Genomic DNA, 57,535 nt, shown 5'->3' with positions numbered 1-57,535 from the left:
ATCAAGCGCCTGGAGAACGCCGGCTTCGTCCGCCGCCGCCCCTCCCCTGACGACAAGCGCGCCGTCATCATCGAACCGACGGCCGCCAGCCAAGCGCTGCGCCGCGAGGTCGAACGCATCTGGGCCGAACTCGAAGGCGCCTCCACCGGCGACCTCACCCCTGAGCAGCAGGCCGAAACCCTCCACGCCCTGCAACGCCTCGAGGACAACCTCGCCCGCACGGCCGCACGTTCCCCGGAAGGCGCCCCGGAAGATCCCCCGGCACCGGCACCGGCACCGGCACCGGCACCGGCTGCGGACGCCGACACGACGAACGGCTGACGAGCGACGGACGACCGGCTGCGACCGGCTGCGACTGGCTGAGGCGGAGGCCGCCCACGGAGACGCACGTAGCCCGTCACGCTGTCGTCGGCGCAAGCACGCCGCGGCCGGCGCGCCGCGGCGTGCTGTCCCGGCGCATTAGTCCCTCGTTAGCGAAACGCCAACTTGATCTTGGAAACTGATGGTGGTTCAGACGCAGAACGAGCGAACAGAGCAACAGGAGTCATGATGAACGCCGCCACCACCAACCGCTTCCGCGGCCGCGCCGGCCGCCGCATCGCCACCGCCATCGTCGTCGCGGCGGCGCTGGGCATGGGGGTCACGGCGTGCGGGGAGGGGACCAAGGCGGCGGGGGCCGCCGGGTCGGGCGCTTCGGCCGCGGCCGGCTCACAGCAGGCGTCGCCCCAGGACCAGTCCACGGGCAAATCCTCCTCGGGCCAGGCCGGCTCGCAGAAGCAGAACGGCGGCACGGCCGCCGCGGCGTCGTCCGCCTCGAAGGCGGGCAGCGGGTCCGGCTCGGGCGGGGGTGGCCATGCCCAGGCGGGTAACCACCGGACGATCGTCGGCAAGCTGGAGTACCTTGCGCCCGGCAAGCTGATCGTCAAGCCGCAGAGCGGCGGCATGGACCAGGCATTCTTCGTCGCCAACGCCACCAAGGTCCTCGGCGCGGCCGCGATCTGCTCCGGCGACGGGGGCAGCGTGTCCATGGGCGGGGACGGCTACGGCACCGCGAAGTGCACCGTGGAGCAGCTGGAGAAGGCCGCGAAGACCGGCAGCGTGACCGTCCGCGTCACCATGGACCGCAAGTCCGGCGCCGCCGAGACGGTCGAGGAGAAGTACCACCCGTAAGCCCTGCGCCGTGCCCCCGTAGGCCCCTTCCCGGCCTACGGGGGCACGGGCATGCCCGGCGGCCGCAGGCACTCGCCGGTCAAGGTCCAGAAAGGCGCACGCACGGCTCCCGCCGAGATCTGCCAGGGCTCCGCGTCCGCTTGCACCGCGTCCTCTTGCGCCGCGCCCTCCTGCACCGCGTCCTCTCCCACCGCGCCCTCCTGCACCGCGCCCCCTTCCGCCGCACTATCTTGCAGTGCATGACTCATGCTGTGTAAGGTACTTGCCATGGAGGAAGCACCCACCCCACGCGCCCAGTGGCTACGCGGGGTGCTGGATATGTGCCTGCTGGCCTTGATGGCGGAGGCGCCGGTCTACGGCTACGAGATGACCGTCCGGCTCGCAGAGGCCGGGCTCGATGTCGCGGACGGCTCGATCTACCCGGCGCTGGCGCGCCTGCGTAAACGCGAGCTGGTCGAGGTCGAACGCCGCAGCGGGGACGGGGGTCCTGCCCGTACCTACTACAGCCCCAGCGAAGCAGGCCTGCAGATGCTCCGGTCGTGGGGCCGCGACTGGAGCGAATTCGCCACGAGCATCGGCTCCATCATCAGCCAGACGACGCGGGAGGAATCATGACGCTGACGGTCGAGGACGCGATACACGAGGCCACGGATACCTGGCGGCGCCTCGGAATCGACAACGACGCGACGGACGAGATGGCCGAAGAGCTGGCAGCGGACCTGACCGCCGCCGCCTCCGACGGCCGGTCGGTCACCGACTACATCGGCGGTGACATCGACGCGCTGGCCACCTCCTGGGCGGCCGAACGCGGTCTGCTGCCCAAGCGCCCGTGCCTGAAGGAGACCGCCGCCGCGGCGGGCAGGGGCGCCGCCGTACCTGCCGTCGTCGCCGTCATCCTCTGGTGGGCGGGAACGCCCGGCGGCCTCCTCGACCGCGACAGTGAAGCGATGACCACGCAGCTGCACGGGCCGCCGGTGTGGGAGGTGCACCACTACCCCAATCCCGGCACTCCCTTGATGTGGGTGGGCTGGGCCGTGTGCCTGCTTGCCGCTTTCTTCTGGGTCCGGTCCACCGTGGCCGCGGATCTCCAGCGCCGACACGACCCCGCACGCGAAGTGACCATGCGGGCCCTGACCAAGGCCCTTCCCCTCATCCTCCTGGCAGCGGCCCTGCTGGGCACCGCGATCAACTTCTTCGGGGCTTACGCGTTTCCGTACTTCCAGGCCGTCGTCACCCTCCTGATCGCGCCGGTCGCCATGCTCGGCGCCGTCGCGGCCGGCGCCGCCTGGGTCCGGGACCGCGCCTGCCCGCCCCTGAACGCTTCCCGGTTGAAGTACAGGCTGCCGGCTGCCTGAGCCGGCCCCCTTCGGCAGCCCGGTCCCGGCCCTGCCCGAAAGACGGAAAGCACCCCTCCCGCTCAGGCTCGGATCCCGCATCTGAATCCCGTTCCCCACTGCCTAGTTGAGGCCCAGGTCAGCGACCTGGGCCTTGTTCGTTGGCCGGTGCACAACGTCATGCTCGGCGAGAGCACCGTGCCGGTCGGCACCTCGCCCGCGGAGGGCGCGCGCGACGGATGCAGCGCTCCGGCCGGCTGGTGCAGCGCTCCGGCCGGCTTTGGTCACCGTTCCGCAACAGCCGTGAACCGCCCCGGAAGATGCCCCGTACAGCCACGTGTGTGCGGCCCCAGCGGGCCGCGCGATACGCAGCGAGGGAAGGAATCGGCATGGCCGGCGGCAACATCAAGATCAGCCCGGACGAGATGCGGGAGGCGTCGACCTGGCTTCAGAACCAGAAGGAGCAGATGCAGCAGAGCCTGCACGAGGCCAACACCAAGATGGACGAGATGGTCGAGGCGGCCTACGCGACGCCGGGCTCCGAGAGCAAGTTCCGCCCGTACTGGGAGGAGTACAAGAACGGCACCGAGAAGGCCATCGAGGGTCTGCAGGGTGTCAGCGAGTTCATCAAGCAGGTCGCCGACGCGTTCGTCGACACCGACGACCAGACGTCCGGCTCCATCGGCTGAAGCGCTCCGCATCGTCCGGCCCCGCTCTCCTGGTGAGGGCGGGGCCGGGCGGCCGGGACAGGAGAGGAGACACCGATGGGCAACATCAGCGTGCCTGTGCAGGACCTCAAGGACACCGTCAAGGAGCTCCAGAACATCGGGGATCTGATCGGGAACTCCGCGACGCTCTACAACGCCACCGGCGGCGCGGGGGACTTCAAGAGTCTGGCCGGCGACAGCACGCTCGCGGACGCCCTCGACGCGTTCGACAAGGCGTGGGTGGCGGGTCACGAGCGGGTTCACGACAACGTGAAGACGTTCGCCGACAACACGGACACGATCGCCGAGAACTTCACGCAGACGGACGACGAGACCGTCAAATCGCTGGACGAAGACAAGCAGGACGCGTGACGGAGGAACGTCGCGCCGAAGGGAAAAGCGCCATGACGGAACCGACCACGGAGCAGCCGGAGGCGGCCGCGCCCGCGGAATACAGCCTGAGGTTCCCCGATTCGTGGTGGCATCTCGACCTCGACCCGAGCACGCGGGACGCCTCGATCCGCCGCCGCATCGAGGCACAGGTGGAGAAGGCCCCTCAGCTCACCCGCGAGCAGGTGGACGGGCTGATCCGCAACACCCGGCGCATCGCCCGCGAGGCGCACGCGCAGGGTGCGCTGCGGGCCTCGGGAATGATCAGGATCCTGCGCGCGGGCAGCGGCCCGCTGGTGCTCAGCGCCACGACGGTGGTGCTCCGGATCACCGTTCCCGAGGATCAGTCGGAGGATCTGGCGGACCTCGTCATGGCCGCCGGCGTGCAGCTCGGCACCGATGCGGAGGGCAGCGGACTGCCGGCCGGCGAGGTGGAGTTGGTGGAACTGCCGCATGCCGGGGCGGCCGGGCGGATCTCCCGCATCGAGGACGTCGATTACCACGGGACGCGGGTGCCCACCGCAGTGCGGCACACCCTCGTTCCGGTGCCCCACACCCACGACTACCTGGTGATCGCCAGCTCCACTCCCAACGTGGATCTGGCGGAGCAGTTCTACGAGGTCTTCGACGCGATCGCGGAGTCGCTCCGCTTCGACGACCAGGCCGACACGACCGACGCAGCAGGTCCGGCGGCGGGAGCCGCCGAGGGAAGCCCCGTGGGCGAAACAGAACAGGAAAAGTGAGGTAGCGGCCATGGCGCGTCCAGCGGTGTCCGATTGGGAAGACGTCTTCGGGTTCTCGGACGACCCGACCCCGGGTGATGCGGACATGCTCGGAGACCTGGCCCGCCAGTACCGTTCCGTGGCGGACAACGCGGGCGATGCCCTGCCCCTCGTCTCCGGCCTGGAGAACAACCAGGTCGGCGAGGGCAAGACGATGGACAAACTCCGGGACAAGCTGGGCGACCTGGCCAACCAGGTACGCAAGCTGCACAGCTCCTACGACCAGGCCGCCGGCGCGCTCGACACATACGTCCACTCGCTACGTGATCAGCAGCGCAACGCCGACAACGCCTTGGAGAAGGGACGCGAGGCAAAGGACCGCCTCGAGTCCGCCACCGACGTGGTGAGGGCGGCCGGCGCCGACATCAGCCACCTCGACGGCCAGAAGCACCCGCCGGACGACAAGGAAGCCCGCGCCAGCACCCGCCGCGCCCTCGACGAGGCCCACAGCAAACAGTCGGGGGCCCAGGCGCAGGCCGACGACGCCCAGGCCGACCTGGACGCGGCCCGCATGCTCGCCGAGGACGCCCGCCAGGTCCGCGAGGAGGACGCCGCCACCGCCGCCCAGAAACTGGACGACGCGAGGGACGAGTCCGTCGCCGGCTACAGCCTCTGGGACAAGATCAAAAAGGCCTTCAGCAAGGCCCTCGCCATCATCAGCGCCGTGCTCGGCGTGCTGGCAATGCTGATACCCGGCCTGCAAGGACTCGGGATCGCGCTCACCATCGGGGCCTTCGTCGCCGGCGCGGCATCACTGGGCATCAACATGTCGATCATGGCCGAGACCGGCGACTGGGACATCACCGAAATCGTCCTCGACGTCGTCGGCCTGGTCGCGGGCGGCGGCGCGCTCCTCAAGGGCGTCAAGGGGATCGGCTCGGCCCTCAAGAACGTCAAGCCCAACTCCGTCAAGTCGCCGAACTCCCGTCTCACCGGCCGCGGCGTCGACAAGCGCACGTGTGCGACCGACCCGGTCGATGTGGCAAGCGGCGAAATGCTGTTGCAGCAGACCGATCTGGCGCTGCCCGGCATCCTGCCGCTCGCGGTCTCCCGTACGTATCTGTCGTCCTACCGCTACGGCCAGTTCTTCGGCCCCTCCTGGGCCTCCACCCTCGACGAGCGCCTGGAGGTCAACGAGCGGGGGCGGGTGTCATGGACCCGTGAGGACGGGTCGATTCTGTTCTATCCGGGGCTTCCCGGTGCCGAATCGGGCGAGCGCGAGGGGGTGCTGCCCGAGGAAGGTCCGCGTCTCCCGCTGGCCCGTGCGGGAACCGGCACCGAGGACCGAGCCACCTATCGCGTCGCCGACCCGCACACGGGTCTCGTGCGGACCTTCGTGGACCACCCCGACGACGAGAACGGCCTGTACTGGCTGAGCGGTTGGCACGACCGCAACGGCAACGAGGTCACCGTCGAGCGCCTGGAGGACGGCACCCCGACCACGCTGCTGCACTCCGGCGGCTACCGCGTCGACGTCCGCTGCATCGCCGGCCTGATCACCGGCCTCTCGGTCGCCACACCCGACGGCCCCGTCGAGGTCATGTCCTACGAGCACGACGCGGACGGCAACCTCACCCACGTCGTCAACTCCTCCGGCCGGCCTCTGCTGTTCGGCTACGACGAGCAGTCCCGCATCACCTCCTGGACGGACCGGAACGCCTCCACGTACCGCTACGTCCACGACGACGAGAACCGCATCACCGAGACCGTCGGCCCCGACGGCTACCTCTCCTCGCAGTGGTCCTACGACACGGTCGAGCACCGCACCCACTACACCGACGCCTGCGGCGCCACCACCGTCTACCAGCTCAACGACCTCTACCAGGTCGTCGGTGAGACGGACCCGCTGGGCCACACCACCACCTCCGAGTGGGACCGCTACGACGCCCTCCTCGCCCGCACCGATGCCCTCGGCCACACCACCCGCTTCGCGTACGACCGGGCCCACAACCCCACCGTCATCGAACTCCCGGACGGCAGCCGGTCCACGGCGACGTACAACGAGCTGAACCTCCCGCTCTCCTCGACCGGTCACGACGGGACGACCTGGCACTGTGCGTACGACGAGCTGGGCAATCCCACTGCCATGACCGGGCCGGACGGGGGCACCCTCAGGTTCACCCACGACCGCGCGGGTGCCATCGCGACCGCAACTGACGCCTCGGGCGCAGCAGCCACGTATGACAACGACGCCGCCGGTCTGCCCCTCTCCGTCACGGATGCCTCCGGCGGAACCGCCCTGCTCGAACGCGATGCGTTCGGCCGCCCCACCGTCCTCACCGACCCACTGGGTGCGATCACCCGCACGGCATGGACCGTCGAAGGCCGCGTATCGGAGCGCACGGCAATCGATGGCCGCACCGAACGCTTCACCTGGGACGGCGAGGGCAACTGCCTCACGCACACCAACCCCGCAGGCGCCACCACCCGTTTCGAGTACACGCATTTCGACCGGCTCGCGGCGCGTACCGACCCCGACGGCGCCCGGTCCACCTTCGTCTACGACGCCGAGCTCCGCCCCACCCGAGTCACCAACCCGCAGGGCCTGACATGGGATTACACCTACGACCGCGTCGGCCGTCTGATCAAGGAGGCCGACTTCGACAACCGCGAAATCCGTTACGCCCACGACGCGCTGGGCCGGGTCACCTCCCGCACGACACCGCTCGGCGAGGAGATCGGCTACACGTACAACGAACTCGGTCAGCTGACGTCCAAGGACGCGGCCGGGGTGCGGACCGACTACACCTATGACGCCGCAGGCGCGCTGCTCCGCGCGGTGTCCCCCACCTCCACGCTCACTTTCGAGCGGGACATCACGGGGAACCTGCTGTCGGAAACCGTCGACGGACGCACCACCCGCTACACCTACGACTTCATGGGGCGTCGCACCTCCCGCACCACGCCCACCGGCGCGTACACCGAACTCGCCTACGACCAGGCAGGCAACCGTACCTCCCTGACCTCCGACGGCCACCGGATGGAGTTCACTCACGACCTCCTCGGCCATGAACTCGTCCGCGCACTGGGCACGACCGCCTCGCAGGTCGCCATGACCAAAACCTGGGACATGGCCGGTCGCCCCGTCGCACAGGGGCTTACCACCCCGGGCGGGGTCGTTCGGGCCGGCACCTACGCGTACCGGGCGGACAACTACGTCTCCGCCATCACCGACGAGGTGACGGGGACGAGCAAGGAGATGGAACTGGACCGGGTGGGACGCCCGTTGACGGTCATCGCCGAAGGCTGGACCGAGTCCTACGCCTACGACCAGGCAGGCAACCAGACCGAGGCCAACTGGCCCGACAAGGCGCCGCGCACCGAGGCCCGAGGCTCCCGGACCTACACCGACACCCGTCTGTTCTCCGCCGGCACGGTCCGGTACGAATACGACGACGCGGGCCGCATGGTGCTGCGGCAGAAGCGCCGCCTGTCGAGGAAGCCCGACACCTGGCGCTACGAGTGGGACGCCGAGGACCACCTCGTCGCCTGCGTCACCCCCGACGGCACCCGGTGGCACTACACCTACGACCCGATGGGCCGCCGCACCGCCAAGTACCGCATGGCGGAGGACGGCGTCACTGCGGCCGAGGCGGTGCACTTCACCTGGGACGAAACGCGCCTCGCCGAGCAGACGGACGGCACCACCGGCGTCATCCTCACCTGGGACCACGACGGCCACCGCCCCCTCACGCAGCTGGAGCGCAAGCCGGGAAGCCAGGGCGAGTTCGACTCCCGCTTCTTCGCCATCGTCACCGACCTCGTCGGCACCCCCACCGAACTGGTCGATGAGCAGGGCACCATCGCCTGGCGCTCCCGTGCCACGCTGTGGGGCGTCACCACACGCAATCGGAACGCGATCGCTCACACACCGCTGCGTTTCCCGGGGCAGTACGAGGACCCCGAAACGGGCCTGCACTACAACTACTTCCGGCACTACGACCCCGAGACCGCCCGCTACACGACGCCGGACCCGCTCGGCCTCAAACCCGCCCTCAACCACCACACCTACGTCAAGAATCCCCTGGCGTGGACCGACCCCCTCGGCCTCGCGCCCTGCACTGCGACGTACGGCCCTCTGACCAACGGCGCCGGCAGCTCCATGAAGGTCAAGCTGGGGCCTGGCTCCAACCTGACCGGAAAGTCCCCGTCGGTCAAGCCCGCCTGGTGGCCGACCGGAAACGGGCCCACAGCGCTATGGTTCCAGAAGCAGATGGTGCAAGGACATCTGCTGAACGAGCATCTCGGCGGGCCGGGCCACACCCTGAGCAATTTGACCCCGTTGACGAAGACCGGAAACCTGAACCACCTCAACTCCATCGAACGGACTGTAAAGAAGGAAGTTGCAGCAGGAAACACGGTGGAGTACGAGGTCATCGCGCACTACGGGAAGGTCACCGGGGCGGACCTGGGGGCCACTGGCCAGGTTGCCGCCGACATCGATCGGAACTACTCGTCGCTGATTCCCGAGTACCTCTCGTGCTACGCCACGGTGTACGACAAGCAGGGCGCCCACATGTACGGAGAAGGCTGGCAAGTACGCAACACGAAGTGACTCGGGCGACGCCGATTTTCATGCCGCGAGCCGTATCGAATTCGAGGTTGCGCGTGCAGAACGGCAGAGTTCTGGTGCAGGATGACGGTTGCTGCTGGCGCGGAATGCTGTCCCCGACGGGGGCTTCGCCCATCGAATCCGAGGTGATACCGGAGGATTTGAGGGCCGAGCAGGAGTCCCAGTAGCGAACGCCGTCCGCACACCACAGAGGGCTCCCGCCGAACTCGTCGGCAGGAGCCCTCTGTCGCGCAACCCGTGGGGATCAGCCCTCGGTTGCCGGGAGTACCGTCTCCGGGACCTGGACAGTGCGCAGGACACCGTCGCCCAGGTGCAGGATCGCCCGGCCCGGGCGGGTGGCGCCCAGGCGGCTGCGGGGGATCTTGACGCCGATCAGTTCGCCGTCGCTCATGTTCTGCGGCTTCAGCAGCAGGCCGCACCGATTGCGGCGGGCCTCGGTGTGCCAGCCGGAGAACCCGGAGGAGAGCCGGTCGGTCTGGCCGGCGATCACCAGGCCGCGGCCGGTCTCGGCGCCGGACTTGGCGATCGCGGTGAGGACCGGCTCGGCCTTCGTCTTCAGCAGCAGGTCGGCGTCGTCGAGGAGCACCACGGCACCGTCGGGCGCGGAGGCCAGCGCCGTCTCCAGGGCCGTGGGGTCGAGGTCGGCGTCGTCGAACACCGCGAGCACGCCGGGCCGGCCGGCGAGGTGGCGCAGCGGCGAGCGGGCGGGGGCCCCGATCACGACCGGGGTGCCGGCCGAGAGCAGGGCCAGCGCCAGCGTCGACAGGACGGTGCTGCGGCCCGAGCGGGCGGGACCGGCGACCAGGAACGTCGGGGTGACGGTGAAGTCCGGCCCGAGGGCGGTGAGTTCGTCACCGCCGACGCCGGCCAGCGCCCAGCGCGAGGAGCGCCTGGCCGGGACGAACCGGGCGGCCTCCTCGAAGGTGAGCCGGTCCGGCAGGGTGTCGACGCGGAACGGCCGGGTGGCGGCGGGCAGGTGAGCCGCCCGCTGCCGGCACTCCTCGGCGATCTGCTGGAGCGCCGCGGCCTGCGCCTGGCCCTCCGGGTTCCCGGTGAGGAGGGCGATCTGCACCTCGGCCTTGTCGGCGGCGCGGAAAGCGCGGCCCGGCGGGATCTCGTCGGGCACGTTCCGCTGGGTGATGCCGATCATGCCGTACTCGGACTTCTCGTTGAGCTTCAGCACGAGTTTGTCCTCGGTGGCGCCGTTGACCCGGCTGGAGAACAGCGCCCGGTCGCCGGTCATCACCAGGTGGATGCCGGCGCTCGCGCCGTCCCGCAGCAGGGTCAGCACGGAGTTCAGCAGGTTTCCGGCGTCGTACTCGCCGAGCTGCTTGTCGAAGACCTCCCACCGGTCGATGAACAGCACCAGGTGCGGGGGCCGTTCGTCCTCGGGCAGGGCACGGCGGAGCTCCGTCAGGTCGGCGCTGCCGCGGGCGGCGAGCATCTCCTGCCGTCGGGTGAGCTCCGCCGTCAGCCGGGCGAGCAGCCGGGCCACCCGGTCGGGCTGGGTGCGCTGGGTGACGGCGCCGCAGTGCGGCAGTCCCTCCATGGCCAGCAGCGCGCCGTTGCCGCAGTCGATGCCGTACAGGTGCAGCCGATCCGGGGAGTGGGCGCCGGCCAGGGTCCCGGCGATGGTGCGCAGCGTCTGCGACCTGCCCTGCCGGGGCGAGCCGATGATGTGCAGGTGCCCGAGCGTCGCCGGGTCGATCACCAGGGGCAGCCGGGCCTGCTGTGCGGGCAGGTCCACCACGCCGTACGCGACGGGCGCGAGGTCGTAGTCCGAGGGCGGCACCGGGGGCAGATCGCCGAGCGCCAGCTTTTCGGGCAGCGGCGGCAGCCAGGGGCTGTGCTGCGCGGGGATGCCCATCTCGCGGTCCGCGGCGCGGATCGCCTCGACGAGACCGGTGAGGTCGGTCTCGACCTCGGCGGGCGCGGCCGCGGCGCGCGGCCGCGCCGGCAGCGGCTCGCCGAGCCGTTCCCAGCCGACCGCCACCGCCCAGGGCGCCGGCAGCGAGGCCGCCGCGGCCCCGGGCCGCCTGCCGCCGACCCGCCCGGACTGGAACGGCACCAGGGAGTTCTGGCCGAGGCGCACATAGGCGCGGCCAGGGGTGCTCTGCGCAATCCCGGCGGCCTCACCGGAGTTGAGGACGTCCTGGCTCTCGCCGGCGTCCGTCACCCGCAGCGCGATGCGCAGGTTGGTGTTGGCGCGGATCTCCGAGGAGACGACGCCGCTGGGGCGCTGCGTCGCCAGGATCAGGTGGATACCGAGGCTGCGGCCCCGCTGCGCGATGTTGACCAGGCCCTTCACGAAGTCCGGCAGGTCGCGCACCATCGAGGCGAACTCGTCGATGACGATGAGCAGCCGGGGCATCGGGGTGCGGCCCGCCGGTTCGCGCTCCAGCAGGTCGATGTAGTCCTCGATGTCCTTGGCGCCGGCCGCGGCGAGGATGTGCTCGCGCCGGGTGAGCTCCGCCGTCAGCGACACCAGGGCCCGTTCGACGAGGTGGGCGTCGAGGTCGGTGACCATGCCGACGGTGTGCGGCAGGTCCACGCAGTCCTTGAACGCGGAGCCGCCCTTGTAGTCGACGAGGACGAACGTCATCGCGTCCGGACGGTTCGCCACCGCGAGCGAGGCGACCAGCGTCTGGAGGAGTTCGGACTTGCCGGAACCGGTGGTACCGGCGACCAGGCCGTGCGGGCCGTCGCGCCGCAGGTCCAGGTAGAACGGGCCGTCCAGGGAGACGCCGACGGCCGCCCGGGTCGAGCGGCCCCCGGCCGTCCAGCGCGCCCGGATGCCGGCGGCCTGCGACGGGTCGAGGGCGAGCACGTCGAGCAGCCGCGCGGAGCCCGGGAGCACCGCGGCCCCCTCGTCGTCGCCGCCCGGGTCCCGCATCGGCCCCATGGCCCGCGCCAGCGAACGGCACCAGTCCAGGGACACCACGTCGGGCCGGATGCCCCCAACGGTGCCCCGCCCCGAGCGTCCCACCCGCACGGTTCCGCCGGGCTCCTCGGCGACGACGGCGTGGCACTCCTCGGGCAGCAGCCGCTCCTCGGCGTCCAGGCAGACCGCGCGGACACCGACGGCCGGTCCGTCGCGCAGGATCTGCGCCACGCCGGGCAGCGAACGCAGCCTGCGGGCCCCGTCGAGGACGACCAGCACATCGGGCCCGGCACTCCGGCTCTGCCGGTCCTCCCGTCCGGCGCGCTCGGCGATCAGCGCGGTCAGTTCGGCGACCCGCCGGGCGCAGGTCTCGGTGCCGTAGCCGATGGCGGCCGGGATGTCGCCGGACTTCTTGCGCACATGCGGCAGCCAGCGCAGCCAGGACCAGCCGTCCCGGCCCGGGCCGCCCGTCGTCAGCAGGTGGATCTGCAGGTCACGGGGGCTGTGCAGGACGGCGGCCTGGGCGACCGCCCACCGTGCCACGGCGCGCGCTGCCGGGCCCTCACCGGCGATGCCCAGGACGTCGTGCTCCCGCAGCGGAACGGTCACCGGGACGTCGTACGCGGTCCACGGGTCCTGGCGGCGGTGTTCGTCCTTGGTCGGGTCGTGGAGCACGACGTCGGACGGCATGTCGGCCGTGCCGATGCGCAGTTCCAGGAAGTCGGCGTCCGAGGTGCGGCGCTCCCACAGGCGGCGCCGGGGGCCGACGGCGGTCAGGACGACCTCGGCCGGGTCCGGGAAGCCACGGCGCCGGGCGGTGCGTTCGGCCGTCAGGGCCTGTTCCGCGTCGCCCTCGATGCGCCCCTTCTTCTCCTCGTAGGCGGCGACCTCGTCGGAGTGCGACTGGCGTCCGTTGCGCCGGCTCATCAGGTAGTTGCCGACGATCACGACCGGGGAGAGCAGCCCGAAGAACAGCATCTGCATACGGCCGAAGGCCAGCGCCCCGACCCCCGCCATCACCAGCGGGGCGGCCGCGGTGATCCACGGGAGCGGCCGGGCGGCGGGCGCCGCGGGCGGGGAGGGCAGGGTGAAGCGGGTGGCGTTCTCGGCCGGGCGCAGCCGCGGCGGCCGGTTGTAGTCCCAGCCGGTGCCGTCCTCCGACAGCTGCACGGCCGCGTCCGGCCGCTGCGGAAGCGCGAGTTCGAGCAGGCAGCCGCCGACGAGGAGCTGTGCGCCGGCCGGCCAGGCGGTGGCTCCGGCAAGCTCCTCGCGGTCCAGTTGCGGGGCGCCGGCGTCCGGCGCGGCCGACGCGTCGGGCGCCACCCGGCAGCGTCCCCCGGGGCCCACCGTCAGGACGGCGCACGGCCGGTCCGGGACGGCGCGCAGCACCTGGGCGGTCCCGTCGTGCGCCAGCCCGATCCGGTACTCGCCGATGTCGAGCCGGTGCACCGTGCCCGCCCCGGCCCCGCCGACCGCACGGACCTCCACCAGCCCGTCCGGTTCGGCCGACGCGGTGCCCGCCGGGCGGCCGAGGCCCACGACGGACGCGTGGTGGAGCGGCGCGTCCCGCAGCCGCATATCGGCGGGCAGCAGCCGGTCGCCGGCGTAGAGGCCAAGGCCCTCCGGGGGCCGGTGGACGCCGCCCGCCCCGGCCAGCGCCTGGGCGACGGCCCTCACGGGCGTGTCGGGGTCGGCGTCGAGGTGGACGTCGAACGCGTCACCGTCCCCCTCGACCACGGTCAACATCAACGACACGAAACGTCCTCCAGCCGGCGTGAATGGGGAGCCGCGGGAGCCCTGCTCCAGGGCCTGTCCGCAAAGTCCCGCCTGCCTCACGGGCGAACGACGCGACTTTGCAGACACCCCTAGGGCTCCCGTGCCACTGAGGGGACCTACGGGCCCTGTCCGCGGATGGTTCACGGGCGCGGGACGGACGGGCCCGTGAACCATCCGCGGACGGGCGCCGTAGTGGCCTTCGGGTACCGGGCACCGCGACGTGGCCGTGGTGCCGCCCCCGCTTCCGCCCGCCCCGGCTCCGCCGCCGGGGCGTCCCGACAAGGAGTCAGAAGATGATCTGGTACGTCCTGGCCGTGGTGCTGGGGCTGGCGCTGATCGGGGCGGTGGCCGCGCTGATCGTCACCGAGCGGCGGCCCCGCCCGCCGAAGCCCGCCGTCGCCTCGGCCGCCGTCATGGGGCGGGAGGCGCTGGACGTGGTCAACGCCGGCCTGCGCCGGCTGACGGGCGAATGCCTGCGCTCCGGCCGGTCGCTGCCCGACCTGTACGCCGTCGTCTACTCCGAGGAACGCCTCGGACTGCTGCTGGCCGGCCCGGAGGAGACCGCCCCCGCGCCCTGGTCCGCCGAGGCGGACGGCGAGCGCTGGACGATCTCGCCCGACGACCTGCACCGCCCCGGCCCGGAGGGCGAACCGGCCCTGCCGTACGCGCTGACGGTGACGGTGGGGCTGGACGGCGCCGACCGGGTGCTGGTCGACCTCTCCCGGGCGGCGGGTCCGGTCTCCGTGTCCGGCCCGGACGATGAGGTGCGCGGCCTGGCGCGCGCCGTCGTCGCCGAAGCGCTGGCCGGCCCGGTGGGCGCGCTCGCCGAGGTCACCCTGGTGGGCTCCCTGGCCGGCGACGGGTTCCTGCCCGGCGACGCGCCGCGGACCTCGCGGCTGCACACCGCGGCCAGCCTGGAGGAGGCGTTCGCCAGGGCGGCGTCGGCGGCACCGGGAGCACCGGAGCCCGGAGCGTCCGACGTCACCCAGATCTTCCGGCTGATCGAGGGCAGCAGCCGGATCGCCGTCCAGGGCGAGGCGCCGCACCTGTTCGTCGTGGACGCCTCACAGCTCCCGCGGCGGGCGGGGGCGCTGGACGGCCTGCGGCGCGGGGACGCGCTGCTGGTGCTCGGCGACGCGCCCGCGGCGTGGCCCTGGCGGACCGGTGCGGACGGCTCGCTCGACACCGGACCGCTCGGCCTGGCGATCCCCCGGCACGCGGGGCATTTCGCGTGAGTCTCATCCGGCGGCCCGGTCACGGCCGCCCGCCTGCAGACCGCGGCTGTGCAGCGCCTCCCGCAGGGCCCGGGCGGCGTAGTACGTCCGCGACTTGACCGTGCCCGGCGGCACACCGAGGACCCGGGCCGTCTGGTTGACGGTGCGCCCCAGGTAGTGCACGTGCAGCAGGACCTCGCGCTGCGGCGGCCGCAGGTCCCGCAGCGCCTCGATCAGCACCTGGGAGGTGAGGATGTGGTCCACGTCGTCGGACACCGGCAGGTGGGCGAGTTCCGGGTCGCCGGCCTCGGGTGGTCTGGCCTGGCGGGCCCGGTGGCCGTCGATGACGAGGTTGCGCAGCACGGTGAACAGCCAGGGCCGCACCGAATCCGCGGTCGGGTCGAGGTCCCCGGCGTGCCGCCAGGCCCGTATCGCGACTTCCTGGAGGACGTCCTCGGCGCGGTGCCAGTCGCCCCCCAGCCGCCGCGCGGCGAACTGCAGCAGCGCGCTGCCGTGGAACTGGTAGAGGGCTCTGAGGAAGTCGTCCGAACGGAGTTCCGCGGTGTGGGGGCCAGGTTCCGCGGCGTGGGGGCGGAGTTCCGCGGTGTGGGGGCTACGTTCCGCGGCGTGGGGACGGGATATGCAGTCTTCGGTCGAAGCGCTGGCCGACAAGGGCCTTTTCCTCTCCGGTTCGTCTGTGGGGGGAAGACGGATACCGCCGGCCGCGGGCAGGCCGGCGGGCGCCGCCGCGAGCGGCCGTTCGCTCCGTCGCGGCGCGTCCGCCGGCCCGCAGCGGCGGTGAACCCGCCCCGGTACCGCCGTCAGCCCGGTTCGCGGGAGGAAAGCGAGCTCACCTCACCGGGCGTCAGTTCCCGGTCGTAGAGGTGCACATCGGAGACCCCGCCCTTCCAGTGGTCGGCGGCCTTCCCGCCGAACTTGCCGCGTCCGACCACCACATCGCCGGTGGGCTTCACCGTGCCGACGGCCTGCCTGCTTCCCGCCAGCCGGCCGTCCACGTAGATCCGCATCCGGTGGTCCTTCTGGCGGTACGTGCCGGTGAGGTGGTACCAGCGGCCGGCCTGCGGCTGCTCGGCCTGCTCCGCGACGGTACGGGCACCGGTGAAACTGAAGGCGAAGTTCTGGTCCTGTCCGGAGTACTGGAGGTAGAACGTGCTGGCCTGGTCACCGTCCTGGGACAGCACGGTGTGGAAGCCGTTCAGGTCCTCGGGGGTCAGCCGCACCCGCGCGGCGACCGAGTAGTCCTTGCCGGCGGTGTCGAGCCGGGTACCGGTGTCCGCATATCCACTGGTGCCGTCCAGCCGCAGGGCACCGCCCTGGGGACCGTCGGTCCACTGCCCGCCCCCACTGACCACGGCATCGTGCTCCCCCGCCTTCGCGGTACCGGACCGGTGCAGCGGCCACCACCCGACACCCCGCAGCGACCCGGCCCCCGAACTCGGGCTCGGCTCACCCGACTTCCCCCCGGCCTGCGCCTTCCCGGCCTCCTCGTCCCCCTGGCCGCACACCAGTTGAGCGACGACGAAGGCCAGCGCGACGGTCAGTACGGCAATCGTGGTGATGAGCGACCATCTGCGCGTCATGAATCTCCCCGGGACGTACGGCATACAGGTACAGGTGTCACTGGTGACCACGTGTCCGTTCCGGAAGTGGTTCAACGTGCACCCAAAGTCTGACAGGTGGTCACGACAGCGCAGGTGGGCCCCTGAATGTGCTGACCTGCACCGGAACATGGGGCGACCGGGCGGAATGAGCAGTTCCGCGAGGTTCGTTGGGATGCTGCGGCGCCGCGGAACCGTCGTCCGACGACCGTTCCGGTTACGTTCGGGATCCGGGGGCCTTCCCACAGCCTCCCCCCCCGGCTCTTCCCCTGGGGGGCTCCTTACAGCGCCCTCGTCATGAACGTACTGTTCCGGTCGGGCCGGTAGTCCGCGAAGGGTGCGCACTCCCGGAACCCGAACTTCTCGTACAACCGCCGTGCGGGCAGGAAGAATTCGGCCGCGCCGGTCTCCAGACTCAGCCGGGTGAAACGCATCCGCCGGGCCTCGGCGACGATGTGCTCCAGCAGCAGGGACGCGACCCCGCTCCGCTGCCGCGCCGGCCGGGTACGCATCGACTTCAGCTCGGCGTGCCCCGCGTCCAGCCTCTTGATCGCGCCGCAGCCCACCAGGCTGTCGCCGTCCGAGACCGACCAGAACGTGATGCCGGGCTTGCGGAGGCTGTCGAGGTCGAGGGCGTGCTTGCTCTCCAGCGGTGTGAGGGAGCGCATCTGCTGGACGTGCTCCTGGAGGAACCGGGCGATCTCCGGTCCGGAGAGGTCGTCCACCGCGATCTTCATCGTGTTCACCTTTCTTCGGGGCTGCGGCTGCTGCGGGTGCCGAGTCGACTGTCCGGGCCGGACGTCGCCTCCACAACGCACGGCCGTACCAGAACGGTTGTTAGTGAGGCGTTAACGGTGCGCTAGCGATCTCCGTGAGAGTCATGGGCGTCCAAGGGTGTTGGTTGCGGGCCGTTAGGGGTCTTCGGCTCTGCGCCCCGCCCAGCGAACGGGGGAACCCCATGCAGAAGACGACACCGGACGGCGGCGGCCGCGCCGGGAAGGCCGCGACGACGGAACAGGGGCGGGGACGGATGCGGGGGCAGGAGCCGCGACCTGGCGCGGTGCACGTGGTTGCGGTTGCCTGCTCCTCGTCGGAGTTACCCCTCGCGTAGCTCCCCGCGGAGTGCCGGGCTTCCGCTTCCTGGGCCCTCCCACGGCCTCGGAGAACAAGCCGCCCGACGGCCGCTGAGCTCAGCCCTCCGTCGGGAATTCTCCTCAGCTGAGAATCTTCACCCTGCAAGAACCTCCCCCCCACGAGAATCCTCACCCCTCGAGAATCGGCACCCTCGAGACTCCTCCCCCGGTTGAGGATCCTCTTTCTCGGGTCGAAGCGGAACCTCGACATCCGCCTCCCCGTCTTTCCGGACGCCCCGATCCTCCGGGCGCCCCCATATCAGAACTTCGAACGAATGCGATGGGTACCGTTATGCGTGACATCAGCCGCCGGGGCATATTTGGACTCGGGGTCGGAGCGGCGGCCGCACTCTCCGTTGCCGGCTGCTCACCTTCCGGTTCGTCGGCTTCCGGCAAGGTCGGATCCAAGCCCGGACAGACGGCGAAGAGCAAGCCGATAGGCGACGGCTCCACGGCGTACACCGGAAAGCAGCCGAACCAGCCGCCGGCACCGGAGAAACTGGCACCGGGCCAGAAGCCCCCGCAATTCGTGGTCTTCTCCTGGGACGGAGCGGGCGAGGTGGGCAACGGCCTCTTCCCGCGGTTCCGCAAGCTCGCCAAGGACCACAACGCCTCGATGACCTTCTTCCTCTCCGGGCTGTATCTGCTGCCCGAATCGAAGAAGCGCCTGTACCGTCCGCCGAACAACCCCGTCGGCGCCTCCGACATCGATTACCTCACCGATGACCACATCAAGGCGACGCTGAAGAACGTGCGCGCGGCGTGGCTGGAGGGCCACGAAATAGGCACCCATTTCAACGGCCACTTCTGCGGAGGCAACGGCTCGGTCGCCCACTGGACCCCCGCCCAGTGGGACTCCGAGATCGAGCAGGCCATGGACTTCGTCACCAAGTGGCGGACGAATACCGGCTTCACCGATGTCGAACCGCTGCCGTTCGACTACACCAAGGAACTCGTCGGCGCCCGTACGCCCTGCCTGCTCGGCCAGGCCAACCTGCTGCCCACGGCGCGCAAGCGCGGCTGGCGCTACGACGCCAGCTCCCCGGGCGGCCTTCAGGTCTGGCCCACCAAGAAGCAGGGCCTCTGGGATTTCCCGCTCCAGTCGATACCGTTCCCCGGGCACTCCGAGACCCTTTCGATGGACTTCAACCTGATGTTCAACCAGTCCAGGAACTCCACCAAGGGCCCGCCGGTCAATTACCCGCGCTGGCGCAAGGAGGCCGCCGACGCCTACATAGCCGGCTTCCAGCGGGCGTACGAGACGAACCGGGCCCCGCTGTTCGTCGGCAACCACTTCGAGCAGTGGAACGGCGGCATCTACATGGACGCCGTCGAGGAAGCCATCAAGCACATCGCCGGCGGCAAGCACAAGGACGTCCGGCTGGTCTCCTTCCGCCAGCTCTGCGACTGGCTCGACGCCCAGGACCCCCAGGTCCTCGCGCGCCTGCGCGGGCTCGGCGTCGGGCAGAAGTTCACCGGGCGCGGCTGACGGCACGGGGAGAGCGATGACGGCCCCGCGGACACCCCTCCGTTCCTCATGCGACCTGGCCGGCTTCTTGCGCGGCATCCGGCAGCCGCTGCTCGACGGTCCTTCGTCAGAAAACCCGGAGGTCCGGTTCGAACGGCCCGCTGCCAACAACTGAATCAGCGCCTACGTGCCGGGGCGAAGGGGATCCCCGTGGCCATGCCGCGGCGACCGACCATGAGGGACTCGCCGAGGAAGCTCACCCCGATGGAGAGCTGGAGGGGGCGTGCATGCTCGTGCATGCCCATCTTCACGGCCAGGACACTGAAGCCGGCCGTGACCGCCAGGGTGCCGATCACGGCGAGGAAGGTGCGGCCGGTGTACCGCTGCCACAGGACACCCCCCTTGTCGAAAAGCTGAACGGTGGCACCACGGAACGCGCCGAGTGCCGCACCGAAGAGGGCTCCTGTGATGACCCAGGTGAGGTCGGTGCCGGTGAGATCCGCCCTCTTGATGAGGGTGAGGAGGCCGATCCCGGTCAGGACCGCCGGGGCTACGAAGAGTTCCCTTGCGTTGACCGGTTCACCGGTCATCCGCTTGATCACGACTGCGATCACCACCAGGGTGATGATCGCAGCGAGCAGCCAGGGGTTCACACGGGTACCGCCCATCTTTAATGGCATGACTGAGCTAAAAAAGTTAGCGCAACCGTGCTATAAAGACCACCGTGCCAAAGATCGTCGACCCCGTGGCCCGCCGCAGGACAGTGGCGCAGGCCGTTCTGTCCGTCGCCGCCCGGCATGGGCTGGAGCATGCGTCGCTGCGCAACGTCGCCGAGGAAGCCGGACTCGCCGTCGGCTCGGTCCGCCATTACTTCGCCGACCACGACGAGTTGATGACCTTCACCATGAGGGAGCTGAGCCGGCGCATCGGCGACCGTATCCGCACCCACGCCGATCGGCTCCTGGCTCCAGACGGCCGCACCGACCGCCGGGCCGCAACGGAAGAGCTCCTGGCCGAGCTGCTTCCCCTTGACGAGACCCGCCGCCAGGAGTCCGCACTCTGGCTCGCCTTCACCGCCGCCGCACACACCCGCCCCGAACTGCGGCCCTGCGCCGCCGAAATGCAGGCCAACCTGCACACTCTGGTGTCGCGCGTGCTGCACGAAGCCCGGTGCGCCGGCGGGCTGCCGGGCAACCTGGACGTCGAACTGGAAAGCACGCGGCTGGCCGCACTCCTCGACGGGCTCAACCTCCAGGCCACGCTGCTGCCGGACCGTTATCCGCCGAAGCTGCTCCGGCAGGTGCTGCGACGGCACCTGGAAGCCCTCAGAGCCGGCAGCTGATCTCCGGCCACCGGTTCAGCGCGCCTTCTCTTCGGGTGGCAGTAGGGGTCCGTGGATCGTGGAGAGGATGGCCAGGGCGAGGCCGATGACCAGGCCTGCGATCGCGGTCGTCCAGCGCCAGAAGACGGTGATGTCGCACGTCAGCAGCGCTCCGCAGGCGACGAGCAGCGCGGCGAGGGCCAGCGCCGAGGGGTGTATGAAGAGTGGCCAGGCGGAGCGTGGGTCCCAGAGGCGGAGAGTCCTCGCCGCCGGCCGCCCGGCCGCGGCCTTCTCCGGAACAGCCTTTTCCGGGTCGGCCGTTTCCACGTCAGCTGCTTCCCCGTCGGCTGTTTCCTCCACGTGCGGGAATCCCACGTGAGCCTTTTCCACGGGGACACCCTCGTCGGCGAGCAGCTTCGCGTCCCGGGACTTGAGCATGCCGTGCATCACCCAGCCGTCGTCGGAAACCAACGCTGCCGGTGTGCTTTTCGAAGAGAATCGCCTGCCGCCGGCTCCGCGGTGGGCGTCCCAGCAGAGCCAGAGATGCTGACCGTTCAAGGAGTCGGGGAGATCGCGGTCCGTGACGTCGATGAGGAAGTGTGCGACCCGGGACGACGGAGTGAGCATCCTCAGGCACTGTTCCTTCCTGGATCCTTCCCGCCAGAAGTCGGGCCCCAGGAATTTCGCCCGTATCGCCTTGTCGGTGCGGCCCAGCCGGGAGAAGGAACGGAGGCCATAACGCTCCGACACGACAGCCACGGAGAAGCCCATACCGAGGATCCAGGCGCTCATGCAGGTCCAGGTGCCCATGGCCGACATCGTGTTGCCGTGCAACACAGCACCGAGGCTGCGCTCGTCTCCCGCGAGGGCACCCAGGTGGGGTTGCGCAGGGGCATAGAGCACGGTGACCCGGCTGCCGGGGCCCGGACGGTCGGGGGTGTCCGTGTGCACGGTTGCCGTCACCGGCCTGCCCGTTGCCCCTCGGCCCAGCCTCACGACTGCTGTCGCGGTGTAGTAGTCGGGGGTCTTGCTGGGGTCGTGGAACTGGACGTCACTGACCTTCTCGACCCGGACATTCGCGAATTCCGCTCCGGCGTCGTGGAGCCGCTGCATCAGCTCCGTCCGCTGGGGCGTGCCCGCCGCCAGGGCAATCAGGGTCATCAGCACCGTGAAGCCGCCCGCATACCCCCCGAGCGCACGCCACTGCATTCCCCGTCGCGAGGGGAGCTCACGGGGCATTGCCACAGGCTCCGACGCGGACGCAGCGTGCGCTTCGGAGCCGGCGGCTCCCGAGAACTCGGCGACGGCCACCGTGGCGAACGGCCGCCGTCCGCCCGCCATCCGCTGATACAGAGCAATGGCCACCAGGCAGCAGAGAGCGCACCCCAGGGCAATCAGGATCACCTTCCGCCGCAGGTCCGGCGACGAGCTGAAGAGCCAGAGCGGGAGTACGGGCACGAGGGCCGCCAGCCCCAGCACGGCGAACCAGGCCCCGGCCCGGCGGGGTGCCGCACTCACCCCGTACCAGGCAGCAGAACCCGCCTCAGCGGCGTCTCCTTCTGCCCCGGAATCCTTGCTCTGCATTCCGCTTTGCATCCCACTTGCCTTCCTCGCCTCGCGCTCGTGGGTGAACCCTGCGCTGAACACAAGCGTCACCCGGTGGCGGCCCGGCGCTCACGCCACCAGTCCACCGTCGCCTTGATCTGCTCGTCGAGGGGCGTGGCCCGTACCGTGAATGCGGCTTCGTAGGCGCTGGAATCGACGATGAAGGGGCGGTCGAACTGATAGCGGATCTCCTTCAGTTCGCGGAGCAGCGGGGAGACGAGCGAGGCGACGCCCACTACGGCGGACGGCAGCCTGCGCACGGTGACCGGCCCCGTACCCGCTTGAGCGGCAAGGCGGTCGACCATCTCCCGAACGGAGAGCGCAGGCTGTGTCGGGACGTGCCAGGCCCGTCCCCAGGCCCGTTCCTCGCCCGCGACCTCGACCAGCGCCCTGGCCACATCGGGCAGATAGCTCCAGCTGTGCGGGGCGTCCGGATTCCCGAGTGTGGAGACCGGTTTGCCGCCCAGCAGCCGTGGCATGACCCGTGCGGCCAGGTGCCCCCCGTCGGTCACTCCGGGCCCGAAGAAGTCCGAGGCCCGCACCTCGGCCGCCTTGATACGGCCCTGCTGGTGCAGCTTCTGCGCCTGTTCCCACACGGCGGCGCGCACCCGCCCCTTGGGACCGGTCGCCGCGAGCGGCAACTCCTCGGTCAGGGGACCGTCCACCGGGCCGTAGCCGTAGAGGTTGCCCAGCATGACCAGTACGGCGCCGGTCGCCTCGGCCGCCGCGCAGAGCGACGAGGCCAGCGGCGGCCATTCACGCGCCCAGCGGTGGTAGGGCGGCCCGGCACAGTTGATGAGCGCGGCAGCGCCCTGTGCGGACTCGCTCAGTCGTTTGCCGTCCGTCGCGTCCAGTGCGATGTGCTCGATGCCCGGCTCAGGGCTTCGGCCCGACTTGGTGACGACCCGTACCGCGTGCCCCTCTGCGGCCAGCAGCCGAGCGGTGGCGGTACCGGCAGGCCCGAATCCAATAACGACGTAGAGACTCAAGGGCGCACATTAGCGTGAGCGTTCTTGCTTTTGTGGCGGATGAGTTGGGGGTTGAGGTGTAGGTGAACCATGCGGGGTGGGTGCCCATGGTTCCGGTCCGGTTCCGGTTTCCGTTCCGGTTCTGGTTCCGGTTTCCGTTCCGGTTCTGGTTCCGGTTTCCGTTCCGGTTTCCGTTCCGTCCGGCTTCGCGGTGATCCGCAGGGCACACGGCGCTGGCCGGCCTCCAGAGCGGTGCGCGCGGACGTCTAATGCGGTCGGCGGTCGGCGGTCGGCGGTCGGCGGTCGGTGCCGATTGTGCACGGTGCTGCGATAAATCCAGCCCGCAATAAGTTTTTCTCTTCCGGCGTGGGGCGCGATTACCGTTGGTTCGTCGAGGCGGCTCGGGGTTTGCCGTAAGGGCGGAAAACCGGCCGCGTGGAACATTTGGGAGTATTCATGACGACCACACCAGAAGCGCAGCCCATCACACCGCAGATCACGCAGCACCGGGCGATACCGGCCCACCCTGCACCTTCCGGACGCCCACCACGTTGGAAGCAGACCATCCTGACCTTCGTCGGCATCTATCCGATGCTGATGGTCCTCCAGCTGATCTGGGGGAAAGAGCTGGCCACCCTTTCCCTTCCGTTACGCGTCCTGATCACCGTCGCGGTCATCGCACCGCTCGCCACCTATGTCATCTTTCCCGCCCTGACCAAACTGGCCGGACCGCTGATGAAACCGGCGGCGCCGCGATCGAGGACCACGGACTGAAGACCGCCGTCCAGGAATCAGCGACTCGGACCATCCCTCCACACCCCGCCGGCCGGCCGGGGGCCAACGAGCCGCAGATTACTCATCACGCAGATAAGCCAGCACCGCAAGCACCCGGCGGTTGCCGTCCTCGGGGGAGAGACCCAGCTTGGCGAAGATGTTGCCGACGTGTTTGGCCACCGCGCCGTCGCTGATGTGCAGGGCTTCCCGCACCATGGCGTTGGAGTAGCCCTGGGCCATCAGGCCGAGTACTTCCTGTTCGCGGGCGGACAGGAGCTGGGAGCGGTGGCGCCGGTCGCGCTCCAGCAGCAGGTGCTGGACGACTTCGGGGTCGATCACCATGGCCCCCGCGGCGACCCGTTCGACGGCCCGGGCGAAGTCGCCGAGTTCGCCGATCCGGTCCTTGAGCAGGTAACCGAGACCGGCGCTGCTCTGGCGGTGGGGCGCCCTGCCGGGGGTGAACAGCTCCGTGGCGTAGGCGTTCGCGACGTACTGGGAGAGCACCAGCACCGGCAGATGCGGATCGTGCCGGCGCAGCTGCACCGTGGCGCGCAGCCCGTCGTCACCGTGTCCCGGGGGCATCCGTACGTCGGTGATGACGATGTCCGGGGAGCACTCCCGCACCGCCGTGATCAAGGAGTCGGCGTCGCCGACCGCGCCGACCACCCGGTGGCCGAACCGGTGCAGCAGTTCGGCGATCCCTTCGCGGACGAGGGCCGAGTCCTCGGCTAAGACGATACGGAGTGACGGTGCCGGCACGGAATCTCCAGGCTGAGGGCGGTGGGACCACCGAGGGGGCTGGACAGCTTCAGTCTTCCATCGACCACCGCGACCCGGTCGGCCAAGCCCTGGAGCCCGCCGCCGTCACGGAGTTCGGCACCGCCGGTGCCGTCGTCGGTGACCGTGACGGACAGCCGGCCCCCGGCCAGCCGGGCGTGCACCGTGGCGGTGGCGGCCCCACTGTGCTTGACGACATTGGTCAATGCCTCGCTGACGAAGAAGTAGGCGGTGGCCTCGACCTGTGCGGGCAGCCGCCCGGCCAGCTCCACGTCGACGGCGACCGGCACCCGGCAGCGGACCGCGACCTCGGACACCGCCGCGGCGATGCCGTGGTCGGTGAGGACCTGCGGGTGAATGCCGCGGATCAGGTCGCGCAGTTCGTCCAGCGCATGCTTCGCCTCGCGCCGGGCCCGGGAAACCAGTTCGCCGCCCTTGCCGGCCGCCGGATCCGCGGCGCCGAGTTCCAGCTCGGCCAGGCCCAGCGTCATGACCAGTGCCACGAGGTGCTGCTGTGCCCCGTCGTGCAGATCGCGCTCGATACGGCGCCGCTCTGCCTCGAAGGCGTCGGCCATCCTGGCCCGCGAGCGGGTCAGCTCCATGATGCGGTCGGGCTGTTCGCCCTCCTTGGGGGCCAGCATCAGCCGGACGAACCAGGACTGTGCGGCGGCCGCGGCGCCCAGGACGTACGCCGTCACCGGCAGCCCGGCGATCCCGAGGCCGGTGAGCACCAGCGCCTCGGGCTGCGCCGACGCGACGGCCACCTGGACCGGGGCCACGACCAGCGCGACCAGCAGACCGGTCAGGGTCAGCAGGGCCAGGTTCACGAAGGAGAGCGGCACCGCGAAGACCAGGGCGTAGCTGAACTCCCGCCAGGTCGCGGGCTCCCGCAGCCGGGTGGTCAGCCACGGCCACAGCCCCGGCCGCGCGACGGCCTCGTGCGGACTGGCCGGCCGGTCCGTGTGCGGCCCTTCCAGCAGCCGTAGCCGACGGCGCTCCAGCGCGGCCAGCGGGATCCCGAGGAGCACCGAGCCCGCCAGCAGCACCAGCCCGACCCCCAGCACCGACAGCAGCAGCCCGCACAGCAGAACGCCGCCCAGCACGACCAGCGAGGCAAGCCCGACGAGGGCGGAGGAGGCGAGGTAGCCGAGCGCGCGCCAAGGCGTCGCGGAGGTAAGGAAGTTGGCCGGACTCCGGGCCAGGGCCCGCCAGGTGGGAGAGGAACTCACCCCGCCCACGGTAAGGCCCGCCGCGGGGCTGCCCGGCGGGTCAGCACGGCCTCGGGGGAAGGCCCGACGCGGACGTGCCCGGCAGACCCGTACGACGCAGGCGCACCCGGCGGGCCCGTGCGGCCTCGGGAAGGAAACGGTCGCCGCCGCCTCACCCCGCGCCCGTCGGCCCCGGATCCCGCGGGCCGGGCACCTCGGCGTTCCCGGCCGGGGCGTCGGAGGAGCGCAGGTGGAGGAGGGTGGGCACGAGTGCGGCCGACAGGGCGACCAGCAGGCAGCCGGCCAGCACCGTGCCCATCTCCTGCCAGGGCACGGGCAATTCGGCCGGTTCGCCGGACGCGGACAGCGCCCGGCTCGTGCCGAGCATCGTCACCCCGCCCGCGAGCACGCCCAGTGTTCCGCCGACGGCCACCACGGTCAGCGTCTCCCACACGACGGTGCGCAGCACCTGCCCGCGGGTCGCGCCGAGTCTGCGCAGCAGCGTGATGCCCTCGGCCCGCTCTCCGGCCGCCATGACCAGGGTGTTGGCGATGGCGATGCCGGTGTAGAGCAGGGACATGCCGAGCAGTACCAGGACCAGGATGCGGCCCTCCTCGTGCGTGGCCGAGGCGCGCTGCGCCAGCCAGTCGTCCCGGTTGTGCGCGGCCGCGCCGTATGCGGCAGCGATCTTTCCGGCGGCGGCCGTCGCGGCGGACCGGTCCGCGCCCGGCGTCAGCGACAGGTAGGCGGTGCCCGCCATCGTGCCGGGCGCGTGCCGGGCCAAGGCGTCCCGCGGGAACAGCACCGGGGGCAGGCCCGCCGACGAACCGGTCACCGCGGCGACCTTGACCCGTACCTTCGTGGCGTCGGCGAGGTAGACCTCGACGTCGTCACCCGCTTTCCAGCCCAGCTGCCCGGCGACCGGTTTCGTCACCGCCACGGCGTCGCCCCGCAGAGCGCCCAGCGAACCCCTGACCACGTCCAGCCGGAGGGCGCCGGACACCCGCGCCGGGTCCACCGCGCCGATGCCGCTCGACATCACATAGCGGGAGCCGACGAGGAAGCCGCTGGTCCCGTCGACCGGCGAGATGGCCCGGACGCCGGGGACCGAGGACAGGTCGCGCAGCGCGGCGGCGGGCAGGCCTGCGCCCGTGCCCGTGCCACCGTCGGGGGCGGCGACCACCACCTCGGCCTTCAGGTGCGCGCGGTCGTCGGCGACGGTGGTCGCCGCACTCGCCCGGGTAACGCCGATGAGGGAGCCGGCGACGGCCACCGTGACCAGGATGGGGGCGGCGGCCGAGGCGGTGGTGCGCACCGCGGCGCGGACGTGGTCACCGGCCAGCGCGCCGGTGACGCGGGTGAGCGCGGCCGACGGGAGGGTCGCCGCCCGCGCCAGCGGCGGAGCGAGCAGCGGGGCGAAGGCCACCATCGCCACGACCAGGATCTCGGTCAGCACCAGCGAGATCACCACGGCGCCGTCGCTGCCCGCCTGCGGCAGCATGATCAGGAGCAGCACGGCCACGGCCAGGAACAGCGACCCGGTGATCCACCGGCCCGTCGTCATCACCCGGGTCTCCACCGCGGCGTCCCGCAGGCTCTCGGCCGGACGGACCTTGGCGGCCCGGCGCGAGGCGGCGAACACACCGAGCAGCGCCACAGCGAGCCCGACGAAGAAGCTGATCAGCAGGACCGCGGGGGACACCGGGACCTCGAAGTCCTCGGGCGCCATACCGAAGGATGAGAGCACCGCGGCGAGCAGCCGTCCGCCGAAGATCCCGAGGCCGCAGCCCGTGGCCGAGGCGACGGCGCCCAGCAGCCCCGACTCCGCCATGATCATGCGGCGTACCTGGCGCGGGGTGGCCCCCACGGTGCGCAGCAGGGCCAGTTCCCTGCGGCGCCGCGCGATCGCGAAGGCGAAGGTGCCCGACACCACGAAGACCGCGACAAAGCCGGCGATCACCGCCATCACGGCGAGCAGGGTGGCGACGTCCCCGAGCGCCGCGGCGCGCGAGGCGGCGGCCGGGTGGCCGCCCTTGGACGTGCCGGCCGCAGCCGTGAGGGACGGGCCCGGCAGTACGGCGCGGATCCGGCCGGCGAGGGCCGTCGCGGAGGTGCCAGGCGAGGCGAGGACGGCCACCGCGTCGGCCCGGTCCGGGTCGGCCGACAGCCGCTGTGCGGTGTCGTCGGCGAAGAAGACAGTGGCCTCGCCGGGCACCCCGTCCGTGCCGGGCGGCGCCGCGATACCGGCGACGGTCATCCGCTGCCGGCCTCGCGGGGTCACCACGGCGACCTCGTCGCCCACGGCGGCCCCGGCGCGCTCGGCCGGCGCGGCGGCGAGCACCACCTCCCCGTCGCCGGCGGGCGGGTGGCCCCGGGTGAGGCGGAAGGGCGTGAGCAGGGCGCTCGACCAGCCATGGCCGACCGGGCGGTCCGACGGGTCGGAAGGTTCAGGAGAGCCGGAGCGGCCGGAGGAGCTGGACCGGGCGGACGAGTCGGAGGGGGCGGAGGGGCCGACGGCGTGGCCGGTCACCACCCGTGCGGGCAGCGACCGGTCGATGACGGCCCGCCGCACACCGGGCACCGCACGGACCGCGTCGGCGATCCGCCGCGCGTCGCCCAGGCGGTGCGGGGAGGTGGCCGTCCGGCGCTCGTCGTACGCGCCGTCCCCGCTGCCGAAGCCGACGGTGAACGACTGGCCGGCCCGCACCACCACGGCCGCGGCGTCGTAGCGCCCGGGACCGCCGGGCTTGGACCGGCCCCGGGTGGCGTCGAGGACCTGCCCGGTGGCGGCGATCAGCGCGACACCGAGCGCGAGCGCGAGGAAGGTGCCGGCGAACAGCGCCCACCGGGCGCGCAGGGTCGACAGAGCGAGGAACACCACGGGTCAGCCGCCCAGCCGTGCCAGGTGCTCGCTCACCGCGGCCACCGTCGGGCCCGCCAGTTCGCCGTGCACCGCACCGTCGGACAGGAAGAGCACCCGGTCCGCCCAGGAGGCGGCGACCGGGTCGTGGGTGACCATGACCACCGTCTGCCCGGCCTGGTCCACCACCGACCGCAGCAGGCCCAGCACCTCCCGGCTGGAGTGGGTGTCCAGAGCACCGGTCGGCTCGTCGGCGAACAGCACCTCGGGCCGGCTGATCAGCGCGCGGGCGATGGCCACCCGCTGCTGCTGGCCGCCGGACAACTCCGCCGGCCGGTGGCCGCCCCGGTCGCCCAGCCCCACCTGCCGGAGCGCGGCATCCACCCGTGCGCGCCCCGGGCGCTGCCCGGCCAGCCGCAGCGGCAGCGCCACATTCTTGCGCGCGTTCAGCGACGGCATGAGATTGAAGGACTGGAAGACGAAGCCGATCCGCTCCCGGCGCAGCTTGGTCAGCTCCGTCTCGGTCAGCGCACTGATGTCGGTGCGGCCGGTGAACACCCGCCCCGAGGTGGGGCGGTCCAGGCCCGCCGCGCACTGGAGCAGGGTGCTCTTGCCCGACCCCGAGGGCCCCATCACCGCGGTGAACGACCCACGGGCGAAGGCACAGTCCACACCACGCAGGGCCGACACCCGGTGCTCGCCGCGGCCGTACAGCCTGGACACCGCACTGAGCGTCACTGCCTGCTCGACGCCTGCTCCGGTGACGGACACGTTTCCCCCTTGACCCAGTGACCCCGTGACGCCGTGGCTCGTGACGCCGTGGCTCGTGACGCCGTGGCCTCGTGGCCCCGCGACTCCGTGCACATTGGCGTCCGCGGCATGCCCTCCAGCCAAGCGGAGCGGGGCCGTACCGCGCACGGGCGCCACATCCCGTCTTCCCGGTGGAGAAAACTCCACCGGGCGGGCGCGGGGCGCTTGCGGGGCCCGCCCGACGGGGATGAGGACCAGGCGCAGGCTCCGGCGGGAGGCCGGGCCGGGTTCGCGGGCCCTCAGGCCCTTGGCGACGACGCGGCCCACCAGGCGGAAGACCGCTCCCGCGTCGACGGTGATGTGACGAACCGCTTCCCGTGTCGTCGAGACGGCACGCACTGCGGTCCGCGTCCAGAGAGCCATCACGGGATTCGTCGCCACATGTCCGGAGTGCCAGGGCGTGCCAAGAGCCACTGGTGAGGAATCTGCACCGAAGCGTCACAGGGCCTTCGCTTTGCCCTCGGGGGGTGCAGTTAGCGTTACAGCCCGCTCGATCCCGCGTGCGAATTTGATCAGGTCGCCGGCGTCCTTGGCGGCGCAGTCAGCACAGAAAGATCGCAGATGGACTACTGCTCGTCATGCCGCCGAAGTCTCAACGGGGCACTCGTCTGCCCGGGATGCGGAGATTACGCTCCGGACATCGCCCCGCCCAACCATCGCCGGCAGCGCGCGAAGGCCGCCGCCGCGGCGTTCGAGGCCTGGCGTGCCGAGGAAGCCGCCGGCCTCGGCGCCCCTCAGCACCCTCGCGGGCACGGCACTGAGCCGTCCACAGTCACGCCGTCCGCCGCCGGCCCCTCTGCCGCCGCGCCGTCGGATGCCCTACCGTCCGCTGCGACGCCGTTCGACAGCGCGCCTTTCGACAGCGGCGCCTTGGGCGGCAGCGCCAGTGCCCTGGGCAGGAGTGACGTGGGCAGCGGTGGCTTGGGCAGCGGCGCCTTCGACGGCGATGAGGTGCGGGCGGATGCTGCCGAGGGCGGTGCGTCCGGCGGTACCGGAGTGGCCGCTGCTACCGGCCAGGGCCGGGCGGCCCGGCGTCGGCAGCTGGCGCGCTGGAAGAAGCACCGGCGCCGGGCCGCGGCCGCCACGGCCTTCGCCCTTGTCGGCGGTGGCCTGACCGTCTCGCTGCTGCAGAACAAGCCGTCCGCCGGCCATGCGCAGGCGTCCTCGGCGCCGGAGCCCGGGAGCGTGGGCTCGCCCCGTACGGAAACGGCCGCCTCGTCGTCGGAGCAGCCGGACACCGAGGCTCCCCGGCACCCCGCCACGCACCCGCACCATGCGGCCGACCAGCAGCGGAGCGCCCCCGCCTCCACGCCGGTCCGGCAGCAGCACTCCGCCACCCCGGCACACTCCCCCGCCTCCCCGAGCGCGGCGCCGCACACCTCGACGCCCACCGCGGCCGGGACGCCACCCGCCCACCACTCCGGTGCCGCGGCACCGAGGACGACCGCCGCCCCCGCTCCCGCCGGACACTCGTCCGACGCGGGCACCGGCACCTCACCGACGCAGACGGCACCCTCCACGTCGGCCACGCCGAGCGACCCGACCGCCCCGTCCGCCGAGCCCACATCCCCGGCGCATGTGTGCCTCCTGGGACTCGTCTGCGTCAACTGACGGTCCACCGGTGGCTCCGCGCCGCGGGTATGCCACGCGGATGCCCGCACCCGGGGCGTCCGCATGCGCAGGGGCCGCACGCGCAGGGTCCGCATGCGCAGGGTCCGCACGCGCAGGGGCCGCCCGCGCAGGGGCCGCACGCGCAGGGGCCGCACGCGCTACGTAATCGGCCCGCCCCAACCCCTCAGCCCCGGGCCGTCCGGGCCATGCGCCAGTACTGCCGCTTGTTCTCGTCGCGCACGACGACGCCGAGCTTGGCCAGTTCCTCGCGCAGCTCGCGGGCCTCGTCGGCGGTGGCAGGCTTGCCCAGTAGCCGTGCGCGAGCCGTCAGCAGCGCGTCGGCTCCCTCCGGCAGGCCCGGTGCCCGGGGGACCCAGAGCCGGAACTCGTCCCGGTGCGGATCACGGTCGCACCAGCGGTAGCCGTGCTCGGCGAAAGCGTCGGCGAGCCGCTGCGCGTCGAGGTCGCAGGCCTCTCTGGCGATCTCCTGGCCGTCGCGGTCGAGCAGCACCAGCTGCTTGCCGTCCCGGAGCGCCGTACTGATCTCGTGGTGGGTGAACTCACGGGAGATCCCTTTGCGGGTGAGGACCACGCGGCTGCCGGAGACGGTGACGGAGAGCCGGTCATGCTGAGCGAGGTATCCGGCGGCCAGCCCCAGGACCGTGCCCACGGCAAGCGCTCCGCAGGTCCGCCAGGGTTCGGGGACCGAGGTCAGGAGCCTGGCCGGTCCCTGCCACGGCGCCCAGGGCAGTGTCACGAACCACTGCGCAAGCAGCTTGATCAACCAGCCGATCCCGGCGCCGGCTGCCGCGAAGACGCCACAGACGAGTACCACCGCCCAGGCCGGTTCCGCCAGGACCGTGACCTTGCCGGTTAACGGCCGGTCCCTGTCGGTTCGTACCTGCTTCGCGTCACTCCCTGCCGGTAACTCGCCGGCTCCCGCTCGTCCGCCATCGGTCCCTGCCTGTTCCCTCTTCTTCACGTTCACGATCCCCCCAGTCGGTTGGCCGGCCGGCAGCGGCTGCGCCGGCCGCTCTTCGTGCGGTGCGGCATCCTTTCCGGCCACAGCCTAATGATAAACCGAGCGCTCGATCTATTATTGGGGCCGAGCAACGCCCGGCGCCAGTCCGTCAGTTCGCCGATCCAGCGACCCGGCGACCCGGCGGCTGGGCGGCCCAACGCCCCGCCAGCAGGAGGAGAAAGATGAGAAAGACCGACCCGGCCAAGCACCGGGCACGCCGGCAGCACATCCTGGGCGCCGCCACGGAGCTGTTCGCCACCAAGGGTTTCGAGCGCACCACGACCGCGGAGATCTGCCGGGCCGCCGGCACGAGCGCGGGCAACCTGTTCCACTACTTCCCCAACAAGCGCGCGATCTTCCTCGCCGTCTTCGAGAGCGACGGGGACGACAAGGCCGAACGCTTTGCGCAGGCGCTGGCCGCCGATGACCCGTGGAGCGCCCTGCTGGAGATCGTGGACCTCCTCGCCGCCCCGGCCACACACCCGCTGACGCCCCCGCTGGTCATGGAAGCCATGGTCCAGGCATACCGGGACCCCGAACTCGAAGCCCTGCTCAGCCGCGACAACGCCGAGGAGCACGCGACCATCGCCGGACTGCTCACCAAGGCCGCCGCGGCCGGTCAGATCGACCCCGAACTCGACCCGGACAGCGCCGCATCATGGGTCCAGGCCCTGATCTCCTCGCTCTACACGAGCGCAGCCACCGCGCCGTCCTTCGATCCGGCCGGCCAACTGCCCACGCTCCGGCTCATCCTGCGCCGCTTTCTGCGCGCCGAGTGACGAGGTGAGGAGAGGGCTGCGGGTCGCGGCGGTGCCACGTCCGCGGGCGGGGGCCGGGGCTTCCGCCGTCAGGGCTCCCGCTATCCGCGGGCGTGCCGGTCGGCCGGCTTTCGTGGCCGGCGGTGGGCGGTGCGGAGGTGTTCCGGCGGCTTCGGGGCGTCGTCGGCCGTGGTGGGTGGGGTGGTGAGGCGGCCGGCCGAGGGCGGGCGGATGCGGGACTTGAGGGTATGGGTGCCGATGGCGAGGGTGACGCCGAGGAGCAGGACGTAGAACACGCCGATCTTGTTGAGGTCGTCGAGGAAGAACCAGACGGCGGTCAGGGCGGTGAACCAGAAGGCCACCAGCGCGAATCCGCCCGAGCGGTCGTCCTTGTAGCCGGCCGCCAGGCACAGTGCGGCGACGAGGGCCAGGACCAGCGCGATGATGACGTAGCGGGTTTCCCAGCCGATGGTGCCGCGGGAGAGTTCGGACCAGGCGGCCACGGCTTCCGCCACCGGGCCCCAGGAGACCGCGCAGGCGAGCCGTGCCGACCACAGCAGGAAGACCGCCCCGGCGACGGCGGCGAGCAGCGCGACCCGGTTGAACTGGCCGACCTCGATCATGTCGGTCCGGGATATCACCAGGGAGAGGAAGCAGCCGAGCAGGGCGACCGCGCCTTCGGCCGTCGGCCGGAAGACCACGCGGGCCGGTCTGCGGCGGGTGGGAGGGGGTGGGGATGCCTCCGGTCCGCTGCCGGAGGGGTTGGGCGTGGAGTTGGGCGTGGAGTTGGGGGTGGGTGTGGGTGTGAAGGAGGCGGAGGCGGCGGGCGCCGGCGAGTGGGGTTCCCCGGTGGCGTGGCCGGGGGCGGGGTGGCCGGATGCGGGGTGGCCGGATGCGGCGTGGCCGGGTGCGGGGTGGCCGGGTGCGGCCTGTGTCCGTGGGGCGTGGCCGGGGGCGGCCGGGTCGAATGCGGTGGGGGTGCGGACGGGGGTGGGCCGGGCGGCTTCGGTGAGTGCTTCGTGCATCGTGGCGGCGCTCGCGAAGCGGTCCTCCCGGCCCTTGCGCAGCGCGCGGACGATCACCGCGTCGACGGCGGGCGGCAGTTCGGGGCGGAGCCGGGAGGGCGGGACCGGCTCCGCGGACAGATGCTGGTGCATCACGGAGAACGGAGAATCCCCGGTGTACGGGGGACGGCCCGTCAGCAGCTCGTAGAGCAGGCAGCCCACGGCGTAGAGGTCCGTACGGTGATCGGTCTCGCCGCCGTTGATCTGCTCCGGGGCCAGATAGGCGGGGGTGCCGACCGCCACGCCCGTGCCGGTCAGGCGGGTGGCCGCCTCACTGAGCGCCTTGGCGATGCCGAAGTCGACGACCTTGGCCTTGCCCGAGCCGGTGACCATGACATTCGCGGACTTGATGTCGCGGTGGACGATGGCGTGCCGGTGGCTGTGCTCCAGGGCGTCCAGCACCTGGCCGGTGAGGTCGAGCGCCTGTGCCACCGGCAGTGCGCCGTCCCTGAGGACCTGGCTGAGGGTTCTGCCCTCCACGTACTCCATGACCAGGTAGGGCTCGGCGGCCCCGCCGCTCGCGTCCTCCCCCACGTCATGAACGGTGGCCACCCCCGGGTGGTTGAGCGCGGCGGCGGCGTGCGCCTCACGCTGGAACCGGGTGAGGAATTCGGGCTGCAGCGCCAGCTCGGCGGAGAGGGTCTTCACGGCGACGGTTCGGCGCAACCGGTGGTCGACGGCGCGGTGGACCGTTCCCATCCCGCCGTGCCCGAGCTGCTCCACCAGCTCGTACCGCTGCCCCAACATCCTGTGCTCCACCGGGTTCCTCCAGGGACCGTCTACGCCAACACGTACGCGGGAAGACGTACAGGAGTGCGAGCGGGTTCCTCCGTGTGCCGTGTGCGACGTGCGGCGGACGCGCCCCCACCGGGTGGCTCGCGCCCCCGCCAGGGCGGCCCGGCCCGGCTACCGCTCGTCCCAGGTGACGGGGAGCCGGTGCACCCCGTAGATGTTCATCCCGTGTCGCAGGGGGACTTCCTCCGGCGGGACGGCCAGCCGCAGTGTCGGGAAGCGGGTGAGGAGCGCGGGAAGGGCGACCCGCATCTCGACGCGGGCCAGCTGCTGGCCCAGGCACTGGTGTATGCCGTGGCCGAAGGCCAGATGCCCGGTGGCCTTGCGGTGCAGATCGAGGGTGTCGGGGTCGGGGAAGCGCTCCGGATCGCGGTTGGCGGCCTCGATCGAGAGGACGACCGTCTCGCCCGCCTTGATCAATTGGCCCGCCAGCTCGACGTCCTCCAGCGCCGACCGCGCGCTGGTGTGGGCGATGCTGAGGTAGCGCAACAGCTCCTCGACCGCCTGGTCGGCGAGGCCCGGATCGGCACGCAGGGCGGCGAGTTGGTGCGGGTGGGACAGCAGCGCGAAGGTGCCGTGCGCGAGCATGTTGGCGGTGGTGTCGAGGCCGGCGGCGAGCAGGAAGCTCCCGATGCCGGCGAGTTCTTCGTCGGTCAGGCCGGTGGTCGTGAGGTCGCTGAGCAGGTCGTCGGTGGGCTGGGCGCGCTTGGCCGACACCAGCTCGGCCAGGATGTTCTGCAGCGCGGTCATGGCGGCGGCCATCTCGTCCATCGTGGCGCTGCGGGTCATCACCGTCGCCACATGACGCTGGAAGACCTCCCGGCCGGCATAGGGGACACCGAGGAGTTCACAGATCATCAGCGCGGGGAGGGGCTTGGCGAACGCCTCGACCAGGTCCACCGCCGGCCCTTGGCGCTCCATGGCGTCCAGGTGCTCGGTGGTGATCTCCTCGACGCGGGAGGTGAGCAGGCGCATCCGGCGGACGGTGAACTTGCCCATGAGCAGACGCCGGTAGCGGGTGTGCTCGGGAGCGTCGAGTCCGGTGAGATCACCGACCGGGGCCGGGGGCAGTTCGCCGGGGTAGCCGTCCTCGAACGGGTAGTGCAGCAGCTCGTAGCGTGAACTGAAGCGGGGGTCCGCGTGTATCGCGCGGACCGCGGAGTAGCCGGTGGCCAGCCAGCCCACGTGTCCGTCGGGAAAGCGCATCCGGGTGAGCGGACGTTCCGTGCGCAGGACCGTCAGTTCCCCGGGCGGATCGAAGGGGCAGCCCGCGGGACGGGCGGTCGGCAGCGTCACGGGGGCGGGGCGTTCGGGGGCGGGGTGTCCGGGCTCGCGGTGTCCGGGGGCGGGGTGTCCGGGGTGCAGGGGCATGGCTGTCCTCCGATGCGGGACGCGGGACGCGGGGCACACCGTGGTGTGCGGTGAAGGATGAGGTGCGGGGAAGGGCGCGGCGCGAGGCAGGGTGAAGTGCGAAGAAGGGTGAAGTGCGGGGGAGGGTGAGGTGCCTGCCGGGAACGGGAGGCACCTCGGGCGCGGGGGCGTGCTCAGCGTGTGGCGCCGCGCCGGAAGGCGGCCCGCGCCCACAGGTAGCCGGCCAGGCTGAGCGCGAGGGCCCACGCCAGGGCTATGACGCCGTTACTGCCGGTCTCCGTGCCCAGCAGGAGGCCGCGAAGCGCCTCGTTGATCGGGGTGAAGGGCTGGTATTCGGCGAACCAGCGCAGTCCGGCCGGCATGGAGTCGGGGGTGACGAAGGCACTGCCGAGGAAGGGCAGGAAGGTGAACGGCATGGGGGCGTTGCTCGCGGACTCGACGGTCTTGGCCACCATGCCCATCGCGGCCGCCAGCCAGGTGAGCGCGAAGGCGAGCAGGGCCAGCAGGCCGAAGGCGGCGAGCCACCTGGCGGGAGTGGCGTCCGGCCGGAAGCCCACCGCCAGGGCGACGGCGAGGACCAGGAGGAGGCTGAGCATGGTCTGGACGACGCTGCCGACCACATGGCCCGTCAGCACGGAGGCACGGGAGATCGCCATGGTGCGGAAGCGGTTGATGATGCCTTCGGTCATATCGATGGAGACCGAGACGGCCGTCGAGAGGGCACCGGACGTCACGGCCATCAGGAGGATGCCCGGAACGACGTAGTTGACGTACGCGCCACGGCCGTTCGCCGCACCCGGCAGTCCGATGCCGTTGCCGAGCGCACCGCCGAAGACGTAGACGAAGAGCAGCAGCATCACGATCGGCATGGCGACGACCGAGAGCGTCAGGGAGGGATAGCGCCGTGCGCGCTTGAGGTTGCGGCGCAGCATCGTCATCGAGTCGCGCACCGCGTACGGGAGAGAGCTCATCGGGCCCTCTTCTCAAGGGAGTTGGCGGTGGCGCCGGACTGCACAGGCCGGCCCGTGAGGGTGAGGAAGACCTCGTCGAGGTCAGGGGTGTGCACGGTGAGCGCCTCGGCTTCCACGGACGCGCGGTCGAGGGTGTCGAGGACGCTGCGCAGGGCGGGGATGCTGCCGTCGCCGGGGATGTGCAGGGTGAGCGCTTCGTCGTCGCGGGCGGCCGCGGTGAAGAGGGCGGCGGCCGATGCCAGGCGGTCCGCGTCGGCGAGCTTGAGGCGGATGTGGCTGCCGGGGATCCGTTGCTTCAGCTCGTCCGCGGTGCCTTCGGCAACCAGCTTGCCGTGGTCCAGGACGGCGATGCGGTCGGCGAGTTGGTCGGCCTCCTCCAGGTACTGCGTCGTCAGGAAGACGGTGACGCCGTCCTCGGCGACCAGACCGCGGATGATCTCCCACATGGTGCGCCGGCTGCGCGGGTCGAGGCCGGTGGTCGGCTCGTCGAGGAAGATCAGGCGCGGGTCGCCGACCAGGGTCATCGCGAGGTCGAGCTTGCGCCGCATGCCGCCGGAGAAGGTGGCGACGGGCCTGACGGCCGACTCGGTCAGCTCGAAGCGCTGCAGGAGTTCGTCGGCGCGCCGGCGGCCCTCGCGGCGGCTTCGATGGTGCAGGTCCGCCATGAGGAGCAGGTTCTCCCGGGCGTTGAGCAGGTTGTCCACGGCCGAGAACTGACCGGTGACGCCGATGGCGGCGCGTACGGCGTCGGCCTCGCGGACCAGGTCACGGCCCGCGACCTGTGCCTGGCCGGCGCTTGCCGGGATGAGGGTGGAGAGGATCTGGACGGTGGTGGTCTTGCCCGCACCGTTGGGCCCTAGCAGGGCGAACACCGTGCCCCCGGGGATGTGCAGGTCGATGCCGTCGAGGACGGCCTTGTCGCCGTAGGACTTGGCTAATCCGCGTGCGGTGATCGCCGCTGGGCGAGACGCCGGTGGGCGGGGCTCCGGTGAGCGGGAGGCCGATAAGCGGGGCATGCTTTTCATGATCATGACAGCTGCTTTCCGGGTTCAGAGTGACGAGTTCCGGGTTCTGTGATGGGGCGGGCCGGCGATGGCCGGTGGTCACGAGCACCCGACCGCCGGTGGTCATCAACGCCGGCGGCCGGTGATCAGGAGCGGCGGATCACGATGTCGCCGAGGCTGGTGTGGGCGCGTACTTCGACGGTCTCGGCGGCGTCACCGGGGCCGTCGGACGGTCCGAGCGAGTTGCGCACGTTGCCGAGGCCGGTGGCCACGTCGAGCCAGGCGGCGGTGGACTGACGGATGCCGACCTCCAGGTCGCCGGCCGCGGCCCGGAGGACGACCCGGCCGCGTGCCACTTCACCGATCCGGATGGCGCCGTTGGCGGACTTGGCCTCGACCCCGGCGTGCGCGACGCCGACGGAGATCAGGCCGTTGGACGCGGTCGCCCGCAGGGCGCCGGTGACCTCGCCGATCGTGGTCGCGCCGTTGCCGTTCTTGACCAGCGCGGCACCCGCGATCTCGCCGGCCTCGATCAGCCCCGACGCGATGAGCTCGGCGTCCCCCGTCACCCGCGCCAGCCGGATGTCGCCGTAGTCGGTCCGCAGGTTCACGGCCTCCGCCTCGTCCATCTGGAGATCGCCGAGCGAGGTCTTGAACCGGCACTCACCGAGGCGGCCCGCACAGGTGAAGTCCGCCATCGGCGAGGTGCCCAGGACGTCCGAGCCGGCCGGCAGCTCGATGGTCACGTCGAGCGAGCCGCACTTGCCGAAGAGGGAGCGCTTCTTGGGCCCCTTGACCACCAGCTTGCCGCCGGAGCAGGTGATTTTGGTCTGCTGTGCGGCCCGTACGTCGGCGTCCGCGGTGGCGTCGCTCGGGCGCACCTCGACGACGGTGTCGGTGCGCTTGCTCGCGGTGATCCGGGCGGATCCCAGGTCGAATTCGAGGGTGACGGAGATCGGTTCGGGGGTGTCAAAAGTAGGCATGGCTGTCCCGTCCTCATGGCTGTGGTGAGCATTCCCGCTGGTGGGGCGGGTGAGATGAGAAGTGGCGCGGTGCGAAGGGGTGGTGGTGAGAGGTGGTGGGTGATGGGTGCCCGGTGAGCAGTGACGCGGTGGCGCGGTGGCCGGCGGCGCGGTGGCCGGTGGCGCGGTGTGGGGTGGTGCGGTGCCCGGTGGTGCGAGAGGCCGGGGAAGGCCGGCCCGGCGCGGGGCCCTAGCGGACCCAGCCGGTGTAACCCTGCTGGCCCCGGTGGCGGCTGCGGCCGGCGGAGCGGGGGCGCTCGCCCGGTTCCAGGGCCGTGGCGACGGCCCGTACCAGCCAGGCGTTGACCGACAGGCCCTCGTGGCCCGCGGCGTCCTCGACCCGGGTCTTGAGGTGGGCGGGCAGGCGGAAGTTGATCCGCGCGGTGCCGCCCTCGTCGCCGTCCGCGGGGACGGTGGGCACGGGCGCCCGTCCGCCCGGCACGCCCTCGGGCGCCTCCGCCTCCCCGTACGGCTCCTGGTCCGGTGCCGGCGAGGGGGTCACCACGAATTCGGGGTCGAGCCCGCGCAGCCGTACGTCGACCGAGCCCGGTGCCAGCTCGCGGGTGACCTCGGCCATGGCGGAAGACAGCGCGTTGAGCAGGATGAGCCGGGTGGCCGACTCCAGGGGCGTGGTGAGTCGTTCGGCCAGGGCGCGGGCTTCGTCTCCGCCCGCGTCCGCGGCGACCGCGAGCTCGTGCCGGAGGTTGTCGACATACGGCGTGAGGTCCATAACGCCATAGTGGCACCACAATGACGCCAACGCAAGCCTTTGTGACGCCACAGCGGCACCAAGTGCTGCCACCATGGCGCAAGGTGACGTCACGGCGTCACCATCATGGCGCCATCCGGTGCGGCCCCACCGCCGGCCCGTCCGAACGCGCGGCGTCGCGACGGCAGTTGCCCCACCTGCCCGGACACGGCCCGGACCTGCCCCTGCCGCGTCCGGCCGCCCCGGCAGCGCCGTGCCCGGATCCGGAGAACGCCGCCCTCACGGCTGCCCGATCGCTCGGGCTATGGTGCTCCCGCAATCTGTTCGGCCGTGCGAAGGAGACGATCTCGCGGTGTCCGATCGGGGACGGCTCGTAGCCGACCGGTACCGGCTCGTGGAACGGGTGGGCCGCGGCGGTATGGGCACGGTATGGCGGGCCGAGGACGAATTGCTCGGCCGTCATGTCGCCGTGAAGAAGCTGCTCGTCCCGCCGCATCTGGACGACGACGAGATCCGGACGCTCCACGAGCGCACCCGCCGGGAGGCCCGCAGCGCCGCCCGGATCACCCACCCCCACGTGATCGTGGTGCACGACGTCGTCGACGACGAGGGTCTGCCCTGCATCGTCATGGAGTACGTCCCCTCGGACACCCTGGGCGACCTCGTCAAGCGACACGGTGCGCTGGCGCCGGACCAGGCGGCCCGGATCGGCTGCGGTATGGCCGGCGCGCTGCGTGCCGCACACGACGCCGGGGTGCTGCACCGGGACGTCAAGCCCGCCAATGTGCTGCTCGGGCAGGACGGGCGCATCGTCCTCACCGACTTCGGGATCGCCGTGCAGTCCGGAACGCCCTCGCTGACCAGGACCGGCGAGCTGGTCGGGTCGGTCCAGTACCTGGCGCCGGAACGCCTCCGGAGCACGATCGCCGAGCCGGGTCCCGCCAGCGACCTGTGGTCCCTCGGCGCGACGCTGTACCAGGCGGTCGAGGGCCGGCCGCCGTTCCTCCGGGACACCGCGATCGAGACGGCGTACGCCATCGCCACCGAGGAGTACGACGCCCCGCGCAACGCCGGGGGCCTGGCGCCCGTGATCGAGAGCCTGCTCCGGAAGGACCCCGGGCAGCGCATGGACGCCCATGAGGCCGAACGCCTCCTGGAGGAGGCCGCCGGGGCCACCACCGGCTCGGGGCAGCGCCCCCTGGGCGACACCTCCGGAACGCGTGCCGCCCTCGACGCGCCGCCCACCGGGCCGCAGCCCACCGTGGCCACCGCGAGCCCGGCGCAGCCCACCGTGGCCACCGCGAGCCCGGCGCAGGCCGACACGGGCCCTGTGCAAGGAGGCAACCGCAAGCGCCGCACGGTACTGCGGCTCACCGTGGGCGCGGCGGTCGCCGCCTCCGTGACCGGCGGGGTCCTGCTGTGGCCGTGGGGCGGTGCCGACGCGACGGGCAGCCGTCCTTCCGGCACCGCCTCCGCCGGCCGCCCGTCGGACCCCGGCCCTTCCCCGCTTCCCCCGCTCCCCGCCGGATACCACCTCCAGAAGGAGGGCCAGGGCTTCTCGCTGCCCGTACGGGACGGCTGGAAGCGCGAGGATCCGCCCGGCGGCGAAGTCGCCTATGTGGACCCGTCCGGGCTGGTGGGGCTGCGGATCAACATCGTCCGGTTCGCGGGGTCCGATCCGCTGCGGCACTGGCGGCAGACCGAAGAGGCCCAGACCCGCCGGGACAACCCGGGCTACGAGCGGGTGCGGATGGACCCCACGAGCTTCCGCGGACGGCCCGCGGGGTACTGGGAGTTCACCTTCGACGGCAAGAAACGGAAGTACCGGGCGGTGGAGCTGGCGTTCAGCGACGCCGACGACACCCAGTACGTGATCTACCTTTCCGCGCCGGATGCCCAGTGGAACACCTACCGGCCGGTCTTCGACACCGCGGTCAGGGGCATCCGTCTCGACGGATAGGACGTAGCGCGGGAGACGCGCCCGGTGACCGGCAGCAGCAGCGCGACGAGGGTGAGGGCGGCGCAGGCGGGATAGCCCCAGCCGAGAGCGGCGAGGTACCACGGGCGGCCGAAGTGCCAGATGTCCGGCTGGGCCAGTGCCAGCCAGTGGATGAGGAATCCGCCGAGGGCGAGGCACCAGGCGGTCAGGGCCGCGGTGTGGGCCCGGGTCCGGTGCGGCGCGTGGGTCAGCCACAGGACGGCCGCGACGGCCCAGACCCAGTGATGACACCACGAGATGGGGCTGATCAGCAGGCCGAGGAGCTGGACGGCGAGCAGCGCGCCGAGGGGATCGGTGCGGCGGGCGGCGCGCACCACGGCCGTCAGCGCCAGCAGAGCCGCCGGGACGGCGCAGGCCCACCAGGGGGCGGACCAGCCGGCATCGTGGCCGAGGGTGCGGGACAGCGCCCCGCGCACCGACTGGTTGAGCACCGAGCCGACCGGGCCGACCCGTGCGGCGTCGCCGACCGCGTGCAGCCAGAAGCCGGCCGCTGACCGGGGCGCCGCCCACCACCCGGCCGCGACGGTGGCGGCGGCCACCGCGGCCGACCAGCACGCCGCCGACCAGCGCCGGTGCACCAGGAAGTAGAGGCCGGTGACGGCCGGGACCAGCTTGACCCCGGCGGCGAGCCCCACGCCGAGCCCGGCCGCTGCCGCCGAGCGCCGCTCGACCGCGTACGCGACGCCCACCGCCAGCAGCAGGTTGACCTGCCCGAGCGCGAGGGTGACGGCGACCGGCTCGGTCCACAACAGGGCGGCGCTCCACAGCAGTACCCGCCTTCGGTGCCGTCCGGGATCCGCGGCCGGGTCGGCCATCCGCAGGCAGCAGTGGACCAGGACGCAGAGCGCCAGGATCGAGGCCGCGGTCCAGGCGGCGCTCACCAGCGGCCACGGCGGCCAGGAGAGCGGGAGGAAGAGCAGCGCGGCGAAGGGCGGATAGGTGAACGGCAGCGGGAACAGGTCGGGGCCGGGCAGGTCCAGACGGAAGGCGTACAGATCGCCGCCGAGGAGGTGCGGGGCCGCGGTCCGGTAGACCCGCAGATCCACCATGCCGACGCGCAGGCAGGCCGGGATCCACACCAGCAGCAGCATCGCCGTGGCGGCGAGGAGCAGCACGGTGCCCGGACGGCGGGCCAGGACGCGGCGCGCCGCCTCGATACGCCGTGGGCCCGGCCGTGGCCCCGGCCGCGTTCCCGGCGGGCCGCCGCCGGAAGGGCCGCCGTCCGGAGCTCCGGCCGCCGGGACCTGCCCCGTGGGGCTCACTCGCCCCGGCCCCGCTCCGCGGCGGGGCCCGGGGTCCTCAGTTCCCCGGGCCGGGCCGCGGCCGCGCCCGGGGCCTCGTAGATGCTGACGGCGAAGGGACGGAAGGAATCCGGCTCCACCTGCTCGACCAGGCAGCGGAACCCGGCGACGGCCTCGAAGTACGCACAGAACCTGCGGGACTCCGGCCAGGGGTGCACCAGGACCAGCAGCCCACCGGGTGCCACGGCCCGTGTCAGATGGGCGCAGGCCCGCCGCAGATGCCGGTGCCGGCCCAGGTAGTACAGCAGCTCGGCACAGAAGACCAGGTCGAAGCGGTCCTCCGGTGGCGCGGCGAGGATGTTCAGCCGGACGAACCGGGGAGGCCGCGCGGGCCCGGGAGCGGCGGGGGCGGCGCGGCCGGACACCGGGGCGCGGCCGGACCCGGAAGCACGGCCGGCCGCGGAAGCACGACCGGCCGCGGAGGCGCGGGCCCGGGCGAGCGCCCGCTCCGAGATGTCCACACCGGTGATCTCCGCCTGCGGAAACGCCGCCGCGAGACGGTGCGTGAAGGCTCCCTCGCTGCACCCGACGTCCAGGATCCGCCGGTAGGGGCGCCGGGGGAGCTGCCGCAGGGTCGTCGCGTACTTGAACTGCTCGTAGTCGTCCACGGCCAGGCCCCACGGGTCCGGCCGGCGGTGCCACCAGTCGAAGTACCAGTGCAGGACCCTTCCCTGGCCGCGCAGGCCGAGGAGGGAGAGCGCGGCGAAGAGGGCGCGGTGCGCGCGGTCGAGGAGGCGGTGCATGAGAACCTTCCGGCCGTTGCGGTGGCCACGCTTCCGGGAGGCCGCCGGACGTATGCGGGATGAGGGGGCGTCAGCGGGTGACGTCGTCGTAGGCGTGGGCGAACGCTTCGGTGACCACGGGCCAGGTGCAGTGCACCGGCTCGGTCTCCCAGTTGTGGGCGGCCAGGGTGCGCCGCGCCCCCGGGGTACGGGCCAGCCACAGCACCTCGTCGGCCAGCGCGAAGGCCGAGTGGCCGCACAGCGCCCCCTCGCGGTTGTGCCGTACGAAGTCGGCGACGCCGGTGTGCGCCCGGGCCAGCACCGGCAGGCCGCTGGTGCGCGCCTCCAGGGCCGCGATCCCGAAGGACTCCCGGCGGGAGGGATTGACGAACAGATCGGCCCCGGCCAGCAGCTCCCGTACCTCCCCGGGCTGCAGCCGGCCCGCGAGGCGGATCCAGCTGTCCATCCCGTTGCGGCGCAGATAGCGCTGTATCGGCCCCGCGCTGGGCCCGGCGCCGGCGAACGTGGCGCGCAGGGCGGTGCCCCGCCGGGACATCCGCGCATGGGCGGAGTGCAGCGCCGCCAGCAGCTCCATCGGCTCCTTGCGCGGCACGAGCCGGCCGACGGCGACGACGTGCACCCGGCCGTCCTGGCGCTCGACCGCGGCTCCCGGGCTGCGCCACCACGCGGCGTCGATGCCGTTGGGGATGACCCGGGGGGTGACGTCCGGAAGGGCCTGCCGGATCAGCCGGGCGGCCGACCTGCTCACGGTCGTCAGGGCCACCGGAGCGGTGGGGCCGTGCCCGGTCCGGCTCAGCAGCCGGTACAGCGCGCGCACCACCGGGTCCCACATGCTGTGGACGGTGGCCACGGCGGGGATGCCCCGGCGGCGGGCGCAGGCCAGCGCGGCCCAGGCGAACGGCGAGGCCGCGCCCAGGTGCACATGCACCACGCGTGGGTGACGCGCCGTCAACAGCCGGTCGATGGCGTGTCCCGCTCTGGGGTGAACGGGCAGCCGGCCGGGCAGCCGCGCGCTGATCCTGTGCACGGGGTACGGCCACGAGGCCGTCTCCGCCCCCGGCCCGGCGGGCGTCGCGGTGACGACCTCGGCGGCCTGGCCCGCCCGGTGCTGCGCAGCGGCCAGCGCGGCGACCTGGATTTCGATGCCTCCGGTCCGCGGCGCAAAGCAGTCTGAAATGTGAAGGATCATGGCTGCACTTCCGAAATGGGGCGTGAAGTCCCCCAGTATGGGGTGGTAAAGCATGGTTCGTGAGACATACGTGCTTGTTCTTTCATGCGCATCCGGACGACGAGGCGCTGCTGACCGCCGGCACCATGGCGCGCCTGGCCGGTGAAGGACACCGCGTGGTGCTGGTGCTGGCCACGGCCGGCGAGCGCGGCCTGGCACCGACGTCCCTGCGGGACCGCGGCCTGGGCGCGGTCCGCCGCGAGGAGGCGCACGCCTCCGCCCGCATCCTGGGCTGCTCCCGGGTCGCCTTCCTCGGCTACGCCGACTCCGGGCACGCCCCCGGCCCGGCCCCGGCCGGCGCCGGCGCGCAGCCGTTCGCCTCGGCCGAGGTCGAGGAGGCGGCCGGCCGGCTGGCCGCGCTGCTCACCGAGGAGCGCGCCGACCTGCTGACGGTCTACGACCCGGCCGGCGGCTACGGGCACCCGGATCACGTCCAGGTCCACCGGGTCGGCTACCGCGCCGCCCGCCTGGCGGGCACCCCGGTGGTGCTGGAGGCCACCGTCGACCGCACCCTCCTGCTGCGCGGGCTGCGCGCCGCCTCCTGGGTCCACCGCTTCCCGCCGGAGTTCGACCGGGACTCCTTCCGGCGGGCCTACGGCGCACGCTCCGAGATCACCCACCGGGTGCCGGTCAAACGGCACTGGCGGGCCAAGCGCGCCAGCATGGCCGCGCACCTCAGCCAGGCCCGGGGCGGCGACTCCGAACGCACCCTGGCCGCGCTGGGCCGCCTGCCCGGACCGGCCTTCCGCCAGGTGCTGGGGACCGAGTGGTTCATCCAGCGCGGGCTGCCCGCGGGCCCCGTCCTGCGCGATCCGCTGGCCACCCTGCCGGGCGCCGCGGCGACGGCGCCCGGCCGATGACACCGCTCACCGTGCGGCTGCCGAAGTCCGCCCTGCGGCTGCTGGGCCTGCTCTCCTCCGCCGCGGGCCTCGTCCTGCTGGCCCTGGCCGTGCCGCGGGCGGCGGGCACGGACTGGGCGGCCGTACGGGCCCACCTCGGGCACGTCAGCGGCCCGCAGGTGGCGCTGCTGTGCGCCCTGGCGGGCGCCACGCTGTGGAGCTACACCTACGTACTCGGCGCCGCACTCCCCGGACTGACGCCGCGTCAGGCGCTGCTGGTGCACTGCACCGGCAGCGCCGTCAGCAATCTGCTGCCGCTCGGCGGCGGTGCGGGCGTCGCGGTCACCTACGCCATGACGCGCCGCTGGGGGCATCCGCCGCACGCCGTGGCCGTGTGCGTCGCGCTCACCGGGGCGTGCAACGTGGCGGCGCGGCTGGTCCTGTCGGCGGTGGGCGCACTGCTGCTGGTGGGAACCCCCGTGCCCGGCATCGGCTGGGCGGCGGCCGCGGGCGGGGTGGTCCTCGCCCTGCCGGTGGTGCTGGCGGCCGGGTGGCCGGTGCTGCGCCGCTGCCGCCGGGCACCCGCCGCCCGGCCGCGGGCGGCGCCGGGCGGAGCGCTGCGGCACCTCGCCCGGCGCGCCCGGCAGCTCGCGGTGCGGCTGCGCGACGAGAGCCGGGACGTCGTCCGCCGTTCCTGGGCGCGGCTGGTGTGCGGCATGGCCGCCACCCTCGCCGCCCAGGGCGCGCTGTTCCTGGCCTGTCTGCAGGCGGCGGGCTCCCGTACGGGAGCGGGCGAGGCGCTGGCGGTCTTCGCGGCCAGCCGGCTGCTGACCCAGATCGCCCTCACCCCCGGCGGCATCGGCGTCACCGAGTGCGCCGCCGCCGTCGCGCTGGTCGCCCTCGGCGGCGCCCCCGCGGCGGTGGCCTCGGCCATGCTCCTGTTCGCCACCTTCACGCATCTGCTGGAGATTCCGCTCGGCGCGCTCACCGGCGCGTGGTGGCTGCTGCGCGGGGGACGACGGCGTCCGGAACCGGCACCGGCCGCCCCTTAGACGCCCACCACAGCACCGCCGCCAGGGCCACCGCTCCCCCGACGACGGCCGCCGCCCCGCTCGCCCAGGTGGGCCCCTGCCCCGAGGGCATCACCACCAGCGTCAGCCCCACCACCGCCGCCCGGGCGCCGCGCCCCGCCAGCCGCCGCCAGGACACCGCCGCCAGCGGCACCAGCGCCCACAGCGCGTACCACGGCTGCGCCACCGGAGCCGCCGCCACCAGCACCAGCAGCGCCGCCCCCGTCGCCCGCTCGGCGCCGGCCCGCGGGGCGCACCGCACCCAGTAGCCCACCGCCGCCAGCCCCACCAGCAGCCCGGCCAGCCGCGCGGCCGTCATCGCACCGGCCGCGGTGCCCCACCCCAGCCCCTGCGCGGCCCAGCCCAGCAGATGTCCCGCATCCGTGCTCAGGGACAGCAGGGTGTGGACCTCGGCGGGCGTACGGAGGGTCCACAGCCACCCCCACCCCTGGCCGCACCCGGCCACCCCTGCCACCAGGGCGGTCGCGGCCACCGACGCGATGCCCACCGTCCGCCGCACCCGCCGCCACCCGCCGTCGCAGCCCGCCACGCTCACCGCCGCCGCGCACAGCAGGGCCACCACGGCGGGAGCCTTCACCAGCACCGCCGCGGTCAGCACGACGGTCCCCACGCACCGGCGCCCCCGGCGGAACGCCAGCAGCCCGGCCGTCATCAGCCCCAGCATCAGCGCTTCGTTGTGCGCCCCGCCGACCAGGTGCAGCAGCACCAGCGGGTTGAGCGCGCCGGCCCACAGCGCCCCGGCCGCACCGGAGCCCGCCGCCTCCGCCAGCCGCCGCAGCGCCCACACCAGGAGGGCCAGCCCCGCCACCGCCAGCAGCCGCAGCCCCAGGGCCGCGGCCACCACATGCTGCTCCCCGGTGAGAGCCACCACGGCGCGCGCCGCGGCGACGGACAGCGGCCCGTACGGGGCCGGGGCGTCGTGCCACATCCCGGGGACGTTCGCCGCCAGCGGCCCGCCCAGCGCCGCCGGGCCCAGCGCGTACACATCGCGTCCGCGGCCCGCCAGCGCCCCCTGGGCGAGGTAGCTGTAGGCGTCGCTGCTGCCCAGCAACGGGCCCGGCACCAGCGGCAGCACCCAGCACCACAACGCCCTGCGCAGCGGCCGCCACCCGCCGGCCGTCCCGTCCGCGACCCGCCTCCCCAGCCGCCACCACGCGGCGATCAGCAGCACCAGCCCGGCGTACGACACGGCGACGCCCACGCACTGCAGCGGCACGCCGGGCCGCCCCCACACCCCGTCAGGAACGCCCCGCGGCAGCGCCCCGGCCCCCCATCCGCCGACGCCCAGCAGCACGGACCCCAGCGTGCCCAGGAGCACTTCTGCCCGGACGGTGCTCCCTGCCGCGCTCATCCGGCCAACCTAGACGCGGCACCGCCCCGCACGGCGCACGCCGCCGGTCATGTCGCCCGTCCGCGCCAGGGGGTGTGTCTCCAGGGGCTCCTGGGGACACACCCCCCGAGGGCCCGCCGGCCCCGGCACCGTCGCCGGCCCTCGCCCGGCTCCGTCGGCTCAGTCGGCTCAGTCGGCGCAGTACGCGTCCCGCTCCGGCCGCCGCCCCGTCGTCAGGAAGCCGGTGACCGCCCGGTCCCCGCAGGCGGTGCCGTTGCCCAGGTAGGCCTCGTGGCCGCCGTGGTCCAGGGTGACCAGGCGGGCCCGGCCGCCGAGGGCCTGACGCATCTTCAGGGCGCCGGAGTACGGCGTGGCGGGGTCCCGGCGGTTCTGGAGCATCAGGATGTTGGATGGTCCTTCGGCGGTGATCCGTGTGGGCTTCTGCGCCGGTGCGTTCTGCCAGAAGGCGCAGGGCGTGACGTTCACCGGCAGCCCGGCCGTGAGCGGGTGCCGGACACGGTCGAGGGCCACCGCGCGCCGGTATGCGGCGACCGACGCCGGCCAGCGCACGTCGTTGCAGACGGTGGCCGTCATCGCCGCGGCCTCCTCGTCCGGCAGCGGCCCGGCGAGGGCTTCGGGCAGCACCGGCCGGGCGGCCGGGTCCTGGGCCTGCCGGACGAGCCGGGCCAGCTGGGGGAAGCGGCTGTCACCACCCAGGGCGCTCAGCACGGCCTGGCGCAGCAAATTGCCGGTCAGCGGGACGCCCTTCGTGGCGGATTCCTTCGGCGCCCGGTCCAGCTTCGCCGCCAGCGCGAGGAACAACGGCCGGACGTCCCGGGGACGTTCGGCCAGCCGCAGCCCGTCGTCCTCCCTGGCCGGGTCCGCCGCCCAGGCCGCGAAGTCGGGGAACCGGTCGTCCGCGCCCACGGCCAGGTTCGCCAGCCAGCCCCGCCCCACCCGGGACGGGTCGGGGTCGCCGCTGCTGTCCAGCACCCAGCGGTCCGTGTGCTGCGGGTACTTCTGCGCATACACCGCCCCCGGGTAGACCCCGTACGAGGCGGCCCAGGCCGACAGTTTCTCCTCGCCCAGGGCCCGGCGGAGGCGGTCGATGTCGCGCACCTCGTTCGCGGTGGACATGCTGCGCAGCACGGCACCGCCGTGCCGGGCGCACGCCTCGGCGATCCGCCGGGACCGGGCGGTGTTCTCCGTGATGCCGCCGTCCGGATCCGGCCAGGACCGCAGGGTGACCAGCTGCCGGTCGCCGGCGTCGAGCCCGCAGCCCGCCTTCGTGCTGCCGCCCGTCCCCCGCGGATCGAAGCTGACGAGGTCGTAGGCCCCGGCCATCTCCCTCTCCAGGGCCTTCCCCTTCGCCACCAGCCGCGCCACCCCGGAGCCGCCCGGCCCGCCGGGGATCACCAGCAGCGTGCCCCGGCGGGCGGCGGGCCGGTCGCTGCGCACCCGGGACACGGCGAGGGTGAGCTGCGGCCCGTCCGGGTCGCGGTAGTCGAGCGGTACGGGCAGCTCGGCACACTCCTGTCCGGGAAGGCCGGGCCCGGCGCACGGACCCCAGGCGAGGGCGGGCCCCGAGGCACCGGGGGCGCGGGCCGCGGCGCCGGGGACCTGGGCGCGGGCCGCCGGGGAGAGCGCCGCCAGGGTGCCGGCGACGGCCGCGGCGGAGAGCGTGAGCACGAGGGCGCGGCGGGCGTGGGCCGTCAGGCGGGTCGTCCGGTGAGTCGTCATGGGGGAACTGTTGTTGAGCGGCGGCCCGCCGCCCATCCGGCTGCCGGGAGAACCGTGCTGGGGCTATCCGGAGAGACCGTCCCCGGCGTACGCCCCTCGGCCCGGGCCCCGCCTCACTCCCCGACGGTGATCAGCGCCAGCGTGATGTTGTCGGGCCCGCCCGCCTCGATGGCGGCCTTCCACAGCTCGAAGACGGCCCGGCCACCGGAGTGGAGCCGCAGCAGACCGCCGACGTCCTCCTCCGGGACGGGATCGGTCAGCCCGTCGCTGCACACCAGGTAGCGGTCGCCCACGGACAGCGGCGCGGTCGCCAGGTGCGGGACGACGGCGCTGAACTCCCGGGCGCCGCCGAGCGCCTGGGTGAGGAGCGAGGTGGTGCGCCGCCCCGGCCACAGCGGTGGGCTGTCGTCCACGCTCACCTGGCGCAGGCCGTCGCCGGCCGCCTCGAAGACCCGGCTGTCACCGACGTTGAAGACCAGTACGGACTTCTCCCGGACGACCGCGCCGGCGACCGTGGTGCCCATGGTGGTCAGCTCCGGGTCCCGCCCGGCCACCGCGTACACCTCACGGTTGCAGAGGTCCAGGGCCTCCCGCACCGCCTCCTCGCCCTCCAGCGAAGGGCCCAGCGCGGCCAGCTGCCGGACGACCAGTGCGCTGGCCACCTCCCCGCCCGGCTGTCCGCCGATCCCGTCGGCGACCGCGACGACCAGCGGGGTGCCGAGCGGGAACACCAGCGTCTGCGGGTTCTCGGTCACCGTGCCGCAGAGCGTCCAGGGGCCGGCCACCAGGCTGTCCTCGTTGTGCTCGCGGATCAGCCCGGTGTGGCTCAGGGCGGTCACGGTGAGGTAGGGCATGGGCCGGCTCCGGTGCTCCGGTGCTCCGCTGCGGCGGGCCGTCCTCCCCCGTGGCCTGCCGTATGTCCATTGTGGCCATCCGGCACCCTCGGGCGCCCGTCGGGAACCTCGACGGCGGGCGGGGCGGTCCGGTCAGCCGGCCTGTCGCCGCCGTGTCAGCCGGCCTGTCGCCGCCGTGTCAGTCGTGGGTCAGCCCGGCTGTCCGTCGGTCTGCCCGCCGGTCTCTCCGCCCGCCGGTCTCTCCGCCCGTCCGCCTCCCGCTCAGGGTCGTGCGCTGCATCATCCGGACGATGTCCTTCCCGGTGACGATTCCCACCAGGTGCCCGGCGTCCACGACGAGGAGGCGCGCCCCGGTACGCAGGCTGATCTTGTCGAGCGCGTCACTGAGCAGATCGTCCGGAGCGGCGACCGCGCACTGGGACAGCGGGGTCGCCGCCTCGCGCACCCGCACCGTCTCCCGGCTCGGCCCCGGCACCGCCGCGAGCCGGCGGATCTGCACGATGCCGCTGGGGCGGCCGTCGAAGTCGAGCAGCGGCAGCGCGGAGTGGCGGGAGTGCACGACGACCTCGTCGATGAAGCGCTGGACGGTCAGCCAGTCGGCGCCGGTCGCCACCGGGCTGGTCATGGCCTCGGCGACCCGTACCCCGCGCAGCGCGGTGTGCAGGGCGGCCCGGCGCCGCTCCGCCCCGGCGACGACCATGACGAAGAGGCCGATGAAGACGATCCACAGCCCGCCCGGTGCGCCGCGCAGCACGGAGATCCAGCCGGCGGCCACCAGCAGCACCCCCATGATCTGGCCGCCCCGGGACGCCGCCAGATCCGCCCGGTCCCGGTCCCCGGTGCGCCACCACAGCACCGCCTGCACCACCCGCCCGCCGTCCAGCGGCACCGCCGGCAGCAGGTTGAACACACCCAGGAAGAGGTTCGCCCAGCCCAGCCAGGCCAGGACGACGGAGGGCACCGCCCAGCCGGACAGCCCGTGCAGCCCGAACCCGGCGCCGAGCGCGATGCCGCCGATGACCAGGCTGGTGAGCGGCCCGCTGACGGCGACCGCGAAGGCCGCGCGGGCGGACTGCGGCCGCCCCATCCGGGTCGTACCGCCCAGCGCCCACAGCGTCACGTCCTGGACGGAGATCTTCTTCCGCAGCGCGGTCGCCGCATGGGCCGTCTCGTGCAGCAGCAGGCTGCCCATGAGCAGCACGGCCCCGATGACACCGGCCAGGGCGTAGACGGCATCCGAGCGGCCCGGCGTCCAGACGGGAAGGCCCTGGTGGCCGAGGCCGTACGCGAACAGGCCCACCAGCAGCGGCACGCTCCAGTGCATGCGCAGCGGCACCCCGAGCACCTGTCCGACACGGACCGAGCCGTTCATCGTCGTCTCCTGCCGGCCCGGCGTCCGCTCCCCGGGAGCAGGCCGTGACGGCCCGCACTCCGTGAACCGGCCGATCCGGCGCCACCCCCATTGTCGCGCGCACCACCCGCGCGGGAGGTGCGCGCGAGGCGCGAAAGGACTGCCGGTCGCGGGGGTGGCACGCTGGTGGTACGGACCGATTCGCCGGAGGTGCGTCATGGGACACCGCCACCATTTCCACCTGGACCAGGGTGATCACTCCATCACCGTGAATGTCGGGCCCGGCCGGACCGGGGAGATCGAGCTGCTGGTCGACGGCAAGCTGGTCGCGTACCGCAAGGAACACCGCGCCGGTATGAACGTGCTGACCGGCGAACTCCCCGAAGAGCCCACCCACCCCTTCCGGGTCCTGCTGCGCCAGCCGCACCTGGTCCCCTCCATGCCCCGCTGCACCCTGGAGCTGGACGGTGTGGAGCAGCCCATGCCGGAGCGGCTGGTGCTGTAGGAGGCCGTGGGCGCGCCCGTCGCCCGGCGCGCCCGCGCACACGTCTTCGCTTCCCCGGAAACGCTCGCGAATTGTTGGGCCACCCGGCTGATTGTGGCCGACGAGCGTTTTGCTCCCCGCGGGTTGAACGAGGCTGCAAGGCGGCAACGGCAGCACGATACGTCTGCATCAGAAGGACGAATCGGCGAGGAGCGACGTGAGAAGAATTGTGCAGGCGGGAAGTATCGTCGGGGCGTGCGGGCTGGTGCTGTTCGGCAGCGGGATGGCCCGTGCGCAGACCGTCCCGGGGGAGTCCCTGCTCGCGGCCGTGGCAGGCGCCGATGTCGGCACCGTGACCGGCATGGTCTCCGGGGTGATCTGCAACAACCGCCTCGCGGACTTCAACTACAAGTCCCCGGTGTTCAAGTCCCCGCACCCCTGCATCAACGGGCCGGTGCACAGCGGCAACAGCCTCAACAGCGGCAACTTCCTCAACCACGGCAACCCCAACAACAGCGGCAATATCCACAACACCAACGGGTCCACCAACAGCGCGAACTCCGCCAGCGGTGCGTCGGCGGGCAGCAACAACAACATCCAGCGCATCCTCGGAGGCTTCCTGCACGGAGCGGGCCATCACTGAGCGAGCCATGGCCTCCTGAGGACGACCGCGGGCCACGAACCGCGCGCCGTCCATCGATCGCCCGGCGGACCGTCCGCCGGGCGATCGTCATGTCCGGGCGCGGCGGCCCGGGAAGGGAACGCCGCCGCACCCGCCTCCGTACACACCGCCGCACCGCCCCCCGCACACACCTCCGGCCCCGGACGAGCCGGGGCCGGAGGGTGGATCAGGGCCGGTTCAGGGCCGGGGTCAGGGCCGGGTCACAGCTGCTGCTTGCCGCCGCGGCCGATGTGCTGGATGTCGTTGCTGGTCTTGTTCTCGGCTCCGGTGGTGCCACCGGCGTCGTCGTTGGTGTTGCCGTTGACGTTGGTCGGGCTGCCGCTGTTGCTGTTGTTGCCGGACAGGTGGACGTTCTGCGAGTTGCTGACGTTTCCGCTGTTCAGCGGGCCGTTGATGCAGATCCTCGCCCGGTTGCGGCAGCTGAAGCCGGCGTGGAAGCTCGCCACGGTGTCGCTGTTCCACACCCCGTCGAGGCCGTACGGCCCCCCGTCCCATGCCTGGGCGGGCGACGCCCCGGCCGCCAGGAGCAGGCCGCAAGCTCCTGCGATCACAAAATTGACGCGTGCCATGTTCTTCACTGTGTGCTCCTGCACCTCGCGGTTGGGTACCCGCGGACTTGCTATCGGGCCTTCTCCCATCCACCAAGCCTGAGCAACGGCCCGTCCCCCGCATTCACTCTGACCGAGCAGTGGATTCACCGTGACGGCTCTCCCCTTCACCGCCGTGCCGGGCTCCGCCGGTGCGCCCGCGGACCCGTCCTCACCTCCGCAGCCGCAGCCGCTGTCCGGGGTAGATGTGGTCCGGTCCCTGGTCGAGCGCATGCTTGTTCAGGGCGTACAGGCCTTTGGTGCCGCCCCGGGTGTGGGCGCGTTCGGCGATGACGGAGAGACAGTCGCCGGGGTGCACGACGTAGGTGCGGGCCTTGGTGGCGATGGCCGCGCGGTGGGCGCGCGGAGCGGGGGCCCGGTCGGCCGTAGGAATCCGGTCGGTCGCGGGGGCCTGCCGGTCGGCGGAGGCCTGCCGGTCGGCGGAGGCCGGGCTGCCGGCGGAACCGCTGGTGGAGCCGGCGCAGTTGGGCCAGGCGGACAGGCCGCGGTCCCGGGCGATGCGCTCACCGACGGCGATCTGCTCCGCGCGGGTGGCGAGGTCGGCACGCGGGGCGTAGCGCAGGCCGCCGTAGGCACGCCAGGTGGCGGGGTCGATCTGCAGACCGCCGTGGTAGCCGTTGCCGGTGTTGATGTGCCAGCGGCCGTTGCTCTCACAGGCGGCGATGCGCTCCCAGTCGGGCCCCGGCGGGCCGAAGGACGGTCCGGCCGCCGCGGCGCCCGGACCGGTGAGACCGGCCAGGCCCACGACGCCCAGGAGGACCAGCAGCACCGGCAGGACTCTTTCGGCGGACCGTTTGGCGAGGGGCGACGGCATGACGGGAATCCTCCGCTGTGCTCCGGCAACGCCGTGACGCGGTACTCGCCACGACCGGTGGGCACGCACCAACTAACCCGGCAATATGGTTTTCCGAGGGCCCGGGGAGTGCGACATGCAGGTGTTTCACCCGGGTGGCGGCAAAGCGAGACCCCGCCTCGCACGGCCTTTGGCCCGTGGCCGGGGATTTTGCCGCCCCATTTCCGCCCCCTCGCCTGCGTCAAGTCCGCCTGGGCCGTCCAGGCCGTCAAGGTCCGAATTCCGGCCAGCCGCGGCAATTCCGGTCCGGTGCCCTTGCCGCCGCCCGCGCGGAAACGGGCATTTACCTGACCGAATAGGCGAAAGATGGGGTGAGGGCGAGGGGTTCCGGCGTGGCGACGGCGAACTCGTAGGCGGCGGAGAAGGTGAAGTTCCTTACCAGGACAGGGACTTCGAGGCCCTGCGGCCCCGGGACGAGGACCGTGCCGCGGTCGCCGGGGAAACCGGCCTCGATGCGTTCGGGAGCGAGCGCCAGACCGCCGCCGACGGCCTGCAGCGCGGCATCCTTGCGGACCCAGAAACGGGTGACGAGGCGTTCCCGTTCGGCGGCCGGGCGCTCTGCCGCGGTGCGGGCCTCCTGGGCCGTCAGCACCTCGTACGGGGTGTGCGGCAAGGACGCTCCGGTGCGGACGGACTCCACCGAGAAGCCCATCTGACGCGCGTCCTCGCCACAGGCCACGATCAGCAGGCCGCGGGTCCCGTACAGCTCCCAGTGGCAGGCGGCGGCCATCGCGGCGCTCACCCGGTCGGGGAGGCGGGCCAGCAGCCGGCTGCGGGACGCGGCGCCGAGAGTGGCCCGGGAGTGGCCGTTGAGCTCCGGGCAGCTGTCGGGGGACAGCCCCGTTCCCGGTCCGTGGGGAGGGGTGGATCCTACGGGGACGACGAAGAGCGGGACGGGTGTGGACAGGATGTCCGGATGAGCGTGCGCAGAGGCGGGTGCGGCCGCGAGCGGTGCCGGGCGGGCCCGTCCTGGATCCTGCCAGTGGCCCGAAGCGCCCAGGTCAAGGGGCTCCGGACAGAGTTCGAGAAGAGCGGCGTTCGTTTCCACGTACTTTCCGTCCTCCACAGTTGAGCGGTGCCTGGGCCGTACGGGGCGAGTGACGGCCCGTCGTACAGTTCTTCCCTCTCCCCCTTTTCCGCCTACATCGATCGATACAGCCAGCCCAAGGTTTGCAGATCCTCCGGAACCTTCGAGTCATCCCTCTTGCTGATGTACGGCTACATACTTCGATGTACGAGAGGCGGGCCCAAATTCGGGCGCCAGGGCCAGGAGAACGGGCAGCGCACGGAAGTACTGTCCTCATGTGTGGTTACGTCTTTTCACCAGTACGCACGCGCGCCACCGCCCCGTACCGCTCCGTGACCTCAGATTGGCGGTGGGTTTCTTTGCCGGCTGTCTGATTCTGTATGTCGTGGGCGGCTCACAGGTGAGGGGAGGCGATATCCCCGCTTGGCAGGCCGTCCTCCCGGTCCTCGTGCTGTGCGCCGCGACCGCGCTGCGCAGTGCCCGGCCGGCGGCCGCCGTCGCCGTCGGCACCCTCACCGTCACCGTGGAGACCATGTCCAGCGGTGGCCTGGGCCCGGTCCTCATCTACACCGATCTGCTCTATGCGGCCGCGCTGTACGGCGCCCCCTGGCTGTGCCGGCTGCTGCAGACCGGGAGCGTCACGGCCACCCTCGCCACCACCGTGGTCCTCGTTCTCACCGGCGACCGCTCGGAGGGGGTGACGACCGGTGTCATCGTCGGTCTGCTGCTCATCTCGCCGGTGTGGACGGGGGTGTTGATACGCAACCACAAGGAGCGGGCGGACACCGAACGGCAGCGTGCCGCGCAGATCAACCGGCTGGCGGAGCTGGACCGCAAGACCGTACTGCAGACCGAGCGCACCCGGATGGCCCGTGAGCTGCACGATCTGGTGGCCAACCACCTCAGCGCGATCGCCATTCACTCCAGCGCCGTGCTCTCGCTGGCCGGGACGAAGGGGGAGAAGAACGGCGCCGCCGAGGAGGGCGCGGAGGAGGATCCGGTACTGCGGGCACTCGCGGTGATCCGCGAGAACAGCGTGCAGGGGCTGGCCGAAATGCGGCGGATGGTGGTGCTGTTGCGCTCCGACCGGGGCGTGGACGACGACTGGGACCGGCCCCAGCTGAACGCGCTGGGGTCGCTCGTCGAACAGGCCAGACCGGCCGCCGACGCGGCCGCCCTGACCCTGCACACCGAGTTCCCCGAGCGCTTCCCCGAAGTGTCCTCGGTGATCGAGGTGACGGCGTACCGCATCGTGCAGGAGGCACTGACCAATGTCCTCAAGCACGCCTCGGCGGGGCGGGTGCACATCCGCTGTGAGACCGGCGCCGGGCAGCTGACCCTCTCGGTCGACAGCCCGCTGACCCGCCCCGACGGCCGGGCCCGGCAGCGTCCCGTGGCGCAGCTGACCACCGGTGCGGGCGCCGGCCTCGCCGGGATGTCCGAACGGGCCGCCCTGGTAGGCGGCATCTTCGACGCGGGACCCGACCGCACCGCCCCCGGACGCTGGCGGGTGCGGGCCGTGCTCCCGCTGACACAGCACTCCTAGCGGACGAGAAAGGTGGAACAGCCAGTGAAGCAGGCGGCGGAGGAGTCGGTGGAGGGGTTGGTGGAGGGGCTGATGGACGGGCCGGCGGACGAACGAAGGGGGGCGCCGGCGGGTGCGCCGGACCACGCCCCGGCGGGCGGGCCCGAGGACATACGACCCGAGGGCA

The 57,535-nt window shown here is 72.5% G+C and carries 50 protein-coding genes (2 of these 50 only partly in view); 21 read left to right on the top strand and 29 right to left on the bottom strand.

The window, feature by feature from the left end:
* Positions 1–321, top strand: the 3' portion of a protein-coding gene (locus ABZ851_RS03465) for a MarR family transcriptional regulator (protein WP_361121815.1). Its footprint begins 210 nt before the window's first position; 321 of the gene's 531 nt are visible here — the last part of the coding sequence; its start codon lies beyond the left edge, outside the window; it ends in the stop codon at positions 319–321.
* 228 nt (positions 322–549) lie between these two features.
* Positions 550–1,170 carry a hypothetical protein gene (locus ABZ851_RS03460; protein WP_361121447.1) on the top strand — a complete coding sequence of 207 codons (621 nt, stop codon included), beginning with the start codon at positions 550–552 and terminating at the stop codon, positions 1,168–1,170.
* A 35-nt stretch (positions 1,171–1,205) separates the two neighbouring features.
* Here ABZ851_RS03460 and ABZ851_RS03455 read toward each other — a convergent pair whose 3' ends face one another.
* Positions 1,206–1,418: a hypothetical protein gene (locus ABZ851_RS03455; protein ID WP_361121445.1), complete on the bottom strand. Its 213-nt coding sequence runs from the start codon at positions 1,416–1,418 to the stop codon at positions 1,206–1,208.
* 19 nt (positions 1,419–1,437) lie between these two features.
* Here ABZ851_RS03455 and ABZ851_RS03450 point away from each other — a divergent pair, with 19 nt between their 5' ends.
* The 6 genes from ABZ851_RS03450 to ABZ851_RS03425 all read left to right on the top strand — a co-directional run bounded on the left by ABZ851_RS03450 (position 1,438) and on the right by ABZ851_RS03425 (position 8,938).
* Complete coding sequence (locus ABZ851_RS03450) at positions 1,438–1,785, top strand: PadR family transcriptional regulator (protein ID WP_361121443.1); 348 nt, start codon at positions 1,438–1,440, stop codon at positions 1,783–1,785.
* Positions 1,782–2,525 (top strand): hypothetical protein, encoded by a 744-nt coding sequence (locus ABZ851_RS03445; protein WP_361121440.1) that lies wholly within the window; start codon positions 1,782–1,784, stop codon positions 2,523–2,525. The genes ABZ851_RS03450 and ABZ851_RS03445 overlap by 4 nt, the downstream gene beginning before the upstream one ends.
* A 368-nt stretch (positions 2,526–2,893) precedes the next feature.
* On the top strand, positions 2,894–3,193 hold the full coding sequence (locus tag ABZ851_RS03440; RefSeq protein WP_336047344.1) for a WXG100 family type VII secretion target: 300 nt from the start codon (positions 2,894–2,896) through the stop codon (positions 3,191–3,193).
* A gap of 75 nt (positions 3,194–3,268) precedes the next feature.
* A complete protein-coding gene (locus tag ABZ851_RS03435) occupies positions 3,269–3,583 on the top strand; it encodes a hypothetical protein (protein ID WP_361121436.1) in 315 nt (104 codons plus the stop codon).
* Positions 3,584–3,615: 32 nt separating this feature from the next.
* On the top strand, positions 3,616–4,344 hold the full coding sequence (locus tag ABZ851_RS03430; RefSeq protein ID WP_361121433.1) for a hypothetical protein: 729 nt from the start codon (positions 3,616–3,618) through the stop codon (positions 4,342–4,344).
* Between the two features lie 25 nt (positions 4,345–4,369).
* On the top strand, positions 4,370–8,938 hold the full coding sequence (locus tag ABZ851_RS03425) for a DUF6531 domain-containing protein (protein ID WP_361121430.1): 4,569 nt from the start codon (positions 4,370–4,372) through the stop codon (positions 8,936–8,938).
* 262 nt (positions 8,939–9,200) lie between these two features.
* On the opposite strand, the gene ABZ851_RS03420 is transcribed toward ABZ851_RS03425, so the two are convergent.
* Positions 9,201–13,583 carry an FtsK/SpoIIIE domain-containing protein gene (locus tag ABZ851_RS03420; protein WP_361121812.1) on the bottom strand — a complete coding sequence of 1,461 codons (4,383 nt, stop codon included), beginning with the start codon at positions 13,581–13,583 and terminating at the stop codon, positions 9,201–9,203.
* A 323-nt stretch (positions 13,584–13,906) separates the two neighbouring features.
* Here ABZ851_RS03420 and ABZ851_RS03415 point away from each other — a divergent pair, with 323 nt between their 5' ends.
* Entirely contained in the window at positions 13,907–14,848 is a 942-nt protein-coding gene (locus ABZ851_RS03415) for a hypothetical protein (protein ID WP_361121427.1), read from the top strand.
* Between the two features lie 3 nt (positions 14,849–14,851).
* Here the strand turns inward: ABZ851_RS03415 and ABZ851_RS03410 are convergent, their stop codons facing one another.
* The 3 genes from ABZ851_RS03410 to ABZ851_RS03400 form a co-directional block, all read right to left on the bottom strand.
* The gene (locus tag ABZ851_RS03410) at positions 14,852–15,499 is read right to left on the bottom strand and encodes a sigma-70 family RNA polymerase sigma factor (RefSeq protein ID WP_361121424.1); all 648 of its coding nucleotides are present in this window, start codon (positions 15,497–15,499) and stop codon (positions 14,852–14,854) included.
* Between the two features lie 149 nt (positions 15,500–15,648).
* Positions 15,649–16,428, bottom strand: coding sequence for a LamG domain-containing protein (locus tag ABZ851_RS03405; protein ID WP_361121421.1), 780 nt, complete (start codon positions 16,426–16,428; stop codon positions 15,649–15,651).
* 299 nt (positions 16,429–16,727) lie between these two features.
* Entirely contained in the window at positions 16,728–17,183 is a 456-nt protein-coding gene (locus tag ABZ851_RS03400) for a GNAT family N-acetyltransferase (RefSeq protein ID WP_361121418.1), read from the bottom strand.
* 688 nt (positions 17,184–17,871) lie between these two features.
* Between ABZ851_RS03400 and ABZ851_RS03395 the strand changes: the two genes are divergently transcribed.
* On the top strand, positions 17,872–19,068 hold the full coding sequence (locus ABZ851_RS03395) for a hypothetical protein (protein WP_361121415.1): 1,197 nt from the start codon (positions 17,872–17,874) through the stop codon (positions 19,066–19,068).
* A 155-nt stretch (positions 19,069–19,223) separates the two neighbouring features.
* Here ABZ851_RS03395 and ABZ851_RS03390 read toward each other — a convergent pair whose 3' ends face one another.
* Entirely contained in the window at positions 19,224–19,715 is a 492-nt protein-coding gene (locus tag ABZ851_RS03390; RefSeq protein ID WP_361121412.1) for a DUF1453 domain-containing protein, read from the bottom strand.
* A gap of 56 nt (positions 19,716–19,771) precedes the next feature.
* Between ABZ851_RS03390 and ABZ851_RS03385 the strand changes: the two genes are divergently transcribed.
* Complete coding sequence (locus tag ABZ851_RS03385) at positions 19,772–20,389, top strand: TetR/AcrR family transcriptional regulator (protein WP_361121409.1); 618 nt, start codon at positions 19,772–19,774, stop codon at positions 20,387–20,389.
* 15 nt (positions 20,390–20,404) lie between these two features.
* Here the strand turns inward: ABZ851_RS03385 and ABZ851_RS03380 are convergent, their stop codons facing one another.
* Both ABZ851_RS03380 and ABZ851_RS03375 read right to left on the bottom strand, forming a co-directional pair.
* Positions 20,405–21,886 carry a hypothetical protein gene (locus ABZ851_RS03380; RefSeq protein WP_361121406.1) on the bottom strand — a complete coding sequence of 494 codons (1,482 nt, stop codon included), beginning with the start codon at positions 21,884–21,886 and terminating at the stop codon, positions 20,405–20,407.
* Positions 21,887–22,020: 134 nt separating this feature from the next.
* Positions 22,021–22,962 (bottom strand): NAD-dependent epimerase/dehydratase family protein, encoded by a 942-nt coding sequence (locus ABZ851_RS03375; RefSeq protein WP_361121403.1) that lies wholly within the window; start codon positions 22,960–22,962, stop codon positions 22,021–22,023.
* A 435-nt stretch (positions 22,963–23,397) separates the two neighbouring features.
* On the opposite strand from ABZ851_RS03375, the gene ABZ851_RS03370 reads away from it, so the two are divergent.
* Positions 23,398–23,715, top strand: coding sequence for a hypothetical protein (locus ABZ851_RS03370; RefSeq protein ID WP_361121400.1), 318 nt, complete (start codon positions 23,398–23,400; stop codon positions 23,713–23,715).
* 78 nt (positions 23,716–23,793) lie between these two features.
* Here the strand turns inward: ABZ851_RS03370 and ABZ851_RS03365 are convergent, their stop codons facing one another.
* From ABZ851_RS03365 to ABZ851_RS03350, 4 genes are all read right to left on the bottom strand, one after another.
* On the bottom strand, positions 23,794–24,474 hold the full coding sequence (locus tag ABZ851_RS03365; RefSeq protein WP_361121397.1) for a response regulator transcription factor: 681 nt from the start codon (positions 24,472–24,474) through the stop codon (positions 23,794–23,796).
* Positions 24,444–25,721, bottom strand: coding sequence for a sensor domain-containing protein (locus ABZ851_RS03360; protein ID WP_361121394.1), 1,278 nt, complete (start codon positions 25,719–25,721; stop codon positions 24,444–24,446). The genes ABZ851_RS03365 and ABZ851_RS03360 overlap by 31 nt, the downstream gene beginning before the upstream one ends.
* Positions 25,722–25,872: 151 nt before the next feature.
* Positions 25,873–28,581 (bottom strand): FtsX-like permease family protein, encoded by a 2,709-nt coding sequence (locus tag ABZ851_RS03355; protein WP_361121391.1) that lies wholly within the window; start codon positions 28,579–28,581, stop codon positions 25,873–25,875.
* A gap of 3 nt (positions 28,582–28,584) precedes the next feature.
* Positions 28,585–29,331 (bottom strand): ABC transporter ATP-binding protein, encoded by a 747-nt coding sequence (locus tag ABZ851_RS03350; protein WP_361121388.1) that lies wholly within the window; start codon positions 29,329–29,331, stop codon positions 28,585–28,587.
* Between the two features lie 945 nt (positions 29,332–30,276).
* On the opposite strand from ABZ851_RS03350, the gene ABZ851_RS03345 reads away from it, so the two are divergent.
* Positions 30,277–30,981 (top strand): hypothetical protein, encoded by a 705-nt coding sequence (locus ABZ851_RS03345; protein WP_361121385.1) that lies wholly within the window; start codon positions 30,277–30,279, stop codon positions 30,979–30,981.
* 184 nt (positions 30,982–31,165) lie between these two features.
* Here the strand turns inward: ABZ851_RS03345 and ABZ851_RS03340 are convergent, their stop codons facing one another.
* Positions 31,166–31,963: a hypothetical protein gene (locus ABZ851_RS03340; protein ID WP_361121382.1), complete on the bottom strand. Its 798-nt coding sequence runs from the start codon at positions 31,961–31,963 to the stop codon at positions 31,166–31,168.
* A 221-nt stretch (positions 31,964–32,184) separates the two neighbouring features.
* Here ABZ851_RS03340 and ABZ851_RS03335 point away from each other — a divergent pair, with 221 nt between their 5' ends.
* Positions 32,185–32,781, top strand: coding sequence for a TetR/AcrR family transcriptional regulator (locus ABZ851_RS03335; RefSeq protein ID WP_361121379.1), 597 nt, complete (start codon positions 32,185–32,187; stop codon positions 32,779–32,781).
* Positions 32,782–32,861: 80 nt separating this feature from the next.
* On the opposite strand, the gene ABZ851_RS03330 is transcribed toward ABZ851_RS03335, so the two are convergent.
* The 6 genes from ABZ851_RS03330 to ABZ851_RS03305 form a co-directional block, all read right to left on the bottom strand.
* Positions 32,862–34,583 carry a protein kinase gene (locus ABZ851_RS03330; RefSeq protein WP_361121376.1) on the bottom strand — a complete coding sequence of 574 codons (1,722 nt, stop codon included), beginning with the start codon at positions 34,581–34,583 and terminating at the stop codon, positions 32,862–32,864.
* 147 nt (positions 34,584–34,730) lie between these two features.
* Positions 34,731–35,987 (bottom strand): cytochrome P450, encoded by a 1,257-nt coding sequence (locus tag ABZ851_RS03325; protein ID WP_361121373.1) that lies wholly within the window; start codon positions 35,985–35,987, stop codon positions 34,731–34,733.
* A 173-nt stretch (positions 35,988–36,160) separates the two neighbouring features.
* Positions 36,161–36,958 carry an ABC transporter permease gene (locus tag ABZ851_RS03320; protein WP_361121370.1) on the bottom strand — a complete coding sequence of 266 codons (798 nt, stop codon included), beginning with the start codon at positions 36,956–36,958 and terminating at the stop codon, positions 36,161–36,163.
* Positions 36,955–37,974, bottom strand: a complete 1,020-nt coding sequence (locus tag ABZ851_RS03315) for an ATP-binding cassette domain-containing protein (RefSeq protein WP_361121367.1) — start codon at positions 37,972–37,974, stop codon at positions 36,955–36,957. The genes ABZ851_RS03320 and ABZ851_RS03315 overlap by 4 nt, the downstream gene beginning before the upstream one ends.
* 134 nt (positions 37,975–38,108) lie before the next feature.
* Positions 38,109–38,945, bottom strand: a complete 837-nt coding sequence (locus ABZ851_RS03310; RefSeq protein WP_361121364.1) for a DUF4097 family beta strand repeat-containing protein — start codon at positions 38,943–38,945, stop codon at positions 38,109–38,111.
* Positions 38,946–39,174: 229 nt separating this feature from the next.
* Positions 39,175–39,714, bottom strand: a complete 540-nt coding sequence (locus ABZ851_RS03305; RefSeq protein ID WP_361121361.1) for a hypothetical protein — start codon at positions 39,712–39,714, stop codon at positions 39,175–39,177.
* A 331-nt stretch (positions 39,715–40,045) separates the two neighbouring features.
* Between ABZ851_RS03305 and ABZ851_RS03300 the strand changes: the two genes are divergently transcribed.
* Complete coding sequence (locus tag ABZ851_RS03300) at positions 40,046–41,653, top strand: serine/threonine-protein kinase (RefSeq protein ID WP_361121358.1); 1,608 nt, start codon at positions 40,046–40,048, stop codon at positions 41,651–41,653.
* On the opposite strand, the gene ABZ851_RS03295 is transcribed toward ABZ851_RS03300, so the two are convergent.
* The 3 genes from ABZ851_RS03295 to ABZ851_RS03285 all read right to left on the bottom strand — a co-directional run bounded on the left by ABZ851_RS03295 (position 41,602) and on the right by ABZ851_RS03285 (position 44,925).
* Complete coding sequence (locus ABZ851_RS03295; RefSeq protein ID WP_361121355.1) at positions 41,602–42,807, bottom strand: glycosyltransferase 87 family protein; 1,206 nt, start codon at positions 42,805–42,807, stop codon at positions 41,602–41,604. The genes ABZ851_RS03300 and ABZ851_RS03295 overlap by 52 nt on opposite strands.
* A gap of 143 nt (positions 42,808–42,950) precedes the next feature.
* Positions 42,951–43,736, bottom strand: coding sequence for a class I SAM-dependent methyltransferase (locus tag ABZ851_RS03290; protein WP_361121352.1), 786 nt, complete (start codon positions 43,734–43,736; stop codon positions 42,951–42,953).
* Positions 43,737–43,806: 70 nt separating this feature from the next.
* On the bottom strand, positions 43,807–44,925 hold the full coding sequence (locus ABZ851_RS03285) for a glycosyltransferase family 4 protein (RefSeq protein WP_361121349.1): 1,119 nt from the start codon (positions 44,923–44,925) through the stop codon (positions 43,807–43,809).
* A gap of 74 nt (positions 44,926–44,999) precedes the next feature.
* On the opposite strand from ABZ851_RS03285, the gene ABZ851_RS03280 reads away from it, so the two are divergent.
* Positions 45,000–45,824: a PIG-L family deacetylase gene (locus ABZ851_RS03280; RefSeq protein ID WP_361121346.1), complete on the top strand. Its 825-nt coding sequence runs from the start codon at positions 45,000–45,002 to the stop codon at positions 45,822–45,824.
* The gene (locus ABZ851_RS03275) at positions 45,821–46,855 is read left to right on the top strand and encodes a lysylphosphatidylglycerol synthase domain-containing protein (RefSeq protein ID WP_361121343.1); all 1,035 of its coding nucleotides are present in this window, start codon (positions 45,821–45,823) and stop codon (positions 46,853–46,855) included. The genes ABZ851_RS03280 and ABZ851_RS03275 overlap by 4 nt, the downstream gene beginning before the upstream one ends.
* Here ABZ851_RS03275 and mptB read toward each other — a convergent pair.
* From mptB to ABZ851_RS03255, 4 genes are all read right to left on the bottom strand, one after another.
* Complete coding sequence (gene mptB / locus ABZ851_RS03270) at positions 46,788–48,245, bottom strand: polyprenol phosphomannose-dependent alpha 1,6 mannosyltransferase MptB (protein ID WP_361121340.1); 1,458 nt, start codon at positions 48,243–48,245, stop codon at positions 46,788–46,790. The two genes, ABZ851_RS03275 and mptB, sit on opposite strands and share 68 nt — an antisense overlap.
* 168 nt (positions 48,246–48,413) lie before the next feature.
* Positions 48,414–49,964, bottom strand: coding sequence for an alpha/beta hydrolase (locus ABZ851_RS03265; RefSeq protein WP_361121338.1), 1,551 nt, complete (start codon positions 49,962–49,964; stop codon positions 48,414–48,416).
* A gap of 113 nt (positions 49,965–50,077) precedes the next feature.
* Positions 50,078–50,818 (bottom strand): protein phosphatase 2C domain-containing protein, encoded by a 741-nt coding sequence (locus tag ABZ851_RS03260; RefSeq protein ID WP_361121335.1) that lies wholly within the window; start codon positions 50,816–50,818, stop codon positions 50,078–50,080.
* Between the two features lie 178 nt (positions 50,819–50,996).
* Positions 50,997–52,190 carry a site-2 protease family protein gene (locus tag ABZ851_RS03255; RefSeq protein WP_361121332.1) on the bottom strand — a complete coding sequence of 398 codons (1,194 nt, stop codon included), beginning with the start codon at positions 52,188–52,190 and terminating at the stop codon, positions 50,997–50,999.
* A gap of 196 nt (positions 52,191–52,386) precedes the next feature.
* Here ABZ851_RS03255 and ABZ851_RS03250 point away from each other — a divergent pair, with 196 nt between their 5' ends.
* Together ABZ851_RS03250 and ABZ851_RS03245 are read left to right on the top strand one after the other, a co-directional pair.
* On the top strand, positions 52,387–52,674 hold the full coding sequence (locus ABZ851_RS03250; RefSeq protein ID WP_361121329.1) for a hypothetical protein: 288 nt from the start codon (positions 52,387–52,389) through the stop codon (positions 52,672–52,674).
* A 208-nt stretch (positions 52,675–52,882) separates the two neighbouring features.
* Positions 52,883–53,296 carry a hypothetical protein gene (locus tag ABZ851_RS03245; protein WP_361121809.1) on the top strand — a complete coding sequence of 138 codons (414 nt, stop codon included), beginning with the start codon at positions 52,883–52,885 and terminating at the stop codon, positions 53,294–53,296.
* A 239-nt stretch (positions 53,297–53,535) separates the two neighbouring features.
* On the opposite strand, the gene ABZ851_RS03240 is transcribed toward ABZ851_RS03245, so the two are convergent.
* From ABZ851_RS03240 to ABZ851_RS03230, 3 genes are all read right to left on the bottom strand, one after another.
* Positions 53,536–53,913: a hypothetical protein gene (locus ABZ851_RS03240; protein ID WP_088798676.1), complete on the bottom strand. Its 378-nt coding sequence runs from the start codon at positions 53,911–53,913 to the stop codon at positions 53,536–53,538.
* A 181-nt stretch (positions 53,914–54,094) separates the two neighbouring features.
* On the bottom strand, positions 54,095–54,757 hold the full coding sequence (locus ABZ851_RS03235) for a transglycosylase family protein (protein ID WP_361121326.1): 663 nt from the start codon (positions 54,755–54,757) through the stop codon (positions 54,095–54,097).
* 322 nt (positions 54,758–55,079) lie between these two features.
* Complete coding sequence (locus tag ABZ851_RS03230) at positions 55,080–55,844, bottom strand: hypothetical protein (RefSeq protein ID WP_361121323.1); 765 nt, start codon at positions 55,842–55,844, stop codon at positions 55,080–55,082.
* A 364-nt stretch (positions 55,845–56,208) separates the two neighbouring features.
* Here ABZ851_RS03230 and ABZ851_RS03225 point away from each other — a divergent pair, with 364 nt between their 5' ends.
* Both ABZ851_RS03225 and ABZ851_RS03220 read left to right on the top strand, forming a co-directional pair.
* Positions 56,209–57,369, top strand: coding sequence for a histidine kinase (locus tag ABZ851_RS03225; protein WP_361121320.1), 1,161 nt, complete (start codon positions 56,209–56,211; stop codon positions 57,367–57,369).
* Positions 57,370–57,438: 69 nt separating this feature from the next.
* Positions 57,439–57,535 carry the 5' portion of a response regulator transcription factor gene (locus ABZ851_RS03220; protein ID WP_361121806.1) on the top strand. The gene runs 662 nt beyond the window's last position, so the window shows 97 of its 759 coding nt (coding positions 1–97); the start codon lies at positions 57,439–57,441; the stop codon falls past the right edge of the window.

Source organism: Streptomyces sp. NPDC047049 (assembly GCF_040643995.1).
GTDB classification, from domain to species: Bacteria; Actinomycetota; Actinomycetes; order Streptomycetales; family Streptomycetaceae; genus Streptomyces; species Streptomyces mooreae.
This window is presented reverse-complemented; position numbering and strand designations above follow the sequence as displayed.

Coding starts and splice junctions, on each gene's coding strand:
- ABZ851_RS03250 (WP_361121329.1), top strand. CDS start 52,387: ATGGGACACCGCCACCATTTCCACCTGGACCAGGGTGATCACTCCATC.
- ABZ851_RS03315 (WP_361121367.1), bottom strand. CDS start 37,974: ATGCCCCGCTTATCGGCCTCCCGCTCACCGGAGCCCCGCCCACCGGCG.
- ABZ851_RS03310 (WP_361121364.1), bottom strand. CDS start 38,945: ATGCCTACTTTTGACACCCCCGAACCGATCTCCGTCACCCTCGAATTC.
- ABZ851_RS03440 (WP_336047344.1), top strand. CDS start 2,894: ATGGCCGGCGGCAACATCAAGATCAGCCCGGACGAGATGCGGGAGGCG.
- ABZ851_RS03370 (WP_361121400.1), top strand. CDS start 23,398: ATGACGACCACACCAGAAGCGCAGCCCATCACACCGCAGATCACGCAG.
- ABZ851_RS03390 (WP_361121412.1), bottom strand. CDS start 19,715: ATGGGCGGTACCCGTGTGAACCCCTGGCTGCTCGCTGCGATCATCACC.
- ABZ851_RS03275 (WP_361121343.1), top strand. CDS start 45,821: ATGACACCGCTCACCGTGCGGCTGCCGAAGTCCGCCCTGCGGCTGCTG.
- ABZ851_RS03235 (WP_361121326.1), bottom strand. CDS start 54,757: ATGCCGTCGCCCCTCGCCAAACGGTCCGCCGAAAGAGTCCTGCCGGTG.
- ABZ851_RS03285 (WP_361121349.1), bottom strand. CDS start 44,925: ATGATCCTTCACATTTCAGACTGCTTTGCGCCGCGGACCGGAGGCATC.
- ABZ851_RS03395 (WP_361121415.1), top strand. CDS start 17,872: ATGCGTGACATCAGCCGCCGGGGCATATTTGGACTCGGGGTCGGAGCG.
- ABZ851_RS03335 (WP_361121379.1), top strand. CDS start 32,185: ATGAGAAAGACCGACCCGGCCAAGCACCGGGCACGCCGGCAGCACATC.
- ABZ851_RS03445 (WP_361121440.1), top strand. CDS start 1,782: ATGACGCTGACGGTCGAGGACGCGATACACGAGGCCACGGATACCTGG.
- ABZ851_RS03450 (WP_361121443.1), top strand. CDS start 1,438: ATGGAGGAAGCACCCACCCCACGCGCCCAGTGGCTACGCGGGGTGCTG.
- ABZ851_RS03265 (WP_361121338.1), bottom strand. CDS start 49,964: ATGACGACTCACCGGACGACCCGCCTGACGGCCCACGCCCGCCGCGCC.
- ABZ851_RS03405 (WP_361121421.1), bottom strand. CDS start 16,428: ATGACGCGCAGATGGTCGCTCATCACCACGATTGCCGTACTGACCGTC.
- ABZ851_RS03255 (WP_361121332.1), bottom strand. CDS start 52,190: ATGAACGGCTCGGTCCGTGTCGGACAGGTGCTCGGGGTGCCGCTGCGC.
- ABZ851_RS03435 (WP_361121436.1), top strand. CDS start 3,269: ATGGGCAACATCAGCGTGCCTGTGCAGGACCTCAAGGACACCGTCAAG.
- ABZ851_RS03325 (WP_361121373.1), bottom strand. CDS start 35,987: ATGCCCCTGCACCCCGGACACCCCGCCCCCGGACACCGCGAGCCCGGA.
- ABZ851_RS03415 (WP_361121427.1), top strand. CDS start 13,907: ATGATCTGGTACGTCCTGGCCGTGGTGCTGGGGCTGGCGCTGATCGGG.
- ABZ851_RS03305 (WP_361121361.1), bottom strand. CDS start 39,714: ATGGACCTCACGCCGTATGTCGACAACCTCCGGCACGAGCTCGCGGTC.
- ABZ851_RS03290 (WP_361121352.1), bottom strand. CDS start 43,736: ATGCACCGCCTCCTCGACCGCGCGCACCGCGCCCTCTTCGCCGCGCTC.
- mptB (WP_361121340.1), bottom strand. CDS start 48,245: ATGAGCGCGGCAGGGAGCACCGTCCGGGCAGAAGTGCTCCTGGGCACG.
- ABZ851_RS03420 (WP_361121812.1), bottom strand. CDS start 13,583: ATGTTGACCGTGGTCGAGGGGGACGGTGACGCGTTCGACGTCCACCTC.
- ABZ851_RS03320 (WP_361121370.1), bottom strand. CDS start 36,958: ATGAGCTCTCTCCCGTACGCGGTGCGCGACTCGATGACGATGCTGCGC.
- ABZ851_RS03460 (WP_361121447.1), top strand. CDS start 550: ATGAACGCCGCCACCACCAACCGCTTCCGCGGCCGCGCCGGCCGCCGC.
- ABZ851_RS03455 (WP_361121445.1), bottom strand. CDS start 1,418: ATGAGTCATGCACTGCAAGATAGTGCGGCGGAAGGGGGCGCGGTGCAG.
- ABZ851_RS03430 (WP_361121433.1), top strand. CDS start 3,616: ATGACGGAACCGACCACGGAGCAGCCGGAGGCGGCCGCGCCCGCGGAA.
- ABZ851_RS03400 (WP_361121418.1), bottom strand. CDS start 17,183: ATGAAGATCGCGGTGGACGACCTCTCCGGACCGGAGATCGCCCGGTTC.
- ABZ851_RS03260 (WP_361121335.1), bottom strand. CDS start 50,818: ATGCCCTACCTCACCGTGACCGCCCTGAGCCACACCGGGCTGATCCGC.